54 protein-coding genes (2 of these 54 running past the window's edge) are annotated in these 57,047 nt (G+C 72.6%); 15 read left to right on the forward strand and 39 right to left on the reverse strand.

The window, feature by feature from the left end:
• Positions 1-5 carry the start of a chorismate mutase gene (locus IE295_RS22790; protein WP_190065722.1) on the reverse strand. It extends 325 nt beyond the left edge of the window, so the window shows 5 of its 330 coding nt (coding positions 1-5); its start codon is at positions 3-5; its stop codon lies beyond the left edge, outside the window.
• 15 nt (positions 6-20) lie between these two features.
• The gene (locus tag IE295_RS22795; RefSeq protein ID WP_190065584.1) at positions 21-911 is read right to left on the reverse strand and encodes a helix-turn-helix transcriptional regulator; all 891 of its coding nucleotides are present in this window, start codon (positions 909-911) and stop codon (positions 21-23) included.
• Positions 912-1,055: 144 nt separating this feature from the next.
• On the opposite strand from IE295_RS22795, the gene IE295_RS22800 reads away from it, so the two are divergent.
• A complete protein-coding gene (locus IE295_RS22800; RefSeq protein ID WP_190065723.1) occupies positions 1,056-2,831 on the forward strand; it encodes a glycoside hydrolase family 35 protein in 1,776 nt (591 codons plus the stop codon).
• Positions 2,832-2,945: 114 nt separating this feature from the next.
• Here the strand turns inward: IE295_RS22800 and IE295_RS22805 are convergent, their stop codons facing one another.
• On the reverse strand, positions 2,946-6,056 hold the full coding sequence (locus IE295_RS22805) for an endo-alpha-N-acetylgalactosaminidase family protein (protein WP_190065585.1): 3,111 nt from the start codon (positions 6,054-6,056) through the stop codon (positions 2,946-2,948).
• Positions 6,057-6,137: 81 nt separating this feature from the next.
• A complete protein-coding gene (locus IE295_RS22810; RefSeq protein ID WP_190065586.1) occupies positions 6,138-6,641 on the reverse strand; it encodes a hypothetical protein in 504 nt (167 codons plus the stop codon).
• Between the two features lie 188 nt (positions 6,642-6,829).
• Here IE295_RS22810 and IE295_RS22815 point away from each other — a divergent pair, with 188 nt between their 5' ends.
• A complete protein-coding gene (locus IE295_RS22815) occupies positions 6,830-7,213 on the forward strand; it encodes a VOC family protein (protein ID WP_190065587.1) in 384 nt (127 codons plus the stop codon).
• 21 nt (positions 7,214-7,234) lie between these two features.
• Here the strand turns inward: IE295_RS22815 and IE295_RS22820 are convergent, their stop codons facing one another.
• From IE295_RS22820 to IE295_RS22840, 5 genes are all read right to left on the reverse strand, one after another.
• Positions 7,235-7,951, reverse strand: a complete 717-nt coding sequence (locus tag IE295_RS22820) for an MBL fold metallo-hydrolase (protein WP_308013092.1) — start codon at positions 7,949-7,951, stop codon at positions 7,235-7,237.
• Between the two features lie 100 nt (positions 7,952-8,051).
• Positions 8,052-9,209, reverse strand: a complete 1,158-nt coding sequence (locus tag IE295_RS22825) for a sensor histidine kinase (protein WP_224322863.1) — start codon at positions 9,207-9,209, stop codon at positions 8,052-8,054.
• A gap of 13 nt (positions 9,210-9,222) precedes the next feature.
• Positions 9,223-9,909 (reverse strand): response regulator, encoded by a 687-nt coding sequence (locus IE295_RS22830; RefSeq protein ID WP_190065588.1) that lies wholly within the window; start codon positions 9,907-9,909, stop codon positions 9,223-9,225.
• Between the two features lie 107 nt (positions 9,910-10,016).
• Positions 10,017-10,727: a hypothetical protein gene (locus IE295_RS22835; protein ID WP_190065589.1), complete on the reverse strand. Its 711-nt coding sequence runs from the start codon at positions 10,725-10,727 to the stop codon at positions 10,017-10,019.
• Positions 10,728-11,057: 330 nt separating this feature from the next.
• Positions 11,058-11,852, reverse strand: coding sequence for a serine protease (locus IE295_RS22840; RefSeq protein WP_224322903.1), 795 nt, complete (start codon positions 11,850-11,852; stop codon positions 11,058-11,060).
• Positions 11,853-12,079: 227 nt separating this feature from the next.
• Between IE295_RS22840 and IE295_RS22845 the strand changes: the two genes are divergently transcribed.
• Positions 12,080-12,961: a hypothetical protein gene (locus IE295_RS22845; RefSeq protein ID WP_224322864.1), complete on the forward strand. Its 882-nt coding sequence runs from the start codon at positions 12,080-12,082 to the stop codon at positions 12,959-12,961.
• A gap of 32 nt (positions 12,962-12,993) precedes the next feature.
• On the opposite strand, the gene IE295_RS22850 is transcribed toward IE295_RS22845, so the two are convergent.
• Together IE295_RS22850 and IE295_RS22855 are read right to left on the reverse strand one after the other, a co-directional pair.
• Positions 12,994-14,046, reverse strand: a complete 1,053-nt coding sequence (locus IE295_RS22850; RefSeq protein WP_224322904.1) for a glycoside hydrolase family 113 — start codon at positions 14,044-14,046, stop codon at positions 12,994-12,996.
• Between the two features lie 5 nt (positions 14,047-14,051).
• Positions 14,052-15,878 carry a DUF2334 domain-containing protein gene (locus tag IE295_RS22855; RefSeq protein WP_224322865.1) on the reverse strand — a complete coding sequence of 609 codons (1,827 nt, stop codon included), beginning with the start codon at positions 15,876-15,878 and terminating at the stop codon, positions 14,052-14,054.
• A gap of 531 nt (positions 15,879-16,409) precedes the next feature.
• On the opposite strand from IE295_RS22855, the gene IE295_RS22860 reads away from it, so the two are divergent.
• Genes IE295_RS22860 through IE295_RS22870 form a run of 3 tightly spaced genes read left to right on the forward strand, consistent with a single transcriptional unit; the run spans position 16,410 to position 19,585 of the window.
• Positions 16,410-17,672 carry a glycosyltransferase gene (locus IE295_RS22860; protein ID WP_190065593.1) on the forward strand — a complete coding sequence of 421 codons (1,263 nt, stop codon included), beginning with the start codon at positions 16,410-16,412 and terminating at the stop codon, positions 17,670-17,672.
• Positions 17,673-17,729: 57 nt separating this feature from the next.
• The gene (gene wecB, locus IE295_RS22865) at positions 17,730-18,923 is read left to right on the forward strand and encodes a non-hydrolyzing UDP-N-acetylglucosamine 2-epimerase (RefSeq protein ID WP_224322866.1); all 1,194 of its coding nucleotides are present in this window, start codon (positions 17,730-17,732) and stop codon (positions 18,921-18,923) included.
• Positions 18,920-19,585 carry a calcium-binding protein gene (locus IE295_RS22870; protein WP_190065594.1) on the forward strand — a complete coding sequence of 222 codons (666 nt, stop codon included), beginning with the start codon at positions 18,920-18,922 and terminating at the stop codon, positions 19,583-19,585. The genes wecB and IE295_RS22870 overlap by 4 nt, the downstream gene beginning before the upstream one ends.
• A gap of 90 nt (positions 19,586-19,675) precedes the next feature.
• Here the strand turns inward: IE295_RS22870 and IE295_RS22875 are convergent, their stop codons facing one another.
• The 15 genes from IE295_RS22875 to hisI form a co-directional block, all read right to left on the reverse strand.
• The gene (locus IE295_RS22875) at positions 19,676-21,136 is read right to left on the reverse strand and encodes a glutamate synthase subunit beta (RefSeq protein WP_190065595.1); all 1,461 of its coding nucleotides are present in this window, start codon (positions 21,134-21,136) and stop codon (positions 19,676-19,678) included.
• Positions 21,129-25,685: a glutamate synthase large subunit gene (gene gltB, locus IE295_RS22880; RefSeq protein ID WP_190065596.1), complete on the reverse strand. Its 4,557-nt coding sequence runs from the start codon at positions 25,683-25,685 to the stop codon at positions 21,129-21,131. Before gltB ends, IE295_RS22875 begins: the two co-directional genes overlap by 8 nt.
• A gap of 311 nt (positions 25,686-25,996) precedes the next feature.
• Complete coding sequence (locus tag IE295_RS22885; RefSeq protein WP_190065597.1) at positions 25,997-26,728, reverse strand: VIT1/CCC1 transporter family protein; 732 nt, start codon at positions 26,726-26,728, stop codon at positions 25,997-25,999.
• Positions 26,729-26,949: 221 nt separating this feature from the next.
• On the reverse strand, positions 26,950-27,930 hold the full coding sequence (lgt, locus tag IE295_RS22890) for a prolipoprotein diacylglyceryl transferase (protein WP_190065598.1): 981 nt from the start codon (positions 27,928-27,930) through the stop codon (positions 26,950-26,952).
• A gap of 80 nt (positions 27,931-28,010) precedes the next feature.
• Positions 28,011-28,898 carry a DUF8017 domain-containing protein gene (locus IE295_RS22895; protein ID WP_224322867.1) on the reverse strand — a complete coding sequence of 296 codons (888 nt, stop codon included), beginning with the start codon at positions 28,896-28,898 and terminating at the stop codon, positions 28,011-28,013.
• Positions 28,899-28,960: 62 nt separating this feature from the next.
• Complete coding sequence (locus IE295_RS22900) at positions 28,961-29,743, reverse strand: DsbA family protein (RefSeq protein ID WP_190065599.1); 783 nt, start codon at positions 29,741-29,743, stop codon at positions 28,961-28,963.
• Between the two features lie 65 nt (positions 29,744-29,808).
• The gene (gene trpA / locus IE295_RS22905) at positions 29,809-30,624 is read right to left on the reverse strand and encodes a tryptophan synthase subunit alpha (RefSeq protein WP_190065600.1); all 816 of its coding nucleotides are present in this window, start codon (positions 30,622-30,624) and stop codon (positions 29,809-29,811) included.
• The gene (gene trpB, locus IE295_RS22910; RefSeq protein WP_190065601.1) at positions 30,624-31,877 is read right to left on the reverse strand and encodes a tryptophan synthase subunit beta; all 1,254 of its coding nucleotides are present in this window, start codon (positions 31,875-31,877) and stop codon (positions 30,624-30,626) included. The genes trpA and trpB overlap by 1 nt, the downstream gene beginning before the upstream one ends.
• Before the next feature lie 97 nt (positions 31,878-31,974).
• On the reverse strand, positions 31,975-32,127 hold the full coding sequence (gene trpM / locus IE295_RS34475) for a tryptophan biosynthesis modulator TrpM (RefSeq protein ID WP_372478773.1): 153 nt from the start codon (positions 32,125-32,127) through the stop codon (positions 31,975-31,977).
• A gap of 6 nt (positions 32,128-32,133) precedes the next feature.
• Positions 32,134-32,943 (reverse strand): indole-3-glycerol phosphate synthase TrpC, encoded by an 810-nt coding sequence (gene trpC / locus IE295_RS22915; protein WP_190065602.1) that lies wholly within the window; start codon positions 32,941-32,943, stop codon positions 32,134-32,136.
• A gap of 179 nt (positions 32,944-33,122) precedes the next feature.
• Positions 33,123-33,542: a DUF2752 domain-containing protein gene (locus tag IE295_RS22920; RefSeq protein WP_190065603.1), complete on the reverse strand. Its 420-nt coding sequence runs from the start codon at positions 33,540-33,542 to the stop codon at positions 33,123-33,125.
• Between the two features lie 101 nt (positions 33,543-33,643).
• Positions 33,644-33,871 (reverse strand): HGxxPAAW family protein, encoded by a 228-nt coding sequence (locus tag IE295_RS22925; RefSeq protein WP_190065604.1) that lies wholly within the window; start codon positions 33,869-33,871, stop codon positions 33,644-33,646.
• Positions 33,872-33,984: 113 nt separating this feature from the next.
• Positions 33,985-34,623 (reverse strand): TIGR02234 family membrane protein, encoded by a 639-nt coding sequence (locus tag IE295_RS22930; RefSeq protein WP_190065605.1) that lies wholly within the window; start codon positions 34,621-34,623, stop codon positions 33,985-33,987.
• 111 nt (positions 34,624-34,734) lie between these two features.
• Entirely contained in the window at positions 34,735-36,288 is a 1,554-nt protein-coding gene (locus tag IE295_RS22935) for an anthranilate synthase component I (protein ID WP_190065606.1), read from the reverse strand.
• 11 nt (positions 36,289-36,299) lie between these two features.
• Positions 36,300-36,668 (reverse strand): phosphoribosyl-AMP cyclohydrolase, encoded by a 369-nt coding sequence (gene hisI / locus IE295_RS22940; RefSeq protein ID WP_190065607.1) that lies wholly within the window; start codon positions 36,666-36,668, stop codon positions 36,300-36,302.
• A 107-nt stretch (positions 36,669-36,775) separates the two neighbouring features.
• Here hisI and IE295_RS22945 point away from each other — a divergent pair, with 107 nt between their 5' ends.
• Complete coding sequence (locus IE295_RS22945) at positions 36,776-37,408, forward strand: TIGR03085 family metal-binding protein (protein ID WP_190065608.1); 633 nt, start codon at positions 36,776-36,778, stop codon at positions 37,406-37,408.
• Positions 37,409-37,464: 56 nt separating this feature from the next.
• Positions 37,465-38,001: a DoxX family protein gene (locus IE295_RS22950; protein ID WP_190065609.1), complete on the forward strand. Its 537-nt coding sequence runs from the start codon at positions 37,465-37,467 to the stop codon at positions 37,999-38,001.
• Between the two features lie 61 nt (positions 38,002-38,062).
• Here IE295_RS22950 and hisF read toward each other — a convergent pair whose 3' ends face one another.
• The 8 genes from hisF to hisD are packed head-to-tail and all read right to left on the reverse strand — an operon-like array spanning position 38,063 to position 43,764.
• Positions 38,063-38,818: an imidazole glycerol phosphate synthase subunit HisF gene (gene hisF, locus IE295_RS22955; protein ID WP_190065610.1), complete on the reverse strand. Its 756-nt coding sequence runs from the start codon at positions 38,816-38,818 to the stop codon at positions 38,063-38,065.
• Complete coding sequence (locus tag IE295_RS22960) at positions 38,815-39,219, reverse strand: RidA family protein (RefSeq protein ID WP_190065611.1); 405 nt, start codon at positions 39,217-39,219, stop codon at positions 38,815-38,817. The genes hisF and IE295_RS22960 overlap by 4 nt, the downstream gene beginning before the upstream one ends.
• Positions 39,216-39,941 (reverse strand): bifunctional 1-(5-phosphoribosyl)-5-((5-phosphoribosylamino)methylideneamino)imidazole-4-carboxamide isomerase/phosphoribosylanthranilate isomerase PriA, encoded by a 726-nt coding sequence (priA, locus tag IE295_RS22965; protein ID WP_190065612.1) that lies wholly within the window; start codon positions 39,939-39,941, stop codon positions 39,216-39,218. The genes IE295_RS22960 and priA overlap by 4 nt, the downstream gene beginning before the upstream one ends.
• A complete protein-coding gene (hisH, locus tag IE295_RS22970) occupies positions 39,941-40,585 on the reverse strand; it encodes an imidazole glycerol phosphate synthase subunit HisH (protein ID WP_190065613.1) in 645 nt (214 codons plus the stop codon). The genes priA and hisH overlap by 1 nt, the downstream gene beginning before the upstream one ends.
• Positions 40,582-40,749 carry a CG2302 family histidine operon protein gene (locus tag IE295_RS22975; RefSeq protein WP_190065614.1) on the reverse strand — a complete coding sequence of 56 codons (168 nt, stop codon included), beginning with the start codon at positions 40,747-40,749 and terminating at the stop codon, positions 40,582-40,584. The genes hisH and IE295_RS22975 overlap by 4 nt, the downstream gene beginning before the upstream one ends.
• Positions 40,746-41,339, reverse strand: coding sequence for an imidazoleglycerol-phosphate dehydratase HisB (gene hisB, locus IE295_RS22980; RefSeq protein WP_190065615.1), 594 nt, complete (start codon positions 41,337-41,339; stop codon positions 40,746-40,748). Before hisB ends, IE295_RS22975 begins: the two co-directional genes overlap by 4 nt.
• On the reverse strand, positions 41,336-42,442 hold the full coding sequence (locus IE295_RS22985) for a histidinol-phosphate transaminase (RefSeq protein WP_190065616.1): 1,107 nt from the start codon (positions 42,440-42,442) through the stop codon (positions 41,336-41,338). The genes hisB and IE295_RS22985 overlap by 4 nt, the downstream gene beginning before the upstream one ends.
• Entirely contained in the window at positions 42,439-43,764 is a 1,326-nt protein-coding gene (gene hisD / locus IE295_RS22990; protein WP_190065617.1) for a histidinol dehydrogenase, read from the reverse strand. Before hisD ends, IE295_RS22985 begins: the two co-directional genes overlap by 4 nt.
• Before the next feature lie 184 nt (positions 43,765-43,948).
• Between hisD and IE295_RS22995 the strand changes: the two genes are divergently transcribed.
• The 4 genes from IE295_RS22995 to IE295_RS34685 all read left to right on the forward strand — a co-directional run bounded on the left by IE295_RS22995 (position 43,949) and on the right by IE295_RS34685 (position 47,041).
• Positions 43,949-45,556 carry an oxidoreductase gene (locus IE295_RS22995; protein ID WP_190065618.1) on the forward strand — a complete coding sequence of 536 codons (1,608 nt, stop codon included), beginning with the start codon at positions 43,949-43,951 and terminating at the stop codon, positions 45,554-45,556.
• Positions 45,557-45,600: 44 nt separating this feature from the next.
• Positions 45,601-46,338 (forward strand): LON peptidase substrate-binding domain-containing protein, encoded by a 738-nt coding sequence (locus IE295_RS23000; protein WP_190065619.1) that lies wholly within the window; start codon positions 45,601-45,603, stop codon positions 46,336-46,338.
• Positions 46,339-46,355: 17 nt separating this feature from the next.
• Complete coding sequence (gene ybaK / locus IE295_RS23005) at positions 46,356-46,868, forward strand: Cys-tRNA(Pro) deacylase (protein ID WP_190065620.1); 513 nt, start codon at positions 46,356-46,358, stop codon at positions 46,866-46,868.
• Positions 46,869-46,966: 98 nt separating this feature from the next.
• A complete protein-coding gene (locus tag IE295_RS34685) occupies positions 46,967-47,041 on the forward strand; it encodes a 50S ribosomal protein bL37 (RefSeq protein ID WP_466319588.1) in 75 nt (24 codons plus the stop codon).
• Positions 47,042-47,059: 18 nt separating this feature from the next.
• On the opposite strand, the gene IE295_RS23010 is transcribed toward IE295_RS34685, so the two are convergent.
• From IE295_RS23010 to IE295_RS23025, 4 genes are all read right to left on the reverse strand, one after another.
• The gene (locus IE295_RS23010; protein WP_372478774.1) at positions 47,060-47,767 is read right to left on the reverse strand and encodes a hypothetical protein; all 708 of its coding nucleotides are present in this window, start codon (positions 47,765-47,767) and stop codon (positions 47,060-47,062) included.
• Positions 47,768-47,826: 59 nt separating this feature from the next.
• Positions 47,827-48,663 carry an ABC transporter permease gene (locus IE295_RS23015; RefSeq protein ID WP_190065621.1) on the reverse strand — a complete coding sequence of 279 codons (837 nt, stop codon included), beginning with the start codon at positions 48,661-48,663 and terminating at the stop codon, positions 47,827-47,829.
• A 37-nt stretch (positions 48,664-48,700) separates the two neighbouring features.
• Positions 48,701-49,672, reverse strand: coding sequence for an ABC transporter ATP-binding protein (locus IE295_RS23020; RefSeq protein ID WP_190065729.1), 972 nt, complete (start codon positions 49,670-49,672; stop codon positions 48,701-48,703).
• Between the two features lie 157 nt (positions 49,673-49,829).
• Positions 49,830-51,137, reverse strand: coding sequence for an NYN domain-containing protein (locus IE295_RS23025; RefSeq protein ID WP_190065622.1), 1,308 nt, complete (start codon positions 51,135-51,137; stop codon positions 49,830-49,832).
• A gap of 256 nt (positions 51,138-51,393) precedes the next feature.
• Between IE295_RS23025 and IE295_RS23030 the strand changes: the two genes are divergently transcribed.
• A complete protein-coding gene (locus tag IE295_RS23030) occupies positions 51,394-51,567 on the forward strand; it encodes a hypothetical protein (RefSeq protein ID WP_190065623.1) in 174 nt (57 codons plus the stop codon).
• Between the two features lie 94 nt (positions 51,568-51,661).
• On the opposite strand, the gene dnaE is transcribed toward IE295_RS23030, so the two are convergent.
• Positions 51,662-55,201: a DNA polymerase III subunit alpha gene (dnaE, locus tag IE295_RS23035; RefSeq protein ID WP_190065624.1), complete on the reverse strand. Its 3,540-nt coding sequence runs from the start codon at positions 55,199-55,201 to the stop codon at positions 51,662-51,664.
• Positions 55,202-55,382: 181 nt separating this feature from the next.
• On the opposite strand from dnaE, the gene IE295_RS23040 reads away from it, so the two are divergent.
• Complete coding sequence (locus tag IE295_RS23040) at positions 55,383-56,708, forward strand: DUF2252 domain-containing protein (protein WP_190065625.1); 1,326 nt, start codon at positions 55,383-55,385, stop codon at positions 56,706-56,708.
• Between the two features lie 19 nt (positions 56,709-56,727).
• Positions 56,728-57,047 carry the 5' portion of a hypothetical protein gene (locus tag IE295_RS23045; RefSeq protein ID WP_224322868.1) on the forward strand. The gene runs 334 nt beyond the window's last position, so 320 of the gene's 654 nt are visible here — the first part of the coding sequence; it begins with the start codon at positions 56,728-56,730; the stop codon falls past the right edge of the window.

A 57,047-nucleotide genomic window follows, 5' to 3' on the forward strand; every position in this document is an offset into this window, starting at 1 on the left:
TTCATGTCCACCCACCGAGCCTATGCGGAAGGGCGGGATTCGATGACCGGAGGGTGCTCCGGATCGGGGATCTCGTTGCTCCACCCGCCGGGTACGGCCCTGCCGCAGCGCTCCCGGAAGCGCACGGGCGCGGTGCCCACGCGGCGGGTGAAGAGCCGGCTGAAGTAGGCGGGGTCGTCGTAGCCGACGCGCCGGGCGACGGCGGCGACGGGCAGCTCGGTGGCGGCCAGGAGCTCCTTGGCGCGGCCGAGCCGGATGCCGAGCAGGTAGTCCTTGGGGCTGCAGCCGGCGCCGCGCCGCACCGCCGAGCGCAGCTCGGCCGGGGTCATGCCGTGCCGGGCGGCGTGCTGGGTGACGGACAGGGGCAGGAAGGCGTCCCGGGCCAGGGCGCGCAGCACGGGGTCGCCGGCGTCGGCGGCATCGGCGCGGGCGCGGCGCAGGGCGACGAGCAGTTCGTGGACGGCGGCGGAGGTCTCGACCTCCAGCAGCGGGTTGCCGCGCCGGGCGGCGCGGGCGATGCGTGCGACGGCGGCTCGGGCGGTGGTGGTGTCGGCGAGGGGCACCACGGGCCGGCCGGGGTCGATGTAGCCGAGCTCGGTGTAGGCGGCGACGGCGGAGCCGGTGAAGTCGACGAAGCTCTCGTCCCAGCCGGCTCCGGGGCCGGCGCCGTAGTGGTGGGGCACGCCGGGGACGAGCCAGATGAGGGCGGGGGCGGTGACGGGGTGGGTGCGGCCGTCGGGGGTGCGGTACCAGCCGCCGCCGGCGGCGATGACGACGGCGACGTGGTGGTCCAGGACGCGGGGGCCGACGGCGGGCAGCGCGCCGTGCTGCAGTCCCACGCCGAGGCAGACCAGGCCGAGCCGGTGGTGGACCGGGCCGGGGGTGAAGTACCGCATCCAGGAGTGGTACACGCGCCTGATGCCTCCCGTCGCTTCGGCGGCCGCCCCGTCTTCCGTCCAATCAGCCCCGATCTTTGTCCATGGCCCCCTCCCCCGCCAGAGGGCGAGGATGGTGTGCGCCGGGGTGTGCGGGCGACGGGCGACGAGGCGGGGGACGTGCCGGAATTCGTGGTGGGGGACGACGCTTTCGAGCTCGGCGGGCGGCCGGTGCGGCTGCTGTCGGGGGCGCTGCACTACTTCCGGGTGCACGAGGGGCTGTGGCCGCACCGGCTGGGGATGCTGCGGGCGATGGGCCTCAACTGTGTGGAGACGTATGTGCCGTGGAACCGGCACGAGCCGTTCCGGGGGCGGGCGCGGGACGTCGGGGAGCTGGGGCGGTTCCTGGATGCCGCGCGGGAGGCGGGGCTGTACGCGATCGTGCGCCCGGGTCCGTACATCTGCGCGGAGTGGGAGAACGGCGGGCTGCCGGCGTGGCTGACCGGGCGGCTGGGGGCGCGCGTGCGGACCCGCGACGAGGAGTTCGTGCGGGCCGCGGAGCGGTGGCTGGCGCTGGTGGCGGACGAGGTGGTGGGGCGGCAGGTGGACCGGGGCGGGCCGGTGGTGCTCGTCCAGGTGGAGAACGAGTACGGGTCGTACGGCAGTGACCGGGATTATCTGCGGCGTCTCGTGGAACGGCTGCGGGCGCTGGGTGTGACGGTTCCGCTGATCACCTCGGACGGGCCGGAGGAGCACATGCTGTCGGGCGGCACGGTGCCGGGGGCGCTCGCCACGGTGAACTTCGGGTCGGGGGCGCGGGAGGCGTTCGCGGTGCTGCGGCGCCATCAGGAGCGCGGGCCGCTGATGTGCACGGAGTTCTGGTGCGGCTGGTTCACGCACTGGGGCGGCGAGGAGGCGTCCCGGGACGCCGAGGACGCGGCCGGGGTGCTCGAGGAGATCCTCGGGTGCGGCGCGTCGGTGAACATCTACATGGCGCACGGCGGCTCGAACTTCGGCGGCTGGGCGGGGGCGAACCGTGCCGGTGCCGACTTCCGGGGCGCGCTGCGTCCGATGGTCACCTCCTACGACTACGACGCCCCGGTCGATGAGTTCGGGCGTGCGACGGAGAAGTTCCGGGCGCTGCGGCGGGTGCTGTCGCGGTACGCGGAGGGGCCGCTTCCCGCCGTGCCGCCGGCGCCGCCGGTGCTGCGGGCGCCGGTCGTGGCGCGGCCCGTGGGGTGGGCGCCGCTGGGTGGGGTGATGGACGCGCTGGGCGGGCCGGAGACGCGGGGGCCGCTGCCGCCCTCCTTCGAGGACCTCGGCGTCGACCGGGGCGTGGTCCGCTACCGCTTCGCCGTGCCGGGGCCGCGCCGGGCGTATCCGCTGTGGGTGGCGGGGCTGCGGGATGTGGCGGTGGCCCGGGTGGACGGGGTGCGGGTGGCGGTGGCCGACGGCTCCCGCGATCCGGCGCCGCTGGGCGAGGTGGCGGGGCCGGCCGAGGTGGAGCTGTGGGTGGAGTCGCTGGGCCGGGTCAATTACGGGCCGCGGCTGGGCGAGGCCAAGGGCGTCACGGGCGGGCTGCTGCACGAGCGGCAGTACGTGCACGGGGTGGTGGCGCGCGGGCTGCGGCTGGACGCCCTGGAGGAGCCGGGGGCGCTGGAGGCGGTGCCGTGGGCGGCCGGCGGTGCGGCGGGCGGGGAGCCGGGGCTGTACCGGGCCTCGTGCCGGGTGGCCGGTGCGGGGGACGCCGTGCTGGAGCTGCCCGGCTGGGTGCGGGGCTTCGTGTGGGTCAACGGCTTCTGCCTGGGCCGCTACTGGGACCGGGGGCCGCAGCGGGCGCTGTACGTGCCGGGGCCGGTGCTGCGCGAGGGGGACAACGAGCTGCTGGTGCTGGAGTTCGAGGAGGCGGGGGCGGCGGCGGGCGGGCCGGGGATCCGGCTGAGCCCGGTGCCATAGCCGTCGCCGCGTGAGCCGGGCCCGGGGGGCGGCGGTCCGGTCTCGGGGTGCATTTCCCGTCCCGCTGGTCACCGGCCGATGACGGTGACCAACGGGACGGAACCCCGTGAATGTTTATTGCCCGACCATCTGCACGGTGAAGCCGTCCAGAGCGAACTCAGCGGTCCCGTTTTCCCCGGTCTTCCGCAGCCCCACCCACGCCTCACCCGTACCGGGCGCCGTGAACTCGTAGGCGTACGTCGTGGGCTCCACGGCGACCGGCAGGGGCGTGCGCGACAGCTCGCGCGCCCCGGGCTCGTCGACGGCCGTCACCCAGGCGTACTGGGCGGCGCGCTCGTTCTCGTAGCGGAAGCTCACGCGGTAGCGGCGGCCGGGCTCGAAGCGGACGGTGTGCGGGACGGTGCGGTAGACCAGGCCCGGGTTCTCGCCGCGCGACTTCAGCGACTGGGTGCCGTCGATGACGTCGTCGACGACCTTGCCGTTCCAGCCGCGCTGGGTGTAGGGCGCGTGGCGCCGGGCGATGTGGGTGCGCGGGTCGGTGCTGCCGCCCGCGTCGCCCTTGACGAAGGGCCCCCAGCCCTGGGGCACGTTCTCGAAGTCCTCGAAGACCAGCGCCCCTTCGGCCGTCGCCCGCCGGCCGGGCACGACGCGCACGGCGTCGAACCTGACGCGGGCCTCTCCCGCCGCGGCCGTCAGCGACAGCGTCACCGGGCCGCCGCCGGGCGGCACGGTGAACCAGGTGAACAGCCGCTGGAAGCGGGTGCCGTGCTTGCGGTCGGCGGCGACGTGGTTGACGGCGGTGGAGGTGTCGGTCCAGTTGACCGCCGTGACGCCGTCGCCGGTACGGACCTCGAGCGCGGCCCGGCGCCGCTCCCCCGCCGTGGCGCCGACCTCGACCTGCACGGACGCCGCGTACGTACCGGGCGCGAGCCGCTTCAGCCGCTGGCTGACGGCGGTCGCGGGGCCCGCGCCCATGACCAGCTCGCCGTCGCCGAGGGGGCTCGTCCCGACGGCGGCCTGGCCGGTGACCCGCCAGGCGTCGAGCGTTCCGGAGTGGAAGGCGGGATCCCGCAGCGGGGTGCCCTCGCCCCAGGCCGGGTCGGCCGGCGGGCGGCCGCGCCGGCGGGTGACGACGTAGGGCGTGCCGGGCCGGGCGGTGAGGGTGACCCTGCCCTTGCGCACGGGCAGTTCGGCGGTGTCGGCGCGGCCCTGGTCGGTGAGGCGGTGGACGAAGACGGTCCGCTGCCGGGACCAGCCGCGGGGCAGGGTCCAGGTGGTGGTGCCGCCGTCGGGGTTGTAGTGGTAGAGCCTGGCGGGGTCGGTGGCGCGGCGGGGCTCCCAGGGCAGGAGGTAGGCGCGGCCGGCGAGGACCGTGCGCCCGTCGGTGGTGACGCGCCGGGTGCCGTCGGCGTCGGAGACCCGGGTCGTGATCACGCCGGGGGACGCGGCGGGGGACGCGGCGGGCGCCGCGGGTTCGGTGGCGAGGGTGATCTCGTGGTCGCCCCAGCTGCGGATGGCGAAGCCCTGCAGGTACTTGGCGGGCAGGTTCTCCTCCCAGATCCGCCGGGTGAAGGCGTGCCAGTCGGTCTTGCCGCGCCAGCCCTCGAACGTGCCCAGCCGCGCCGTGCCGAGGAGGGGCCATTTGTCGGCGAAGACGTCCTTCTGGTGGTGACGGATGAAGCGGATGAGCCGGGAGTTGATGCCGCGCGAGGTGTCGGGCCCGTAGTCGGTCTCGGTGGCCCAGTGGGACCAGAGGCTGGAGCGCTCCAGGCCGTGCCCCCATTCGCTGGTGATCTGCCAGCCCTGCTCGCGCAGCAGGCGCTGGAGCGCGTCGGAGTTCCAGCCCGACTCGCGGAAGACGTCGATGTAGAGGGTGGTCAGGGCGGGGTCGGTCTCCTCGCGCAGCTGCGCGAAGCGGCGGGCGATGTCGCCGGAGACCAGATCGCGGCGGGCGTCGATGCGGTACGACTGGTCGAGCCAGTCCCACTGCCGGTTGTCGCGGTCGACGAGGGTCTCGGAGAAGGCGTTGGCGACCGGGTACGACTCGGTGGCGTTGACGTGGACGGCGAAGTCGCTGTTCCACCGCTTCCCGATGCGCAGCAGCGTGTTGAGGTCGGCCAGCCCGCCCGCGCGCTCGTTGTAGTTGCCGCCGTAGTCGGGGTGGGCGGAGTCGTGCCCCTCGGACTGGTAGCCCTTGAGGAGCGTGAACTGCCGCAGCCCGTCGGTGGCGAGGTGCACGCGCTTGACGCTGTCGAGGGTGGCGAGGAAGGGGTTGGTGGCCTGGCTGGCGAAGTTGAACGGGATGTGGGGGACGACGCGCAGGTGCTGCTCGTCGGCGCCGGGCGGGTTCACCATGATGTCCCGCATCGCGATGGCCGCGTCCTGCCAGTCGACGGTGCCGTCGCCGTTGCGGTCCCGGGTGACGATCACGGTCGCCCGGGGCAGCGGGTCGGTCGTGTGCGAGCCCGCCGCGCGGTGGGTCCACTGCCCGCAGGTGAGCTGGGCCTTGGTGTAGCCCTCGCGCCGGAGGGTCTGCCGCCACAGGCGGCCGTTCTCCCACGCGCTCGAGGCGTCGGGCCGGTCGTGGACGGTGTTCGTCTCGACGGCCGCGGCGAGCCGGTCCGTGCTGACGACCGCGTACGCGCAGCCGACGGGCGAGGCGTCGGGCGGCGGAGGTGTGGGGGTGAGGCGTACGGGGGTGTCGCCGCTCCTGGCCGCGTCGAGCTGGATGCGGGCCGCGAGCAGGGCCGCGCCGGGCTGGGTGCTGCGCACGCTCAGCAGGGCCAGGCCCGGGACGGCCAGGGTGCCGACGCGCAGGGCGGGGGTGTCGGCGATGCGGGTGACCCGCCAGTCGACGCGCCATCCCCGGACGCGGATCTCCACGTCGATCCGGGTGCCGCCGGCCAGGGCGAGGGTGTACGCGGCGCGGTCGCCGGAGGGGGAGACGGCGTGGGTGACGCGGGGGGTGTGCTCGGTGCCGTCGACGAGCAGCGAGGTCACGGCGTCTTCCTGGCCGTGCAGCACGGCGCCTGTGGCGCGATCGGTGTAGGACAGGACGCGGGGGAAGGAGGTGTCGACGCGGACGTCGAGCTCGGCGGAGCGCAGGACGGCTTCGGTCCCGTGCGCTGCCGCTTCGGCCGTGCCGAGGCCGAGTCCGGCCAGGGCGGTGGTGACGACGACGGCCCGTCGGCTGGGGCCGTGGGGGCGCGGTTGGTCTGCGGTCACCGCCTCACCGTGGGGCTGCGGGGCCTGGGGTGACCATGGACAAACCGGGGGCGGTATTGGACTGATGGTGCGCGGGTCGGCTCACGCGCCCTTGTCCAGCCCTCCCCTGACCACCTGGAGGGTGCCGTCGTGCTTCTTCCCGGTGTAGAAGAACGTCACATGGCGCTCGGTCCCCGCGGTGAGGGTGATCCGCCCCCGGGGCACGCACCGTCCGCTCCTGATCTCCTCCCCCAGCGTGATCGTCCCGCGGTCGTCACCGACCTCCTGCAGCACGAGAACCCCCTTGCACAGCAGCCCGGGAGCCGTGTACTCGATGCTCCCGGCCTCGCCTCCCGGCCCGGCCTCGCCGATCGACACGGCGGCCGCGTAGACGGACGGCCGTACGCCCTCCTCGGTGACGTCGCCCCGCCACTTCCCGAGGAACGCGTCCGGCACGCCGCCGTCGTACCGGGAGGGGGAGCGGTCGGAGGAGAAGGACGGCAGCCCGTACTTGGTGATCAGCGCGGCCAGCAGCGCTCCCAACGCCGTGATGACCGCCGCCCACAGGGCGTAGCGGGGTTCGTTTCGGGAGTGCGGTGCGGGCATGCGGGCCACCTAGGGGATGAGCTGCGGAGAGTCGGCGGATTCACATCGTGCAGGCTCGTGCGCGCCCCGGAGCCGGGTTTCCCGCAATCCATGATTTTTTCGATTGGCCCGTCGAACGGCCGCCCGTACGTCGCCCCACGACGCGAACGGATGACGCCCCGTCAGTACCGGTGCGGCATCATCGGGACATGATCGCCACCATGCAGTGCACCGTCATCGACTGTCCCGACCCGCTCGCCCTGGCGAACTTCTACGCGGCCGTCCTGGGGTGGGAGGTCGAGGCCGACGAGGCCGACCCCTCCTGGGTGTGGCTGAACGCGCCCGGGAAGTCCCAGCGGCTCGCCTTCCAGGGCGTCCAGGGCGAGTACCACCCGCCCCGCTGGCCCGAGCCGGCGCACCCGCAGCAGTTCCACCTGGACTTCGACGTCGACGACGTCGAGCGTGCCCAGCGCGAGGTCATCGCGCTGGGCGCCACGTTCCTGCACGACAGCGGCGGGAAGACGTCCGGCTTCCGGGTGTTCTCGGACCCGGCGGGGCACCCCTTCTGCCTCTGCTACGGGCAGCAGGGCTAGAACCCCCTCTACAAGAACCCCCTACAGCCCGGCCGCCACCGCGCGCAGCGCCTCGCCCGCGCCGCCCACGAGCGGTGCGCCGTGGCCGAAGCAGGCGGTGTCGACGTCCGACAGCGAGGCCTGGCGGCGGAAGGCGTCGATGACGCCCTGCCGGTCGACGTTGAAGACGCCCGGCATCAGCTGCTCGACATTGGCGATGGTGTCGCCGGTGAACAGCACGCCGGAGGCCGGCAGGTGCAGCGCGATGCTGCCGGCGGTGTGGCCCGGGACGTGGACGACGCGGGCCTCATGGCCCCAGTCGAGGGTGTCGCCCTCCCCCAGCTCGAGGTCGACCGGGCAGGGCGCCGGCGGCGGGGCGTCGACGAGGCCCGCCTGGACGGACTCCCACAGCGGCACCTCCCAGTCCTCCAGTACCGGCGGCGGCTCGGGAACCTCGCCACGGATGACGGCCGCATCGGCCGCGCCCGCCAGGATGCGCGCGCCCGTGGCTGCCGCCAGGGCCGCGGCGGAACCGGTGTGGTCCAGGTGGGAGTGGGTCAGCACGATGTCCCGGAGCTCCTCGGGGCGCGCGCCGAGGCCGGCGAGGGCGTCGAGGACCGGTTCGGCATGGCCCGGGAGGCCGGCATCGACCATCGCCCAGCCGTTGGCGCCCGGCAGGCGCAGCACATAGGCCTGTCCGACGGGGAATTGCAGCATCCATATGTCCGGCGTCACTTCGACTGTTCGCATCGTTGTCATGCCGTCACGTTAATGATCAAGAAGGCGCCGTCCCAAGCCTTTGCGCCGTGCGCGGATTGAGCCACCGGCGAACCGGATCCGGGAACTTCCCCGGCCCCGCTCAGCCGCGTCGCTCGCGGTCCACCGGGAACAGTGCCATCACCTGCCACCCGCCCTCCGGCGCGGGCCCGGCGTGCAGCCGGCCGCCCATCGCCTTGGCCCGTTCGGCGAGGCCGACCAGCCCGAACCCGCCGCCGCGCGCCTGCTCGGAGAGGCCTGCGGCCCGCTTGCCGTCGTCCGCGATGCGCAGCTCCACTCCCTCGGACACGCCGCGCACCCCGATGCGTACGGCCGTGGCGTCCGCCGCGTGCTTGCGGATGTTGGTGAGGGACTCGCGGACGACGCGGTGGACGCCCGCCGCGACGTCGTCCGGCAGCCAGGTCTCCATGCCCTTCTCGATGTAGAGGGCGACGGGCGGGCCGGTGCGCGTGAACTCCTCGGTCAGCTCGCGGACCTCGGGCAGGCCGGCGACGGGCTCGGTCTCGGCCTCGCCCTCGCGCAGGACGCCCACCAGGCGGCGCATGGCGCCGAGGGCCTGGCTGGCGGAGCTCTCGATGCGCTCGAGGGTGTCGGCGACGGCGGGGCCCTCCAGGGCGGTGAAGCGGGCGGCGCGGGCCTGGACGACGATGCCGGTGACGTGGTGGGCGACGAGGTCGTGCAGCTCGCGGGCGAGTTCGAGGCGCTCGGCGGTGCGCACGGCGGCCATGTCGCGCACGCGCTGCGCGTCGTGGCCGCGCAGGATCAGGGAGTACGCGCCGACGACGGCGGTCAGGACGGCGAAGAGGGCGGTGAAGCCGCCGGGATTGAGGTCGCGTACGGGCGCGGCGACGGCGGCGACGGCGAGCATGGGGCCCAGGACGCGGGCGACGCGGGCCGGGGAGCGGGAGACGATCTCGGTGAGGAGGACGAGCAGGGCGACGTCCTCGCCGACGCCCCAGACGACGGAGGGGTGCTGTCCGGTCATCAGGATGAGGGAGGCGGTCCAGGAGACGGCGACGGCGATGCTCGCGCGGACGGTCAGCGGGATCCAGCTCCAGGGCAGGGCGCACAGACAGACGACGACGCCGGAGGCCAGGACGACGGCGTGCGGCTGGCTGGGCTGGCGGGCGAGGGAGAAGCCCTCGAAGCCGACGAGGAAGAGCAGGGCGGCCCCGAGGGCGACCTTGCCGCAGCCCGCCCGCCGGGGTGAGCGGGCGGCCCGCAGGACCCACGTGTTCACGTGCCGGCTCTGTTCACGTGCCGCTCGTGGCCAGTCCGCTCTCCCAGGCCCAGGCCGCGATCTCGACGCGGTTGCGGGCGTCGAGCTTGAGCTGCACGTTGGCCAGGTGGGTCTTGACCGTGGACAGGGAGACGAACAGTTCGGAGGCGATCTCGGCGTTCGTGGCGCCGCGCGCCAGGCAGCGGACGACGTCGGCCTCGCGGTCGGTGAGCGGCTCGGCGGGCTGCTTGACGGCGGGCGGTGCGGAGCCGGTGGCCGAGGGGGCCATGTCACGCAGCAGCCGGACGGTGATGGCGGGCGAGATGAGGGAGTCGCCGACGGCGGCGGCGTGCACGGCCTCGACGAGCATGGCGGGGCTGGCGTCCTTGAGCAGGAAGCCGGAGGCGCCGTTGCGCAGCGCGGTGTGGACGTATTCGTCGAGGTCGAAGGTGGTGACGATGACGATGCGGGGGCGCTGGCCGCGCTCGGGGTGGGCGGCGGACAGCTCCGAGAGCCGCCGGGTGACCTCGAGGCCGTCCAGCTTGGGCATGCGGATGTCGAGGAGGAGGACGTCGGGCCGGTGGCGCTCGACGGCCTCCAGGGCGGCCTCGCCGTCGACGACGTCGGCGACGACGTCGATGTCGGGCTGGCTCTCCAGGATCATCCGGAAGCCGGTGCGGACCATCTCCTGGTCGTCCGCGATGACCACGGTGATCGCCATACTGTGCCCTCGTTCCTCACACGCCTTGACGCCGGGGCGTCTTCCATGTCACCGGGGGCGTCCGCGCGCCGCAACCGCAGGCGGCCGGCCGGACGCCCGGCCGGTGCTCAGCCCTCGGCGCGTCCGTTGCGGCGCAGCGCCACGCGCACGCCGTACGCGCCGCCGCCGACGGCCAGCAGGGCCACCCCGCCGGCGAGGGCGGGCGTGACGGCGTCGCCGACGTCGTGGCTGGCCTTGATGACCTGGCCGGCCTCCACCACGCGCTTGACGGGGTTGCCGGAGGTGTCGTGGGGCGGGCGGTGCGCGGCCGGCGCGGTGTGCTGCCCGGTCCGGGGGGAGGCGACGGGGACGGTGGCGGGGGCGGCGTCGGCGGTCGCGGGGTTGCTCGCGGTGCCGGTGACGACCTGGCGGCCGGTGGTCGTGGCGGCGGCCTCGGGGGTGTGGCGCAGGGTTCCGGAGGCGAAGTCGTAGTAGTGCGTCAGGCGGCTGCCGTCGAGCTGGGCGCGCAGGGTGGGGCGGCTGCCGTCGCCGTCGATGATGCGCAGGTGGAGCCGCTCGAGGTCGGCGGAGGGCCGGGTGGCGTCGATGGTGCGCTGCCGGGTGCCGTGGGTGGTGACGGTGACGCTGGTGCCGCCGTCGCCGGAGGTGAGGCGGGCGCGGCTGCCGTCGGGGAGGAGGACCTGCCGCACGGTGGTGGTCTTGGGGCGGGCGTCGTGGTCCGGCTTGTCCACCGCGAACGCGCCGGCCGTCGGGTACACCACGGCCGCGACGGCGGCGGTGAGGACGGCGGTGGCGGCGATGCGGGACTTCACGGACACGGAGAGTGCCTTTCCGTAACGGACGGCTGGGACTGCGGCCGCCGGTCTCGGTGGCACTCCCCTTACGTTACGGACGTTTACGCGCCCCACACCTCGACTGTCCGACCATTCTCGTCTCGGCCGAAAGGATGACGGACCCCCCTCCGCGTCATACCGCAGACCGGTCCGGAGCCCTGAGGGGCGCTCGCCGCAGGGGCCCGCGGGGGCGCGCGAGGCCCGTACCGGGCTGGGCCGTCCGGGTCAGCGGACGGGCCGGGCTCCGGTACGGGCCGGTGGGCGGGGGCCGGTCCTACGGGCGTCCGCCGGGTGGCTGCCGGCTGGCCGCCGGGCTCAGCGGCCGAGGCTCGCCGCGGCGGACTTGATGGCGGAGGCGAAGGTGCTCACCTCGGTGTAGACGCCGGGGTAGTGGGGGCGGGCGCAGCCGGTGCCCCAGCTGACGATGCCGACCTGGATCCAGGCGCCGGCGTCGTCCTTGCGGAACATGGGGCCGCCGGAGTCGCCCTGGCAGGTGTCGACGCCGCCCTTTTCGAGGAAGCCGGCGCATATCTCCTCGGCGGGCGTGAGGCTGTCGCCGTAGGCGCCCGCGCAGGCCTCGTCGTCGACGTAGGGGACGTCGGCCTTGAGCAGGGAACGCTGCTGGCTGCCTCCTTCACGGTTGGCGCCCCAGCCGGCGACGGTGAAGGTGCCCTGGTTGTAGGCGGTGCTGTCGGCGATCTTGAGGGTGGGGAGGTCGATGGGCCTGGCGAGCTTGATCAGTGCCCAGTCCTTGCCGGTGCCGTTGTAGCCGGGGGCCTGCAGGACGCGGGTGGACTTGACCTTGATCGCCGAGGAGGACTGCAGGTCGACGACGCCCGCGGTGGCGGTGATGGAGGTGTCGGCGCCGCTGCCGTTCACGCAGTGGGCGGCGGTGAGGACGATCTGCTGGGTGTAGAGGGCGCCGCCGCAGCCCATGGACAGCCGCACCATCCAGGGGAACTCGCCCTGGGCGGCCGGGACGCCGCCGACCACGCCCTGTCCGGGGCGCGGGTCGGGGTCGCGGTCCTGGGCGGCCTGGGCGCCGCCGGGCTGGAGGCTGAGGGCGGCGAGGGCGACCGCGCCGATGGTGAGACATCTCTTGAGCACGATGAGGTAGGAGCGCAACGTGCTTCCTTTCGTGGGAGGTTGCGCGCATCGCGTGGTGGGGGTTGTAGAGCTCATGACAACGATGCGCGCTGTGATTATCGAACCGGGCGGCAGTCGTACCTAGCGGGGTTTTCGGCCAGTCGGGACGGGCTCTCGTCCGCCTGCCGGGGCGGCCTTGCCGCCCGCCCTACAGTGGAAGGGCAGCGGCAACCGCACGGGGGTGGTCACGCGTGGGCGGCTCGGACCCGGACGTCGCGATCCAGCACGGATTCCCGCACGTGGACACCGTGCGGACGGCGATCACCGCGCTCTACAAACGGCTCTCCTACGACGGCGTGCGCTCCTTCGCGGCGAGCGTGCCGCCGGCCGACGTGGCCTTCTCCGACCACGAGGACCCCTATCTGGGCGTGCAGCGCGTCGCCGGCGAGATGGTCCGGCACCTGAGGCTGCCGGACGCCCGCATGATCGTCAGCTTCCGCGACATGCGGCACGCGGGCAGCGTCGAACTCGCCGCCGGGCCCGAGTACTTCATCGAGCTCAACTCCCGCTTCAAGACCCACCGCAAGGACATCGGCGCCGCGCTCTCGCACGAGGTCATGCACGTCTACCTGCACCGGCTGGGGCTGGAGTTCCCCGGCACCCGGGACAACGAGATCCTCACCGACACGGCGGCCGCCTACCTGGGCGCGGGCTGGCTGCTGCTGGACGCCTACCGCGAGTCGTCGGTGACGACGCAGAAGCTGGGCTACCTGACGCCCGAGGAGTTCGGGTACGTGCTGGCCAAGCGGGCGGAGGCCTTCGGCGAGGACCCCTCGCCGTGGTTCACCAGCGCCCAGGCCTACGAGGCGTACACCCGGGGGCGCGAGCGCGCCCGGCGGGACGGGCGGCAGCCCCCGCTGGCCGCCGCCGGCCGCCTGGTCCGGCACCGCTACGCCCGCGACCGGCGCGCGAGGGCCGCCTCACCGGAGGCGGGCTACGCCTTCGAGGGCCCCGACCCGCTGCGGGTCAGCTTCCCCTGCCCGACGTGCCACCAGCGCATCCGGGTGCCGGTGCGCGGGCGGCTGCGGGCGCGCTGCGCGCTGTGCCGCACGGAGCTGGACTGCGACACCTAGCGGCCGCACCCGGACGGGCGGGCGCGGCCGGTTCAGGACGTGCCCCACCACTTGCGCAGCACCTTCTCGGCGGGCTTGCCGTGCGGCGTGTACGCCAGCCGCTTCGCGGTCTCGCCGCTGTCGGGCCAGTCGTCCCACATCCACCAGCAGACGCCCGCCCACCACGGCTTGCCCTCGAAGGCCGCGAGCAGCGCCTCGTAGGCCGCCGCCTGCTCGGCGTCGCCGTCGCGCTTGCTGACGGTCCAGGAGTAGGGGGCGGTGGTGGAGCCGCGCTGGCTGACGTAGCCCGCCTCGGTGAAGAGGATCTTGCGGTGCTGCCGCCCGGAGAACGCGGCGAGCTCCTCGGCGATCGGCTGCCAGGCCCGGCGCAGGCGGGCGGGGTCGCTGGTGGCCTGGTCGGCCAGCGGCCAGTAGGCGTCGACGCCGATGACGTCGAGATCCTTCCAGAAGGCGACCTTGCGGTACTCGTCGTAGTTGGCGGCGTACGTCAGCGGGCCCTTGTAGCGCTCGCGCACGGCGGCGACGACGCGGCCCCAGCGCTCGCCGTCCTCGGAGGTGCCGGCGAGCTCGGTGCCGACGGAGAACTGCTCGACGCCGGCGCCGCGGGAGAGTTCGGCGTAGTGGGTGATGAAGCGCTCGTACGCGCGGAACCAGGCGTCGCGGTCGCGTGGCCTGATCTCGGCGCGGTCCCCGCCCTTGATGAGGTCGACGTGCGGCTTGAGCATGACCTTCAGCCCCGCGTCGTGCGCGAGGCCGATGATGTGGCGCAGGCCGTCGTCGCCGGCCGTCTCCCCGGTGACGCGCATGGCCGCGTCGGTGATGCCGTCCTGGTACCAGGTGGGGGTGAAGGTCACCCACCGGGCGCCGGTGGCGGCGATCTGCCGCAGATACGTTCCGGCTTGGGGGCTGCCGTAGTCGTCGGTGTTCCATGAGGGGAGCGTCATGCCCCGCATCCCGCTCACCTTCCTGCCGTCGGGCCGGCCGCGGTCGGGGGACGGCCCGGGGGCGTCGCCGTCACCGGAGGAGGAGCACCCGGCGACGAAGAGGGCGGCCGCCGCCGCCAGCACGGCGCCCGCCCTCTTCATCGCGTTCACTGCGCCAGGTCCGTGGGGCCGACGAAGGTGTAACCGAGGGCCTTGAATCCCTCGACGGTCTGCTTCAGCGGCTCCACCGGGTAGTACGGGTGGTAGAAGAAGCTCGCCACGCCGTCCCGCACGGCCAGGTTGGCCTTGGCCGAGTTGATCAGGTCAGCGGGCAGCCGGGCCGGGTGGTTGTTGTAGGGCTCGGGCTCGTAGTTGCCGATGTTCTCGGGAAGCACGGTCGTACCGTAGACGTCCTTCACCGCGTACGGGAAGAACTGGCCGATGTACCGGGAGGCGTTCACCGTGCCGCCGCCGAGCGTTCCCGCGAAGTACAGCGAACGCTCCAGCCGTGCCGTGTAGTTCTGCCCGAAGACCTTGTAGTCGGTGGCGGACGCCGCGTAGTGCGGGGTCGTCCACAGCGTGGGCTTGGGCAGGCCGGCCAGCGTGAACTGGCTCAGCGCCGAGGTCACCCGGGACTGCGCCCAGAGAGTGGAGTCCTCGGCCACCGGCCCGTCGTAGATGACGTTGTCGGCGGCGTCGACGTGGGCGCGGAAGAACTCGAAGTCGTCGCCCGTGGCGCCGGTGTAGGGGTTGGCGACGTTCTTGTACTGGTGGGTGTAGCCGTGGTTCATCAGCACCGCGCCGCGCTGGAGCATGTACTTCAGCGCGGAGACGACCTGCGGCGCCTGGGCCAGCGTCACGGTCTCGGCCACACCGTTGTTGTACGCGCCCTTGGGGTCGGTGTAGGTCGGGATGACGTTGATCCCGTAGGGGATCTTCTGCGCGTAGAGGTAGTCGGCGATGGCCTTCAGCTGGGCCGGCTCCGCCTTGGGGCTGATGTCCTCGAGCCGGACGAACGCGCGGTGCCGCTCGGCGGTCGCGGGGGCGAGGGAGTCGAAGAGGAGGTCCTCGAAGACGATGACGCGGTCGGACTCGGAGACGTAGGTGAAGGGGATCTCACCGACGTAGGTGAGGTTCGACGACCGGATCGCCCAGGGGCTGGTGGTGCCGTTGTTGGCGTCCTTGGCCTGCGCGAGCTCGGTGACCTGCGGGTATCCGGCGCCGGAGAGGGCGGGGTGCAGCACGCCGCCGTCGAAGCCGGCGGGGATCTTCCGGGTCAGCGTCTGGTTCTTGTACGTGACCTGGTTGATGTTGCCGACGCTGCCGCCGGTCTCGAAGTACGAGTTGGTGGGGTCCCAGCCGTACTTCTTCTTAAAGTTCTCGATGCCGACGGCGTTGGCCATGCCCCAGATGTTGTCGCCGATCCAGCTGACGGGCTTGGTGGTCTTCAGCGCGTCCTGGTAGAAGGCGGCGGGGATGGCGTCCGGGATCGAGCCGCCGTAGTAGGTCGAGCCGACGTAGACGGTGGAGGTGTACTGCTCCACCATGCCCGCGGTGTAGGCGGAGACCGGCTTGGCGGTGACGGTGCCGAAGTGGCCGGCGAGGTTGGCGATCGCCATGGCGTAGAGCTCGCCGAGGTGGCCGTAGGGGCCGGTGGTGTCGTAGAGGACCAGGGCCGAGGTGCCGGGTGCGGCGGCGAGCGTCCGGGCGGCGGTGACCGTGGCCTTGGGCGCGGGTGCCGGGGTGACGGTGAGGCTGCCGGCGCGGCGCTTGCGGTCGTTCGCCAGACGGGCGGTGACCCACGCCTTGAGGTCCTTGGTGCTCGCCCCGGAGAGCGATGCGGAACCCACCCCCTGCAGCCCGTGCGACGGGCCGGGCCTGCCGTCCCGGGCTATCGCCTCCTCGGCCCCCGCGGAAAGCGTGACGCCGCCCACGAGGGCGGCGACGACGGCGAGGACGACGGAAATCCGGGAAATACCCGTTCTCCCGCGCAATTGTTTCATTGTGTGATTCCCCCTGGTTGACGAGCTGCCGCCGAGCCCTCACCCGAAGGAGTCGGGGCCCGACAGTTGGCTGATTCTTGTGGTCCCCGAGAAGGGTGTCAATAGACAACTACGGTCCCGACCGGGCAATTACGGACAAGGGAATTGGTGCAGACCATAAATCCCACGCGTCACACGCCCATCTTGAGCAGGCATAACACCCGGTAGATCCATAGAATTCATCGTTCCGATTCAACAACTCCCACCACAGCCCCCTAAACCCCCGTCGCCGTCTGATACTTTCCCTGCGCACGCCTCAAGCCGAGGCGGAATCCGGGGGGAACTCATGTACGGAAAACCCGCTCTGGGGACAGTCCTGCCCTTGGTAGGACTGACGGCTGCCCCAGAAGTTCTGCCGGGCATACCCTTTGCCAGGGGACTGCAGGAAGCGGCCGGAGCGGGATTCCTGCTCTATTGCGCGATAGCCGCCGCACTTCTTTCGGCGAAATTCTGGTTCGTCCTGCGAAACTCCGGTGACCGTTCATGATCACCGAAGTGATGCTGTGGTCGAGCATCGCCATCATCGTGATGGCCGGCTGCTACAACTCCACCCTCTTCGTCCTGTCGAGACAGCGGATACGCCACGCGCGGGGTCCGCGCGCCGAACGTCTCTACGTCTTTCTCCTCGCCTGCCTGAACGAGGAGAAGGTGCTCGCCGAAAGCCTGGCCCGCATCACCTCATTGCCGGCCGGGAACTTCATGGCCCTGGTCATCGACGACGCGTCCGACGACCGTACGGCCGAAATCGCCCGGTTCGCCGCCCATTCCTCGTCGAACAGGGTGCGGCTGCTCCAGCGGCACCTGCCGAACGCCCGCAAGGGCAAGGGCGCGGCCCTCAACGCCGGCATCCGTCACCTGCGCGAATCCGGCCTCCTGAAGGCGCACGACCCCGCCGACGTCATCGTCTGCGTCGTGGACGCCGACGGCCGCCTCGACCCGCACGTGGTGCAGGCGGTCGACCCCTACTTCGACGACCCGCGCACGGGCGGCACTCAGATCGGCGTGCGGATGTACAACCGGCACAAGGGGATGCTCGCCCGGCTCCAGGACATGGAGTTCGTCATCTACGGCGACATCTTCCAGTCGGCCAGGCGCTACTTCGGCAGCGTCGGCATGGGCGGCAACGGCCAGTTCATGCGGCTCTCCGCGCTGGACAGCCTCATGGACGACAGCGGCAACGGCCCCTGGAGCGACTCCCTGACCGAGGACCTCGACCTCGGGGTGCGCCTGATCGCCCGTGGTTGGACCAACCACCACTGCACCACCGCCGCCGTCTCCCAGCAGGCCGTGCTCGACGTCAAGCGCCTGGTGCGCCAGCGCTCGCGCTGGTTCCAGGGCCACCTGCAGTCGGCCGGGCTGGTCCCGCTGATCCTGCGCGAGGTGCCCACCCGGGCCGCGGTGGACCTGCTCTACCACCTCTCCAGTCCCGTCCTGATCCTGCTCACCTCGCTGCTGCCGCTGTCCTTCCTCGTGGCCACCGGCGGCACCGTCATCGGCTCGGTGCAGGCGGGACACCTGCTGTTCTCACCGATGTGGATCATCGGCCCGTACGTCCTGTCCTTCACCGCGGCGTACGCCTACGGCTGGGTCTACTCCCGGCGCGAACGAGGACTCGGGCTCGTGCGGTCGGTTCTGCTCTCGCACGTCTTCGTCCTCTACGGCTACATCTGGTTCGCCGCCGGATGGTGGGGGCTGTGGCGGATGCTCACCGGCAAGCAGACCTGGCTCAAGACCGCGCGCACCTGACAGGCCCGGCACTCCTCCACCCGTAAGCCCAGCACGTTCATTCCCCGAGGGAGACCCATGTCCCCGAACGTCCTCACCACGCCCGTACGCGCCATGCTCGTCCTGGGCACCCGTCCCGAGGCCATCAAGCTCGCGCCCGTGGCACGCGCGATGGCCGCCTCGCCGCTCTTCGAACCCGTCGTCGTCAGCACCGGCCAGCACCGCGAGATGCTCCAGCAGATGCTCGAACTCCTGCGGGTCCCCGCGAGCGTCGAGCTCGACGTGATGCGCGACCGGCAGGAGCTGTCCAAGCTGACGGCCCGGCTGGTGGACGGGCTCGGCGACGTCATCCGCGCCGAGCGCCCCGACGTCGTCATCGTCCAGGGCGACACCACCACCGCGCTCACCGGCGCCCTCGCCGCGTTCTACGAGCACATCCCCGTCGCCCACGTCGAGGCCGGGCTGCGCACCGGAGTCCTGGACAACCCCTTCCCCGAGGAGCTCAACCGCCGTCTCATCGGCCGCATGGCGCGCTGGCACTTCGCCCCCACCCCGCGCGCGGCCGGGCACCTGAGGGCCGAGGGGGTCCCGGACGCCGAGGTCTTCGTCACCGGCAACACCGTCATCGACAACCTGCTTTGGGTGCTCCAGGAGGGCACCGGCCGCGACCACTTCCGCACCGGCCTGCGGCGCGTCCTGGTCACCCTGCACCGCCGGGAGAACCAGGGCGACAAGATGCGCGCCATGGGCACCGCGCTGCGGCGGCTGGCGGACCGCGGCGACGTGGAGATCGTGCTGCCGCTGCACAAGAGCCCGGCCGTGCGCGAGGCCCTGCTGCCCGAGCTGACCGGCCACGACCGCATCAACGTCGTCGAGCCGCTGGACTACGTGGACTTCTCCGCCACCCTCGCCGGCTGCGACCTGGTGATGACCGATTCGGGCGGCATCCAGGAGGAGGCACCGAGCCTGGGCAAGCCGGCCCTGGTGCTGCGGACGACCACCGAGCGGCCGGAGGCCGTGGAGGCGGGCGCGGCGCGGCTGGTGGGCACCGAACCCCACGTCATCCTGGACGCGGCGATGCACCTGCTGGACGACGCCGCGGCCTACGAACGGATGTCGACGGCCGGGAACCCCTTCGGCGACGGGCACGCCACGGACCGCATCGTGGCGCAGCTCGCGGAGGACTTCGGCGCCGACGCCGACGCGGCGCCCGCGCCCAGCCCGCTGGTCGTCACCCAGCCCGACGGTCCGGGGTCATACTCGACGGCATGACGAGAGTTCACCGGCTTCTCGCCCTCGCACTGCTCGCGGCCGCCGTGGTGGCGGGACTGGTGTTCGCGGTGAGCGCCATCTGGGAGGACAGCGGGGAGCCGGAGCGGCCGTGGGCCGAGGGGTCGGTCCACGGGCCGTGGCGTTCGGTGTTCGACGGGCACGGCGAGAACATCGGCCGCCATGACGGCCTGGCCCTCTCCCCCAAGCCCGCCACGCGGGCGGAGGAGACCCACGCCGGCCTGATCGTCTCCACGCGGCAGTACGACGACGTGGACTTCCGCGCCCGGATGCGCACCATCGCCCAGCTGCGCACCCCCAAGCCCAATCCCTGGGAGGTGCCCTGGCTGGTGTGGGCGTACACCGACCCGGAGCACTTCTACTACATCACCCTCAAGCCGAACGGCTGGGAGCTCGGCAAGCGCGATCCCGCCTACCCCGGCGGCCAGCGGTTCCTGGCGACGGGGGCGGAGCACTTCCCGCTCGGCAGGTCGTCGGACGTCCGGGTCGCCCAGCGGGGCGCCCGGATGGAGGTGAGCGTCGACGGCCGGGGGCTGGTGGCCTACGAGGACCGGGAGCGCCCGTACCTCAAGGGGAACGTGGGGGTCTATTCGGAGGACGCGCGGGTGGTGTTCAGCGACGTCTCGGCCCGCCCTCTGGAGTGACGGGCGGCCGGGGGGACGTGCGCGCGTGGCGGCGCCCGCCTCGGGTCGGGGATGAGGCGGGCGCCGTGTCACGGGGGGGGGCGGGAACCGTCAGACGGTGAGCGCCCGGTCCGTCGGCCTGACCGGGGCCGGCAGGGTGCTGGTTCCGGTGAGGTAGCGGTCCACGCCGCGGGCGGCGGAGCGGCCCTCGGCGATGGCCCAGACGATGAGCGACTGGCCGCGGCCCGCGTCACCGGCGACGAACACGCCGGGGACGTTGGTGGCGTAGTCGGCGTCGCGCGCGATGTTCCCGCGCTCGTCCAGTTCCACACCGAACTGCTCGACGAGACCGTTCTGCCGGTCGGTGCCGGTGAAACCCATCGCGAGGGTGACGAGCTGGGCGGGGATGCGACGCTCGGTGCCCGGCTTCTGCTCGAGCTTGCCGTCGACGAAGGCGACCTCGATCAGGTGCAGCCACTGGACGTTGCCGTCCTCGTCGCCCTCGAAGTGGGTGGTGGAGACGGAGTAGACCCGCTCGCCGCCCTCCTCGTGGGCCGAGGTGACCTTGTAGAGCATGGGGAAGGTGGGCCAGGGCTGGTTCGCGTTCCGCTCCTCCCCCGGCTTCGGCATGATCTCCAGCTGGGTGACGGAGGCCGCGCCCTGGCGGTGGGCGGTGCCGACGCAGTCGGCGCCGGTGTCGCCGCCGCCGATGACGACGACGTGCTTGCCCTCGGCGGTGATCGGGGAGACCGTCAGGTCGCCCTCCTGCACCTTGTTGGCGACGGGCAGGTACTCCATGGCGAAGTGGATGCCCTTGAGGTCGCGGCCGGGGACGGGCAGGTCGCGGGAGGTGGTGGCGCCGGCGGCGATGACGACGGCGTCGTAGCGCTTGCGGAGCTTGGCGGCGTCGATGTCGCGGCCGATCTCCACCTCGGTGCGGAACTTGGTGCCCTCCGCACGCATCTGCTCGATGCGGCGGTTGATGTGCCGCTTCTCCATCTTGAACTCGGGGATGCCGTAGCGCAGCAGGCCGCCGACGCGGTCGGCGCGCTCGTAGACGGCGACCGTGTGGCCGGCCCGGGTCAGCTGCTGGGCGGCGGCGAGGCCGGCGGGGCCGGAGCCGATGACGGCGACGGTCTTGCCGGAGAGCCGCTCGGGCGGCTGCGGGGTGACGTCGCCGGCGTCCCAGGCCTTGTCGATGATGGTGACTTCGACGTTCTTGATGGTGACGGGCTGCTGGTTGATGCCGAGCACGCACGCGGACTCGCAGGGCGCGGGGCACAGGCGGCCGGTGAACTCGGGGAAGTTGTTGGTGGCGTGCAGCCGCTCGGACGCGGCCGCCCAGTCCTCGCGGTAGGCGTAGTCGTTCCACTCGGGGATGAGGTTCCCCAGCGGACAGCCGTTGTGGCAGAACGGGATGCCGCAGTCCATGCAGCGGCTCGCCTGCTTGCTGATGACGGGCAGGAGGGAGCCGGGGACGTAGACCTCGTTCCAGTCGCGGACGCGCTCCGCGACGGGACGGGTGCGGGCGACCTCGCGGTCGCTGGTCAGAAAGCCCTTCGGGTCAGCCATGGGTCGCCGCCTCCATCATCTTCTCGTGGGTCTCGGTCTCGGTGAGACCGGCTCGCTCGGCGGCGTCCTTGGCGGCGAGCACTGCCTTGTACGTGGCGGGCATGACCTTGCGGAAGCGGGTCACGGCCGTGTCCCAGTCGGCGAGGAGGCCGGCCGCGACGGTGGAGGCGGTCTCCTCGTGGTGGCGGCGCACCACGTCGTGCAGCCACTGCCGGTCGGCGTCGTCGAGGGTGTCGACGGCGGCGGCCAGCTCCTTGTTGACGTTGCGGGGGTCGAGGTCGACGACGTAGGCGACGCCGCCGGACATGCCGGCCGCGAAGTTGCGGCCGGTGTGGCCGAGGACGACGGCCCGGCCGCCGGTCATGTACTCGCAGCCGTGGTCGCCGACGCCCTCGGAGACGACGGTGGCGCCGGAGTTGCGGACGCAGAACCGCTCGCCGACGCTGCCGCGCAGGAACAGCTCGCCGCCGGTGGCGCCGTAGGCGAGGGTGTTGCCGGCGATGGTGGAGTACTCGGCGAGGTGGTCGGCGCCGCGGTCGGGGCGGACGACGATGCGGCCGCCGGAGAGGCCCTTGCCGACGTAGTCGTTGGCGTCGCCCTCCAGGCGCAGGGTGACGCCGCGCGGGAGGAAGGCGCCGAAGGACTGGCCGGCGGAGCCGGTGAAGGTGATGTCGATGGTGTCGTCGGGCAGGCCGGCGCCGCCGTACTTCTTGGTCACCTCGTGGCCGAGCATGGTGCCGGCCGTGCGGTTGATGTTGCGGATGGGCAGCTGGGCGCGGACGGGCTGGGGGGCCTCGTCGCCGACGGTGTTGAGGGCGTCGGCGGCGAGCTTGATCAGCTGGTTGTCGAGCGCCTTGGCCAGGCCGTGGTCCTGGGCGGTGGTGCGGTGGCGGACGGCGCCCTCGGGCAGGTCCGGCACGTGCAGCAGGGGCTCGAGGTCCAGGCCCTGGGCCTTCCAGTGGCCGACGGCCCGGCCGGTGTCGAGGAGTTCGGCGTGGCCGACGGCCTCCTCGAGGGTGCGGAAGCCCAGCTCGGCGAGGAGCTCGCGGACCTCCTCGGCGATGAACTCGAAGAAGTTGACGACGAATTCGGCCTTGCCGTTGAACCGCTCGCGCAGGACGGGGTTCTGGGTGGCGATGCCCACGGGGCAGGTGTCGAGGTGGCAGACGCGCATCATGACGCAGCCGGAGACGACGAGGGGGGCGGTCGCGAAGCCGAACTCCTCGGCGCCCAGGAGGGCGGCGATGATCACGTCGCGGCCGGTCTTGAGCTGGCCGTCGGTCTGCACGACGATGCGGTCGCGCAGCCCGTTGAGCAGCAGGGTCTGCTGGGTCTCGGCGAGGCCGAGCTCCCAGGGGCCGCCCGCGTGCTTGAGGCTGGTGAGCGGGGAGGCGCCGGTGCCGCCGTCGTGGCCGGAGATCAGCACGACGTCGGCGTGGGCCTTGGAGACGCCCGCCGCGACCGTGCCGACGCCGACCTCGGAGACCAGCTTCACGTGGATGCGGGCCGCGGGGTTGGCGTTCTTGAGGTCGTGGATGAGCTGTGCGAGGTCCTCGATGGAGTAGATGTCGTGGTGCGGGGGCGGCGAGATCAGGCCGACGCCGGGGGTGGAGTGCCGGGTCTTCGCGACCCAGGGGTAGACCTTGTGGCCGGGCAGCTGGCCGCCCTCGCCGGGCTTGGCGCCCTGGGCCATCTTGATCTGGATGTCGTCGGAGTTGACCAGGTACTCGCTGGTGACGCCGAAGCGGCCGGAGGCCACCTGCTTGATGCTGGAGCGGCGCGCAGGGTCGTAGAGGCGATCGGGGTCCTCGCCGCCCTCACCGGTGTTGGACTTGGCGCCCAGCCGGTTCATGGCGATGGCGAGGGTCTCGTGGGCCTCCTGCGAGATGGACCCGTAGGACATGGCGCCGGTGGAGAAGCGCTGGACGATGGAGCTGACCGGCTCGACCTCCTCCAGCGGGATCGAGGGGCGGTCGCTCTTGAAGGAGAACAGGCCGCGCAGCGTCATCAGCCGCTCGGACTGCTCGTTCACGCGCTCGGTGTACTGCTTGAAGATGTCGTAGCGGCGGGCGCGCGTGGAGTGCTGGAGCCGGAAGACGGTGTCGGGGTCGAAGAGGTGCGGCTCGCCCTCGCGCCGCCACTGGTACTCGCCGCCGATGTCGAGGCGGCGGTGGGTGGCCGCGATGCCGGTGGCGGGGTAGGCCTTGGCGTGGCGGGCGGCGACCTCGCGGGCGACGACGTCCAGGCCGGCGCCGCCGATCTTGGTGGCGGTGCCCTGGAAGTAGGCGTCGACGAAGCCCTCGTCCAGGCCGACGGCCTCGAAGACCTGGGCGCCGCGGTAGGAGGCGACGGTGGAGATGCCCATCTTGGACATCACCTTGAGCACGCCCTTGCCGAGCGCCTTGATGAGGTTGCGGATGGCGTCCTCGGGGGCGGTGTCCGGCAGGAACGTGCCCGCACGGACGAGGTCCTCGACGGACTCCATGGCCAGGTACGGGTTCACCGCCGCCGCGCCGTAGCCGATGAGCAGCGCGACGTGGTGGACCTCGCGGACGTCACCGGCCTCGACCAGCAGGCCCACCTGGGTGCGCTGCTTGGTGCGGATGAGGTGGTGGTGGATGGCCGAGGTCAGCAGCAGGGACGGGATGGGGGCGTGCTCGGCGTCGGAGTGCCGGTCGGAGAGCACGATGAGGCGGGCGCCGTCGGCGATGGCGGCGTCGGCCTCGGCGCACATCGCCGCGAGGCGGGCGGCGAGCGCCTCGCCGCCGCCGGAGACGCGGTAGAGGCCGGAGAGCGTGGCGGCCTTCAGGCCGGGCAGGTCGCCGTCGGCGTTGATGTGGATGAGCTTGGCGAGCTCGTCGTTGTCGATGACGGGGAACGGCAGGGTGACGCTGCGACAGGACGCGGCGGTGGGGTCGAGCAGGTTGCGCTGCGGGCCGAGGGAGGAGATCAGCGAGGTGACGAGCTCCTCGCGGATGGCGTCCAGCGGGGGGTTGGTGACCTGCGCGAAGAGCTGGGTGAAGTAGTCGAAGAGCAGGCGCGGCCGCTCGGACAGCGCGGCGATCGGCGAGTCGGTGCCCATGGAACCGATCGGCTCGGCGCCGGTCTTGGCCATGGGCGCGAGGATGACGCGCAGCTCCTCCTCGGTGTAGCCGAAGGTCTGCTGGCGGCGGGTGACCGAGGCGTGGGTGTGCACGATGTGCTCGCGCTCGGGGAGGTCGGCGAGGTCGACGAGCCCGGCCTCCAGCCACTCCTGGTAGGGCTGTTCGGCGGCGAGGGCGGCCTTGATCTCGTCGTCCTCGATGATGCGGTGGCTCTCGGTGTCGACGAGGAACATCTTGCCGGGCTGCAGGCGGCCCTTGCGGACGACCTTGGCCGGGTCGATGTCGAGGACGCCGACCTCGGAGGAGAGCACGACCAGGCCGTCGTCGGTGACCCAGTAGCGCCCGGGGCGCAGGCCGTTGCGGTCGAGGACGGCGCCGACGAGGGTGCCGTCGGTGAAGGTGACGCAGGCCGGGCCGTCCCAGGGCTCCATCAGGGTGGAGTGGTACTGGTAGAAGGCGCGCCGGGCCGGGTCCATGGAGGCGTGGTTCTCCCAGGCCTCGGGGATCATCATCAGCACGCTGTGCGGCAGCGAGCGGCCGCCGAGGTGGAGGAGCTCGAGGACCTCGTCGAAGGAGGCGGAGTCGGAGGCGTCGGGGGTGCAGACCGGGAAGAGGCGGTCCAGGTTCCCGTCCGCGCCGAACAGCTCGCTCGCCAGCTGGGATTCGCGGGCGCGCATCCAGTTGCGGTTGCCCTTGACCGTGTTGATCTCGCCGTTGTGGGCGACGAAGCGGTACGGGTGGGCGAGCGGCCAGCTGGGGAACGTGTTGGTGGAGAACCGCGAGTGGACCAGCGCGATGGCGGTGGCGCAGCGGCGGTCGGAGAGGTCCGGGAAGAACGGCTCGAGCTGCCCGGTGGTGAGCATGCCCTTGTAGACGATGGTGCGGGCGGACAGCGAGGGGAAGTACGTGTCCGCCTCGCGCTCGGCGCGCTTGCGCAGGACGAAGGCCTTGCGGTCCAGGGCCAGGCCGTTCGCCCCGCCGGCCGTGTCCGCGACGAACAGCTGGCGGAAGACGGGCATGGTGGCGCGGGCGCCGGCGCCCAGCAGGTCGGGGGCGACGGGGACGTCGCGCCAGCCGAGCACGGTGAGGCCCTCTTCGGCGGCGATCGTCTCGATCCGCGAGACGGCTGCGGCCGCCTCCCGGTCGTCCGCCGGGAGGAAGCCGATGCCGACGGCGTACGCGCCGGCCTCGGGGAGGGCGAAGGCGACGCTCTCGCGCAGGAAGGCGTCGGGGACCTGCATCAGGATGCCCGCGCCGTCGCCGGAGTCGGGGTCCGAGCCGGTGGCGCCCCGGTGCTCCATGTTGCGCAGGACGGTGAGCGCCTGTTCCACGAGCTCGTGGCTCGCCTCGCCGGTGAGAGTCGCGACAAAGCCGACACCACAGGCGTCGTGCTCATTGCGCGGGTCGTACATCCCCTGCGGGGCGGGGTGGGATGCGTGGCGCATCGGCGCTCCCGTCGTCGTCTGGCAGTCATGTCAGAGGCATGTGCCGAGGGACGACGCTGGCCCTCCGCTGAAAAGTTCGTGCAGATTACATGATGGGCGGCTTCTCGAAAAGTGGAAGGCTTGGTCCATCATCTGGACACCCGGGGTGTGAGCGGAGCGCCTGGAGGCCTTGGGATCACCAGGCCCGGTCGCGCCGACGAGAACGCGCGAGGGGGCGGCGTTGCCCCTGCTGCGCTACCGGATTGTGCCCTGTAGCCGAGGAGCTGAAACCGCCAAGAAATCTGCACGTTATGCGGATGCCCGCATAAGCATCACCCGACAGCGGTGCCGAAGGCAATACCGAGGAGGTAAGTCACACCCGCCGCCGCCCCGCCGAGCAGCAGCTGCCGCAGCCCGCTGAACCACCACGACCGGGCCGTCACCCGTGCCACGACCGCGCCGCAGGCGAAGAGGCCGAGCAGCGCCAGCAGCACGGCGGGCCAGAGCTCGGTGGCGCCCAGGAGGTAGGGCAGTACGGGCAGCAGCGCGCCCAGCGCGAAGGATCCGAACGAGGACGCCGCGGCGACCGTCGGCGAGGGCAGGTCGGAGGGGTCGATGCCCAGCTCCTCGCGGGCGTGGATCTCCAGCGCCTGCTCCGGGTCCTTCGACAGCTGCCGTGCGACCTCGCGGGCCAGCTTCGGCTCGACGCCGCGCGACTCGTAGAGCGCGGCGAGCTCCTGGAGCTCGTCGGCCGGGTGCTTGCGCAGCTCGCGCCGCTCCACGTCCAGCTCGGCCAGGACCAGCTCGCGCTGGGAGGCCACGGAGGTGTACTCGCCGGCGGCCATCGAGAACGCGCCCGCCGCGAGACCCGCCAGGCCGGCGATGACGATCGTCTCCGAGGAGGCCGACCCGCCGGCGACACCCGTCATCAGGGCCACGTTGGAGACCAGTCCGTCCATGGCACCGAAGACGGCCGGGCGCAGCCAGCCGCCGTTCACATCGCGGTGCGTGTGGTTGTCACGGTGCGCGATGTGCGTCTCCGCGGCCGTGTCGAGGACAGCCATTGCTCCGGTCGCTCCCTTCCCCAGGGGCACGGGCCCGTCGCCCCGCCCCTCTCGCGTACGAGTCGTATGACCCGTACGAGTCGAAGGTACGCATGTTCGACCTTGATCCGCTAGCAAGGCAGGCCGTACTAACCTCGCTGACCTGCGGCTTTTTATCGGCGAGACGACGAAAAGCCCCCACGGCCACGGCCGTGGGGGCTTCGGTCGACGCGACGCGCGCGTCAGGGCTTCTTCGGGCCGGCGGGCTTGGGGGCGGCGGCCGGGTCGGCCTTGCCGTCCTTGGCCTCCTTGGCGCCCTTGCCGGACGCCGTGTGCGGCTCCTTGCGGGACGCCTTGCCAGACGCCTTGCCGCCCTGCGCGCCGCCCCCGGCGGCGTCGTCGGCGGCACCCGGCTCCACCACGGCCTCGCGGCCGGGCGCCTTCTTCGCCGAGATCACGATGTACGCCACCGCCGCGAGGAAGACCAGGATCGACGTCCAGCCGTTCAGGCGCAGGCCCAGCACGTGGTGGGCCTCGTCGACGCGCAGGTACTCGGTCCAGAAGCGCCCGACGGTGTAGGCGGCCACGTACAGGGCGAAGGCCCGCCCGTGCCCGAGCTTGAACCGCCGGTCCGCGAAGATCACCAGCGCCGCGACGGCGAGGCACCACAGGGACTCGTAGAGGAACGTCGGGTGGTACGTCCCCGCGACGCGCCCGATGGCCGGGTCGGCGTCGATCTTCAGCGCCCACGGCAGGTCGGTGGGCTTGCCGTACAGCTCCTGGTTGAACCAGTTGCCCCAGCGCCCGATGGCCTGGGCGACCGCGATGCCGGGCGCAATGGCGTCCGCGTACGCCGGCAGCGGGATGCCCCGCCGGCGGCACCCGATCCACGCGCCGACCGCGCCCAGCGCGATGGCGCCCCAGATGCCGAGGCCGCCCTCCCAGACCTTGAAGGCGTTCACCCAGTTCCGGCCCGGGCCGAAGTACAGCTCGTAGTCGGTGATCACGTGGTAGAGACGCCCGCCGACCAGGCCGAAGGGCACCGCCCACACCGCGATGTCGGCCACCGTCCCGGCCCGGCCGCCGCGCGCGATCCAGCGTCGGTTGCCGAGCCAGACGGCGGCGAAGACACCGATGATGATGCAGAAGGCGTAGCCGCGCAGCGGGACCGGGCCGAGGTGGATCACGCCGGTCGAGGGACTGGGAATGTATGCGAGTTCCATGGCAGACAAGAACCTACCTCGTGGCGGCGCCCAGGCCCAGGGCGGCCCTTTCCGGCCCGTGACCCGCGGTAGCCCTCAGCTCACGGGCGCGCGGGCCCGCCGGTCTGCCGCACCGTGGAGAGGATCTTCCGCACCATCGTCTCCGGCACCTCCTCGGGTACGCCCTTGACTCCGTGGAACGTCCAGGAGGCGAGGTCGCCCTTGGCGTCCTTGAAGGCGAAGGCGAAGGCCTTGCCGTCGAAGTCGCAGACCTTCTTCCCGTCCTTCTCCACGGAATTCCGTGCGCCGGTGGAATGGGCCGTCGCCAGGCTGCCCGTGATCCCGGACGCGGTGGTGTACGGCTCCACGGAGCCGGCCCGGACCCGCTGCTTGTCCGACTGGGCGTAGCCGCCGTGGATCCACAGACGGGCGTTCTCCCGCGCCGCCTCCTCGGTGCTGCTGCTCCCGGACTCACCCCGGGAGCCGGCGGCGGCGATGGGGGTGTCCTCCGTGCCGCCGCCCTCGCCGTCGGCCTGGCACCACCGCTCCTTGAGGACCGCGGGGGCCTTGAAGCCGACGAGGGGCTTGTCCTCGGGGTCGTCCTTCTCGGTCACGTAGCTCGCCCAGTCCGCGGACTTGAGCTGCCACTCGGCGGGGACGTCGAAGGCGATGCCGCGGTCGGGGTTCACGACGGCCTTCCAGCCGGGGACGACGGCCTTGTCGCCGCCGCCGGCCGCGCGGGGGTTGTCGGTCGCGGCGGCTTCCCGGGACGCCGAGGCGGACGGCCCGGGGGCGGCGTCCGTGCCGCCGTCGCCGCCGAGCACCAGATAGCCGGTGACACCGGCCGCGATGACGACGGCGGTGGCCGCGACGACGGCGATGACGACGGTCTTCCGGCCGCCGCCGGGCCGGGGCGGGGGCTGGGGCGTCCCCACCGGGGGTATCCCCATCGGCTGCTGGTACGGATTCGGCTGCTGGGCTGCGCACATGAGGAGCAACCCTAAGGGGGCATGATCGAAAAGGTGCCGCCCACCCCGGCGGTGCCCGCGCGTCAGCCCTTCTGTGCCTCCGCGACCATCTCGCGGAACTTCTGCGGGGTGAGCGGGGTGGTCGGGCCGTAGATGCTCTTGCCGTTCAGCAGGACGGTGGGGGTGCCCTGGAGGCCCGAGGTGCTGAAGGCCTGCTGGGACTTCTGGACCCAGCTGTTGTGGGTGCCGTCCTCGACGCACCGCTTGAACGCCGGGCTGTTCAGGCCGACCTTGTCCGCCAGCTCCAGCAGGCGCTCCTTCTTGCCGAAGGCGTCGTCCGTCTCCGGCGGCTGGTTCTTGTAGAGCTCGTCGTGGTAGGCGGTGAACTTGCCGGCGTCCTGCGCGCACGCCGCCGCGTTCGCGGCGTTGAGGGAGCCGGAGCCGGGCAGGTTCTTGTCGATCAGCGTGACCAGGTGGTACTCCGACTTCAGCTGCCCCTTGGCCTCCAGGTCGTGGACCGCGTCCCGGAAGCCGTTCTCGAACTGGGCGCAGGCCGGGCAGCGGAAGTCCTCGTAGACGACGAGGGTGGCCTTCGCGGCGGCGTTGCCCGCGGGAATGGCCAGGTTGTCCTTGCCCATGGCCCCCTGGGGGACGACGACCGGGCCGGAGGTCTGCTGCTTGTTGTCCTTGCCGCCGCCGGAAGAGGCCACCAGCGCGGCGATCCCGGCGCCCGCGCCGAGCACGGCGGCCACCGCGACGCCCGCGATCATGGCCCTCTTGCGTTTGACGCGGGCCTGCTCCCGCTCGCGCTGTTCCTGCAGCCGCTCGCGGGCGCTGCGCTTTCCGTCGCTGTTCTTCTGGCTCACATCCCCCTACAACGAACCGGGGGCGCGCCCATGCGCGCCCCCGGCCGTCGTTTCCTCCAAAAGGGTTACGCGCGCTTGCGTACGCCCTCCGCCAGTTCACCCGCGAGGGTACGGACCGCCGCCAGGCCCGACTCCAGGTCGGGGGCGTCCAGCAGTCGCTTGACGAAGGCCGATCCGACGATGACGCCGTCCGCGAACTGAGCCACCTCGGCGGCCTGTTCGGGGTTGGAGACGCCGAGGCCGACGCAGACGGGCAGCTCGGTGACGGCCCGGGTGCGGCGGACCAGCTCCTGGGCCTCCTGGCCGACGGACTCCCGGGTGCCGGTGACGCCCATCAGGGACGCGGCGTAGACGAAGCCGCTGCCGGCCGCCGTGATCTTGGCGAGGCGTTCGTCGCGGCTGCTGGGCGCGACGACGAACACCGTGGCCAGGCCGTGCTGTTCGGCGGCCTTGCGCCAGGTCTCGGACTCCTCCACCGGCAGGTCGGGCAGGATGCAGCCCGCTCCCCCGGCGGCCGCGAGGTCGGCGGCGAACCGCTCGGCGCCGTAGCGGTCGACCGGGTTCCAGTACGTCATGCACAGCACGGGCGCGCCCGTGATCTCGTGCGCCTCCCGGACCGTGCGGATGACGTCGGTGATCCTGATGCCGCCGCGCAGCGCGATGTCGTCGGCGGTCTGGATGACCGGCCCGTCCAGGACCGGGTCGCTGTGCGGCAGCCCGACCTCGACGACGTCGCAGCCGCCGTCGAGCATGGCGGTGACGGCCCGGACGCCGTCCGCCACGGTCGGGAAGCCGGCGGGCAGGTAGCCCACCAGCGCGGCCCGGTTCTCGGCCTTGGCCGCGGCCAGCACGGAGCTCAGCAGTTCGATGTTGCCTGCCATCACTTCGCCCCCGCAGCGTCGTCGGCGTCGTTGTCGTACAGCCCGAAGTAGCGGGCCGCGGTGTCCATGTCCTTGTCGCCCCGGCCGGAGAGGTTGACCAGGATGAGCCCGTCCGGGCCGAGCTCGCGGCCGATCTCGAGGGCGCCGGCGAGCGCGTGGGCGCTCTCGATGGCCGGGATGATGCCCTCGGTGCGCGAGAGCAGGCGCAACGCCTGCATGGCGTCGTCGTCGGTGACGGCGCGGTACTCGGCGCGGCCGGTGTCCTTGAGGTAGGAGTGCTCGGGGCCGATGCCGGGGTAGTCCAGGCCGGCGGAGATGGAATACGGCTCGGTGATCTGGCCGTCCTCGTCCTGCAGGACGTAGCTGCGCGAGCCGTGCAGGATGCCGGGGGTGCCCTGGGTGAGGGTCGCGGCGTGCTCGCCGGTCTCGACGCCGTGGCCGCCCGGCTCGCAGCCGATCAGGCGCACGCCCTCGTCGGGGAGGAAGGCGTGGAAGAGGCCGATGGCGTTGGAGCCGCCGCCGACGCAGGCCACGGCGGCGTCCGGCAGGCGGCCGGCGCGCTCGAGGATCTGGCGGCGGGCCTCCACGCCGATGACCCGGTGGAAGTCGCGGACCAGGGCCGGGAAGGGGTGGGGTCCGGCGACCGTGCCGAAGAGGTAGTGGGTGCGGTCGACGTTGGCCACCCAGTCGCGGAAGGCCTCGTTGATGGCGTCCTTGAGCGTGCGGCTGCCGGACTTCACGGCGATGACCTCGGCGCCGAGCATCCGCATCCGGGCGACGTTCAGGGCCTGCCGCTGGGTGTCGACCTCGCCCATGTAGATGGTGCACTCGAGGCCGAACAGCGCGCAGGCCGTCGCCGTCGCCACGCCGTGCTGGCCGGCGCCGGTCTCGGCGATGACGCGGGTCTTGCCCATGCGCTTGGTGAGCAGCGCCTGGCCCAGCACATTGTTGATCTTGTGGGAGCCGGTGTGGTTGAGGTCCTCGCGCTTGAGGAACACCCGGGCGCCGCCCGCGTGTTCGGCGAAGCGCCGCACCTCGGTGAGGGCGCTGGGGCGCCCGGTGTAGTTGACCATCAGGTCGTTGAGCTCGGCGGCGAAGGCGGGGTCGGCCTTGGCCTTCTCGTACTCGGCAGCGACCTCGTCGACGGCCGCGACGAGGGCCTCGGGGATGAACTTGCCGCCGAAGGCGCCGAAGTAGCCGGACGCGTCGGGCACTTGGCCCTCGGGGTCGGGAACGAAGAAATCGGAGGACACGAACGCACTCCTCGGGTCTGTGAGGGTTCCGGGTGGCGGGCGGGCCGGAAGAGCCCGCCGCGGGCGCGACGGCGCCGCACCCGGCGATGACGGGAAGCTAGAGCGCGGCGCGGCCGCGCCATCGCATCCCGTTGATCTGCCCCGGCTCACAGCCGATGTGGTACCGCACGCGGCGCCCGAGGACGCGGCGTGCGGGCGCACGGCAGCCCCGCGGCCGGCAGCCGCGGGCGAGCCGTGCGTACGCCCTCATGGCGGGTCAGCCCCGCCCGTGCCGCAGGGCCGGGTGGGCGCCCGCGGCGACCAGGTCGGCGACCGCGCCCTTGGGGTCGCGGCCGGTGACCAGGGACTCGCCGACCAGGACAGCGTCGGCGCCGTCGTTGGCGTAGGCGATCAGGTCGTGCGGGCCGCGCACGCCGGACTCGGCGATCTTGATGATGCCGTCGGGGATCTCGGGGGCCACGCGGGCGAAGGTGCCCCGGTCCACCTCGAGGGTCTTGAGGTTGCGGGCGTTGACGCCGATGATGCGGGCGCCGGCGTCCACCGCGCGCTGGACCTCCTCCTCGTCGTGCACCTCGACCAGCGGGGTCAGCCCGATGGACTCGGCCCGCTCGATGAGGGAGACCAGGGCCTCCTGCTCCAGCGCGGCCACGATCAGCAGCGCCAGGTCGGCGCCGTAGGCGCGGGCCTCCCACAGCTGGTAGGCGGTGACGATGAAGTCCTTGCGCAGGATCGGGATGTCCACCTTGGCGCGGACGGCCTCGAGGTCGGCGAGCGAGCCGCCGAAGCGGCGCTGCTCGGTCAGCACGCTGATGACGGCCGCGCCGCCCGCCTCGTAGTCGGCGGCGAGCCCGGCGGGGTCGGCGATCGCGGCGAGCGCGCCCTTGGACGGGCTGGAGCGCTTGACCTCGCAGATCACGCTGACGTTCTCGCCGCGCAGGGCGGCCGCCCCGTCCCTGGCCTGCGGGGCCTTCGCCGCGCGCTCCTTGAGCTCGTCGAGGCTGACGCGCGCCTGCCGTTCCGCGAGGTCGGCACGGACTCCGTCGATGATCTCGTCGAGCACACTCACGCGAGCGGCCCCCTTCCGGACTCGGATGGTCTGGGCTGGTGCGGTGCGATATCACCTCACCAGGCATCTGCGATGGTACTTGCCGGAGGGCGAAGGTTTCGCATCCGGTTGACGCCGGTCCCGCCAGGTGGACCCATGAATGGACGCCTCCGGGAGCCTCCGGGAGGCTCCGGTGCCGCTCAGGGCGCGAGCGCCGATCCGAACGGCAGGTTCCGTACGAGCGTGAAGGCGAGCACGATCCCGCCCAGCGCCCACCAGTGCCGGGCCCGCGGGGCGAGCGGCATGCCCCCGCCCGACCGGAGGACCCTGGCCAGCCACAGGACCCACAGCACGGCGAAGGCGGCGTAGCCGGCGACGGCCAGGGCGTTGGCGCCCAGCGCGGCCCCGAGGTCGCCGTGGGCCAGCGCGTGCAGGCCCCGCAGGCCGCCGCAGCCGGGGCAGTACAGCCCCGTCCAGCGCAGCAGGGGGCAGGCGGGGTAGTGACCGGGCCGGTTCGGGTCCACGGCCGCGACCCCGGCGACGGCCGCGCCGACCCCCGCGGCCACCCCGAACGGCGCGGCCAGGCGGTGGGCCAGGGGCCCGCGTGCAGAGCCTCTCACACTGCCGAGTGTCCGCCGGAAAACGCGAAGGCGCAGCTCAGGGCCCGTCTCCTGGCGTCCGTACGGGCCCGGGCCGCGCCATGGCGGGGCAGGCGGGCTGCTCAGGCCTTCTGCGTCTGGGACTTTCCGGCGCCCTTGGGAACCATGCCCATGCCCATGGCGCGCATGACGCCGCCGACGACGCCGCCGAGGGCCACCACGACCATGCCGGCCCAGAAGCCGACGGGCTTGGCCGCCACGACGAACGCACCGGAGATGCAGAAGCCGATGAAGGCGATGGTGACGCCGGTCCAGGCCGCAGGGGTGTGGCCGTGGTCGCTAGCCGACATGAGTTGACTCCTCGTTGCTGTATCGCGCCCGCGGGCGCAGAGATCGCTCGGGGCCATTGTCCCCGACGCCCCGGGCCGTCGTGCGCCGGGGTTGGCGTGTCACACCGCCGCCTTCAGCGGCCCGCTCCGCCGGTGGGGTCCTCGCCGCGGTCGAGGGCCTTCCACAGCTCCTCCGGGCGGTCCGGGTCGACGGGGGCGCGCGGACGGCTCGGGCGGGGGGTGCCGTCGCGCTCGTAGCGGCCGGACATGGCGGGCCACCGGCGCCCGTAGCGCACGGCGAGCAGGCCGGCGAGGAAGAGCAGCACCCCGCCGACGACGGCCACCCACGGCCAGGCGGTGTGGGAGACGTCGCCGATCGTGGCCTGGGTGTTGCCGGCGACCCTGGCGGCCTTCTCCTCCAGCGCGCTCGTGTCGTCCGCGCCCGTGAGCGCGGCCGCCACGGTGCCGGCACCGCTCAGCGCGAGCAGCACCGCCACCACGAGACGGCCCGCGCCGCGCACCGCGAAGACGGCGACGAGCGCGGCGAGGCCCACGACGGCCAGCGCCCCCGGCAGGGCGGTCACGTCCTGGCCGCTGGCCTGCTCGGCCAGGCTGCCCTGGGCGGCGGGGGCGCTGCCCTCGGACCAGGTGCGGCCGCTCGCCAGCAGGACGAGGGCGGCACCGGCGGCACCGAGGAGGAGGGCGGCGCCCACGCTGCGCTTCGCGGTGCGGGGGGTGGGGGTGGTGCTGGGGTGGGGTACGGCTGCGGTCACGGGTACCACTATCGCTTGTCAGCGGGTGGAGGTACGAACGGGGGGTGCGGGCCGTCGTCCGGGTTGTGCCCACCCGTTCCGCCCCAGCGGAACGACTGCCCACGACCCTCGCTACAAGCGGTTCGCCGTGTGGACTGCTCGTAGGACCGCTGCCGCCTTGTTGCGGCATTCGGCGTCCTCGGCTGCCGGGTCGGAGTCGGCGACGACGCCGGCGCCGGCCTGGACGTAGGCGGTGCCGTCGCGCAGGAGGGCGGTGCGGATGGCGATGGCGGTGTCGGAGTCGCCGGCGAAGTCGAGGTAGCCGACGCAGCCGCCGTACAGGCCGCGCGGCGAGGGCTCCAGCTCCTCGATGATCTGCATGGCGCGCGGCTTGGGCGCGCCGGAGAGCGTGCCGGCGGGGAAGCAGGCGGTGAGCACGTCGAAGGCGGTGCGGCCCTCGGCGAGCCGGCCGGTCACCGTCGAGACGATGTGCATCACGTGGCTGTAGCGCTCGATCGACATGAAGTCGACGACCTCGACGCTGCCGGGCTCGCAGACCCGGCCGAGGTCGTTGCGGCCGAGGTCGACGAGCATCAGGTGCTCGGCGCGTTCCTTGGGGTCGGCCAGCAGTTCCTCGGCGAGGGCCGCGTCCGCCTGCGGCGTGGCGCCGCGCGGGCGGGTGCCGGCGATGGGGTGCACCATCGCGTGCCCGTCCTCGACCTTGACCAGCGCCTCCGGGCTGGAGCCGACGACGTCGAACGCCCCTCCCTCCCCGTGGGGGAACCGGAAGAGGTACATGTAAGGGCTCGGGTTGGTGGCCCGCAGCACCCGGTAGACGTCCAGCGCGGAGGCCGTGCAGGGGGTCTCGAACCGCTGCGAGGGCACGACCTGGAAGGCCTCGCCGGCGCGGATGCGCTCCTTGATCTCCTCGACGGCCGCCATGTAGTCGGCGCCGCCCCAGCGGGCGGTGTACTCCGGCAGCTCGGAGGGCGGCAGGACGGTGGGGTCGGAGGGGACCGGGCGGCGCAGGTCGGCGGCCATCGCGTCGAGCCGGGCGACGGCGTCGGCGTACGCCTCGTCGACCCCGGTCGCCAGGTCGTTGTGGTTGATCGCGTTGGCGATCAGCAGGACCGTGCCGTTCCAGTGGTCGAGGACGGCGAGGTCCGAGGTGAGCAGCATGGTGAGCTCGGGCAGGTCCAGGGCGTGCGCGCCGGGGCCGCCGGGGTGCTCGCCGATCCGCTCCAGGCGGCGGACGATGTCGTAGCCCAGGTAGCCGACCATGCCGCCGGTGAAGGGCGGCAGTCCGGCGCCCTCCATGAGGTCGCGCGGGGTGTGCAGGGCCTCCACGGTGGCCCGCAGGGCGGCCAGGGGGTCGCCGTCGGTGGGGACGCCGACGGGCGGGGTGCCGAGCCAGTGGGTGGCCCCGTCGCGGACGGTGAGGGTGGCGGCGCTGCGCACGCCGATGAAGGAGTAGCGCGACCAGGTGCGGCCGTTCTCCGCGGACTCCAGCAGGAAGGTGCCGGGGCGCTCGGCCGCGAGCTTGCGGTAGAGGCCCACGGGGGTGTCGCCGTCGGCGAGGAAGCGCCGGGTGACGGGGATGACCCGGCGGTCGGTGGCCAGCGTGCGGAAGGTGTCCGCGTCGGGGGTGACGTCCCCGGGGGAGACAGTTGCGGTGGTGGCAGCCATGGCAGCGGAGCCTACTGGGCCAGCGGGAGGGAGTCGGCGTCGAAGCAGGTGCGCGTGCCGGTGTGGCAGGCCGGGCCGGTCTGGTCGACCTTCACCAGGATGGTGTCCGCGTCGCAGTCCAGCGCCACCGACTTCACGTGCTGGACGTGGCCGGAGGTGTCGCCCTTGACCCAGTACTCCTGGCGGCTGCGGCTCCAGTAGGTGCAGCGGCCGGTGGTCAGGGTGCGGTGGAGCGCCTCGTCGTCCATCCAGCCCAGCATCAGCACCTCGCCGGTGTCGTACTGCTGGGCGATGGCGGGGACCAGGCCGTCGGCGCCGCGCTTGAGGCGGGCGGCGATGGCGGGGTCGAGGGCGGAGGAAGGGCGGGCGTTGCCGGTCATGTGCTCCATTGTGCCTCCGCCGCACCGCCGCGTTCGCCGTCGCCGTGCCGGGCGGGGCGGGGCGCGGCGGCATGGCCGGGCGCGAGGGCCGGCCGTAGGGTGACGGCATGTCAACTCATGCCCAGCGCGAACGTCTGCTCCTCGCCGATCTGTTGGAGACGGTGGGCCCCGACGCCCCGACGCTCTGCGCCGACTGGCGCGCCCGTGATCTCGCCGCGCACGTCGTGGTGCGCGAGCGGCGCTCGGACGCGGCCGCCGGCATCGTGTTCAAGCCACTGGCCGCCCGCCTGGAGCGGGTGCAGGCGGAATTCGCCGCCAAGCCCTACGAGGAACTCGTCCAGCTCATCCGCACCGGTCCGCCGCGCCTGTCGCCGTACGCGCTCAAGCCGGTGGACGAGGCGGCGAACACCGTCGAGTTCTACGTCCACACCGAGGACGTGCGCCGCGCCCAGCCGGAGTGGACGCCGCGCGAGCTCGACCCGGTCTTCGCCGACGCGCTGTGGAGCCGGCTGGAGCGGACGGCCCGCCTCCTCGGCCGCCGGTCGCCGGTGGGGCTGGTGCTCAGACGCCCCGACGGGCGCACGGCGGTCGCCCACCGGGGCGCACCGGTCGTCACCGTCACCGGGGAGCCCGGCGAGCTGACCCTCTTCGGTTTCGGCCGTCAGGACGCGGCCCGCGTCAAGACGGAGGGCGACGAGGACGCGCTGGCGAAGCTCAGGGGGGCGAAACTGGGTATCTAAAGACTCGGGGGCCGCATCGGACACCTACACCCGACGCACGGAAGAAGGCTCCGACCATGGCTTTCCGCAGCAGATCCCTCTTCGGCGAATCCCCGTACCCCTCCTCGTCACAGACCGGCGTCTCCCTGGGGCTCCTGCTGCTGCGCCTCATGGTGGGGATCATCATGATGGGGCACGGCACGCAGAAGCTCTTCGGCTGGTTCGACGGGCCGGGGCTCGACGGAACGGCGAAGTTCTTCACCCTGTCGGGCTATCCGGCGGGCAAAGCCATGGCCGTGGTGGCCGCGCTCAGCGAGACGCTGGGCGGGGCCGGGCTGTTCCTGGGGCTGCTCACGCCGCTCGCGGCCGCCGCGGTGCTGGGGACCATGATCAACGCGCTGGGCGTGACCTGGGGAGCCTTCTTCCTGCCCAAGGGGGTGGAATTCACCCTGTTGCTGGCCGTCTCGGCCACGGCGCTGGCGCTGACCGGGCCCGGGGAGTACGCGGTGGACCACTTCCTGCCGGGGCTGCGGACGCACCGGCTGGTGTACGGGGTGGCGGCGATCGCGCTGGCGGTGGTGTTGGGAGCGGTGTTCCTGCTGATCCGGGACTGAAGGGCCGCGACGTCCGGGGCAGCGACGTCCGGGGGCCGGCGGGCCGGCCCCCGGAACGGGCTCAGCGGACCGGGTGCCCCGCGTCCCGCAGCGCGCCCTTGACGTCCGCGATCCGCAGGTCGCCGAAGTGGAAGACCGAGGCGGCCAGCACCGCGTCCGCGCCGGCCTCGACCGCCGGGGCGAAGTGCTCGAGGCGTCCGGCGCCGCCGCTGGCGATGACCGGGACCGTGACGTGCTTGCGCACCGCCCTGATCATCTCCGTGTCGTAGCCGTCCTTGGTGCCGTCGGCGTCCATGGAGTTCAGCAGGATCTCCCCGGCGCCGAGCTCGGCGGCCCGGTGCGCCCACTCGACGGCGTCGAGGCCGGTGCCGCGGCGGCCGCCGTGGGTGGTGACCTCGAAGGAGCCCGAGGGGGTGCGCCGGGCGTCGACCGACAGGACCAGGACCTGCCGCCCGAAGCGCTCGGCGATCTCGCGGATCAGCTCGGGCCGCTCGATCGCGGCGGTGTTGACGCCGACCTTGTCGGCGCCGGCCCGCAGCAGCTTGTCGACGTCCTCGGCGGTGCGCACGCCGCCGCCGACGGTGAGGGGGATGAAGACCTCCTCGGCCGTGCGGCGCACGACGTCGTACGTGGTCTCGCGGTTGCCGGAGGAGGCGGTGATGTCGAGGAACGTCAGCTCGTCGGCGCCCTCCCGCCCGTAGACGCGGGCCATTTCGACGGGGTCGCCCGCGTCGCGCAGGTTCTGGAAGTTGACGCCCTTGACGACCCGGCCGTTGTCCACGTCCAGGCAGGGGATGACTCGCACGGCGAGGGTCACGCCGGTTCTCCTCTGAATGCTTCTACTTCTACTTCGACCAGGACGCGCGAGTCGACGAAGCCGGAGACCACCACCAGGGTGGAGGCCGGGCGGACGCCCTCGAAGAGCTCCTTGTGGGCCCGGCCGACGGCGTCGACGTCGCGCGCGTGGGTCAGGTACATGCGGGTGCGGACGACCGACTCGGCGCCGAGGCCGAAGTGCTTCAGCGCGTCGAGCGCGTTGCCGAACGCCACCAGCGTCTGCTCGTACGGGTCTCCCTCGCCGTGGAGGACGCCCTTCACCAGGGGCATCGTCCCGGCCACGAGGACCCGGTCCCCGGCCGCCACGGCACGTGCGAATCCGATCGACTCTTCCCAGGGACTGTCAGTCTGCACGCGCTGCGGGGCCGGGGTCTGGCTCATACGGACACTGCCTCCAGGGCCTCTTCCAAGGTGAACGCCTTGGCGTAGAGGGCCTTGCCGATGATGGCGCCTTCGACCCCCTGAGGTACCAGGGTGGCGAGCGCACGCAGATCGTCAAGGGAGGAGACGCCGCCGGAGGCGACGACCGGCTTGTCGGTGGCCGCGCAGACGTTCTTCAGCAGCTCCAGGTTCGGGCCCTGGAGGGTGCCGTCCTTGGCGATGTCGGTGACCACGTAGCGGGCGCAGCCCTCGGAGTCGAGGCGGGCGAGGGTCTCGTAGAGGTCGCCGCCGTCGCTGGTCCAGCCGCGGCCGCGCAGGGTGGTGCCCCGCACGTCCAGGCCGACCGCGATGCGGTCGCCGTGCTCGGCGATGACCTTGGCGACCCATTCGGGGGTCTCCAGGGCGGCGGTGCCGAGGTTGACGCGGGTGCAGCCGGTGGCGAGGGCGGCGGCGAGCGAGGCGTCGTCGCGGATGCCCCCGGACAGCTCGACCTTGATGTCCATCGAGCGGACGACCTCGGTGACCTGGGCGCGGTTGTCGCCGGTGCCGAAGGCGGCGTCCAGGTCGACCAGGTGCAGCCACTCGGCGCCCGAGCGCTGCCAGGCCTGCGCGGCGGCCATCGGGTCGCCGTAGGAGGTCTCGGAGCCGGACTCGCCGTGCACGAGGCGGACGGCCTGGCCGTCACGGACGTCGACGGCGGGCAGGAGTTCGAGCTTCGGCATCAGAGCGTCTCGATCCAGTTGGTCAGCAGCTGGGATCCGGCGTCGCCGGACTTCTCGGGGTGGAACTGGGTGGCCCACAGCGGGCCGTTCTCCACGGCGGCGACGAACGGCTCGCCGTGCGTGGCCCAGGTGACCTTGGGGGCGCGGATGTTGGCGTTGCCGACCTCCAGGCTCCACTCGCGCACCGCGTAGGAGTGCACGAAGTAGTACCGGGTGTCCGCGTCCAGGCCGGCGAAGAGGCGCGAGTCCTCGGCCGGGGTGACGGTGTTCCAGCCCATGTGCGGCACGACGTCGGCCTTGAGCGGCTCGACCGTTCCGGGCCACTCGTCGAGGCCCTCGGTCTCCACGCCGTGCTCGATGCCGCGTTCGAAGAGGATCTGCATGCCGACGCAGATGCCCATGACGGGACGGCCGCCGGAGAGCCGGCGCCCGATGACCCAGTCGCCGCGCGCGGCGCGCAGCCCCCGCATGCAGGCGTCGAAGGCGCCGACGCCGGGGACGAGCAGCCCGTCGGCGTTCATGGCCTTGTCGTAGTCGCGGGTGATCTCGACGTCCGCGCCGACGTGGGCCAGGGCCCGCTCGGCGGAACGGACGTTGCCGAAGCCGTAGTCGAAGACGACGACCTTCTTGGCGGGGGAACTCATGACCACAGCCCTTCGATACGCATCACACCGGCGGTCAGGCACATCGCCGCACCGACCCCCAGCAGGGTGATCACGCTCTTGGGCATGCCCTGCTTGAGGAAGGAGATGATGCCGCCTATCAGGAACAGTCCGACAACGATCAGAACAGTCGACAGGCCTGTCACAGCGCACCCTTCGTGGACGGGAGAATTCCGGCGGCCCGCGGGTCGTGCTCGCTGGCGTAGCGCAGGGCCCGGGCCAGGGCCTTGAACTGGCACTCGACGATGTGGTGGGCGTTGCGCCCGTACGGGACGTGGACGTGCAGCGCGATCTGGGCCTGTGCGACGAAGGACTCCAGGATGTGCCGGGTCATCGTCGTGTCGTACGCACCGATCATCGGCGCCATGTTCTCGGGCTCGGTGTGCACCAGGTACGGCCGGCCGGAGAGGTCCACGGTCACCTGGGCGAGGGACTCGTCCAGGGGCACGGTGCAGTTGCCGAAGCGGTAGATGCCCACCTTGTCGCCGAGGGCCTGCCGGAAGGCGGCGCCGAGCGCGAGGGCGGTGTCCTCGATGGTGTGGTGGGTGTCGATGTGCAGGTCGCCGTCGGTCTTGACGGTGAGGTCGAAGAGGCCGTGGCGGCCGAGCTGGTCGAGCATGTGGTCGAAGAAGCCGACCCCGGTCGACACGTCGACCTGCCCGGTGCCGTCGAGGTCGATCTCGACGAGGACGGACGTCTCCTTGGTGGTGCGTTCGACGCGTCCAACGCGACTCATGAGTTGTTCTCCTTGCGAATGGCGCGTACCGCGTCCAGGAACGCGTCGTTCTCGGCGGGCGTGCCCGCGGTGACCCGCAGCCACCCCGGCACGCCGTTGTCCCGTACCAGGACGCCCTGGTCGAGGAGGGCCTGCCAGGCGGCGTGGCTGTCCTCGAAGCGTCCGAACTGCACGAAGTTGGCGTCCGAGTCGGTCACCTCGCAGCCGATGGCGCGCAGCTCGGTGACGATGCGGTCGCGCTCGGCCTTGAGCTGTTCGACGTAGCCGAGCAGCGTGTCGGTGTGCTCCAGGGCCGCCAGCGCGGTGGCCTGGGTGACGGCCGAGAGGTGGTACGGCAGCCGGACGAGCTGGACGGCGTCGACCACGGGCGGGGCCGCGGCGAGGTAGCCCAGGCGCAGCCCGGCGGCGCCGAACGCCTTGGACATGGTGCGGGAGACGACGAGGTGGGGCCGGCCCTCGATGAGCGGCAGCAGCGAGGGGCGGTGGCTGAACTCGCCGTAGGCCTCGTCGACGACGACCATCGACGGCTTCGCCGCCTGCGCGGCCTCGTACAGCCGCAGGACCGTCTCCTCGTCGACCGCCGTGCCCGTGGGGTTGTTGGGCGAGCAGACGAAGACGACGTCGGGCCGGTGCTCGGCGATGGCGGCCACGGCCGCGTCGGCGTCGATGGTGAAGTCCTCGCGGCGCGGGCCGGAGATCCAGCCGGTGCCGGTGCCGCGCGAGATCAGCGCGTGCATCGAGTACGAGGGCTCGAAGCCGATCGCGGTGCGGCCGGGCCCGCCGAAGGTCTGCAGCAGCTGCTGGAGGACCTCGTTGGAGCCGTTGGCCGCCCAGACCCCGGCCGCGGTGACCTCATGGCCCGTGGTGCGGGTGAGGTAGGCGGCCAGCTCGGTGCGCAGCTCGACCGCGTCCCGGTCGGGGTAGCGGTTGAGGTGCCGGGCGGCCTCGGCGACGCGCTCGGCGATGCGGGCGACGAGGGGCTCGGGCAGGGGGTAGGGGTTCTCGTTGGTGTTCAGGCGTACGGGCACGTCGAGCTGGGGGGCGCCGTACGGGGACTTGCCGCGCAGTTCGTCCCGGATGGGGAGGTCGTCAATACCCGTCACTTGCTGTCCGGAACCTTCCAGTCGAACCTCGCCCTGACCGCCGCTCCGTGGGCGGGCAGGTCCTCGGCGTCGGCGAGCGTCACCACGTGCCCGGCGACCTCGGCCAGCGCCTCGCGCGTGTAGTCCACGACGTGGATGCCGCGCAGGAAGGACTGCACCGACAGCCCGGAGGAGTGGCAGGCGCAGCCGCCGGTGGGCAGCACGTGGTTGGAGCCGGCGGCGTAGTCGCCGAGCGAGACGGGGGCGTACGGGCCGACGAAGATCGCGCCGGCGTTGCGCACCCGGGCGGCGACCGCGGCGGCGTTCTCGGTCTGGATCTCCAGGTGCTCGGCGGCGTAGGCGTCGACGACCGCGAGGCCCTGCTCGATGCCGTCGACCAGCACGATGCCGGACTGGCGGCCGCTGAGCGCGGGCACGATCCGGTCCTCGACGTGCTTGGTGGCGGCGACCTGGGTCTCGAGTTCCTTCTCGACGGCGTTCGCGAGCTCCTCGGAGTCGGTGACGAGCACCGAGGCGGCCAGCGGGTCGTGCTCGGCCTGGCTGATCAGGTCGGCGGCGACGTGCACCGGGTCGGCGGTGTGGTCGGCGAGGACGGCGATCTCGGTCGGGCCGGCCTCGGCGTCGATGCCGATGCGGCCCTTGAGCAGGCGCTTGGCGGCGGCGACCCAGATGTTGCCGGGGCCGGTGACCATGTTGGCGGCGCGGCACTCGTCGGTGCCGTAGGCGAACATGGCGACGGCCTGGGCGCCGCCGGCCGCGTACACCTCGTCGATGCCCAGCAGCGCGCAGGCGGCCAGGATCGTGGGGTGCGGCAGGCCGTCGAAGTCCGCCTGCGGCGGGGAGGCGACGGCCATGGAGCCCACGCCGGCCTCCTGGGCCGGGACCACGTTCATGATCACGGACGAGGGGTAGACGGACCGGCCGCCCGGCACGTACAGGCCGACGCGCTCGACGGGCACCCAGCGCTCGGTGACCGTGCCGCCGGGCACGACCTGGACGGTGGTGTCGGTGCGGCGCTGCTCGCGGTGGACGAGGCGGGCGCGCCGGATGGACTCCTCCAGGGCCGCCCGTACCGCGGGGTCGAGCTCCTCGAGGGCGCGCGCCAGCGCCTCGGCGGGCACCCGCACCCGGTCGATCCGCACGCCGTCGAAGCGTTCCGCGTAGTCGATCAGCGCCGCCGTGCCGCGATGATGCACGTCGTCGCAGATGGGCCGCACCTTCTCCAGGGCGGCCTCGACGTCGAGCTCGGCACGGGGCAGCAGGTCGCGGTCGATGCCGTTCACGGGGAAGGCGTCGCCACGCAGATCGATTCGGGAGATCACGTGGCCAATTGTCTCAGACCCGTCCCGCCGCACGGCTCCCCGTACCACTCAGTGATACGGGGCCAAAGAGTTGATCTTTTTCCGACCGGGGCCGGACAATCGGCCCTCACCAGGGGTGTTCGAACAGTCACCCGAGGGGAATGGGGCCCATAGCCGGGCGCCACGGGTGAAGGGAGGGACGAGCGTGACCGATCCACACGACGGCGGGCCGCCCGCGGACCTCGAGCTGACCACGGCCGAGCGGGACATGTGGGAGGCGTTCCGCAACGGCACCACCCACGACTTACGCACCTCCAGCCCCGAGCAGAACGACCCCTCCGCCCCCTACACCTGGGGCGCCGACCGCAGCGTGCGCGCCCGCGTCGTCGCCCTGCTGCTCCTGAACGGCCCGTCGGCCCGCCCCGGCCGGGTGGCCGCGCTCAAGCTCAACGGCGTGCAGATCACCGGCACCCTCGACCTGTCCGGCGGCACCGTCGTGCCCTACGTCGAGCTGCACAACTGCCGCTTCGAGCAACAGCTGCTGCTGCCCGAGAGCACCTTCACCACACTGCGCCTGGTCGGCTGCGCCATCCCCCGGGTGGAGGCCGCGCGCATCCGCACCGACGGCGACCTCCACCTGCCGCGCTGCGTCGTCCAGCACGGCATACGCCTGACCGACGCGCACATCGGCACGGACCTGCTGCTCAACCAGCTGGTGGTGCGGCGGGACCGGCGCGGGGTGTCCATAGCCGCCGACGGGATGACGGTCGGACAGGACCTGCAGGCCGAGATGATGCGCTCGCACGGCGAGCTGAGCATGCGCGGCGCCACGATCGGGGCCTCGCTGAGCCTGCGCGGCTCCACCCTGAACAACCCCTACGGCCGCCGCGCCCTCAACGCCCCCCAGCTGACCGTCGAGCGCACCCTCTACCTCACCTCGGCGGGCGTGGGCGGCTCCCGCTTCGCCGGCGGCGCCACTCCCCCGTACGGCATCTCCACCACCCCCGCCCCCGACCGCGGCCCCCGGCTGCGGCGCTTCGAGTGCCTGGGCGGGGCGCGGCTGGACGACGGGCGGTTCGGGGACGCGGTGGACCTCAGCCAGGCCCGGTTCGTGATGGAGGCGGACCAGGAGCTGTCGCTGCGCCGCGTCCAGACGCCCGAGCTGCGCTTCCTCGGCGAGCGGCAGGAGCGGGGACGGGTGGTGCTGTCGGGGGCCCGGGTGGTCAACCTGGTCGACCGCTACGACAGCTGGCCGGGCCCGGGCGGGCTGGTGATGGCCGGCTTCACCTACGAGAACCTGATCCCGCTGGGCTCCTTCCCGCTGGCCCGCCGCCTGGACTGGGTGGCCGCGGCCACGCCCGAGTACGCCCCCGAGCCCTACGAACGGCTGGCGGGCGCCCTGCGCTCCAGCGGCGAGGACGCCGACGCGCGGGCGGTGCTGCTCGCCAAGCAGCGCCGCCGGCGCGAGACGCTGCCGCCGGCCGGGAAGGCCTGGGGGTACCTGCAGGACTGGACGGTGGCCTACGGCTACCGCCCGGGGCGGGCGGCGGTGTGGATGGCGGTGCTGTGGGCGCTGGGGGGCTTCTACTTCTCCTACCGCCCGGTGCCGCCCCTGAAGGAGGGCGAGGGCCCCGCGTGGAACCCCGAGCTGTACACCCTGGACCTGCTGCTGCCCGTCATCGACCTGGGCCAGGGCACCGCCTGGCGCCCCACCGGCGGCCAGCAGTGGGTGGTGACCGTCCTCACCCTCCTGGGCTGGATCCTCGCCACGACGGTGGCGGCGGGAGCCTCGCGCCTGCTGCGCCGGCAGTGAAATCCCCGGCCCGCCCGCACGCACGGCCATTAGGCTTACCCGCCGTGACCACCGCGCGCCTTCCGATCTTCCCGCTGAACTCGGTGCTGTTCCCCGGCCTCGTGCTGCCGCTGAACGTCTTCGAGCAGCGGTACCGCACGATGATGCGCGAACTGGCGCAGCTCCCCGAGGACGCGCCCCGCCGCTTCGGCGTGGTCGCGATCCGCGACGGGCACGAGGTGGCGCCCAGTGCACCGGGCCTGCCCGACGAGGCCCGCCCGGAGCCCGGGCCGGCCTCCGGCTTCGGCGCCGACCCGCTGCGGGCGTTCCACACCGTGGGCTGCGTCGCCGACGCGGCCACGATCCGGCGGCGCGAGAACGGCACGTACGAGGTGCTGGCCACCGGCACCACGCGCTTCAGGCTGCTGTCGGTGGACGCCTCGGGCCCGTACCTGACGGGTGAGGTGGAGGAGATCGAGGAGCAGCAGGGCGACGAGGCCGGCGCCCTCGCCGCCGGCGTCGTCCGGGCGTTCCGGGCGTACCAGAAGCGGCTGGCCGGGGCGAGCGAGGCGTCGCTGGCCCGCCAGGCGGAGCTGCCCGGCGAGCCGCGGGTGCTGTCCTACCTCGTGGCGGCGGCCGCGGTGCTGGACACCCCGGCCAAGCAGCGCCTGCTCCAGGCGCCCGACACGGCGGCCCGGCTGACGGAGGAGCTGCGGCTGCTGCGCGCCGAGACCGCGGTGATAAGCAAGCTGCCGTCGCTGCCGGCCGTCGATCTGACCCGGCGGCCGACCAGCCCCAACTAGGCGAAGGACCCACCGCTTTGGCCAGGAAGTCCCCCAGGAACACGGCGAGGGCGACTGCGGGCGCGACGCCCGCGATCACCGCCCTCGAGCAGGCCGGCACGGCGTTCTCCGTGCACTCCTACGACCACGACCCGGCCGCCGCCTCCTACGGCGAGGAGGCTGCGCGGGCGCTGGGCGTGGAGCCGGGCCGGGTCTTCAAGACGCTCGTGGCCGACGTGGACGGCGCGCTGACCGTGGCGGTGGTGCCGGTGTCGGGCTCGCTGGACCTCAAGGCGCTGGCCGCGGCGGTCGGCGGCAAGCGGGCGGCGATGGCGGACCCGGCGGCCGCGGAGCGCGTGACGGGGTACGTACGGGGCGGGATCTCCCCGCTGGGTCAGCGCCGGCGCCTGCCGACCGCGCTGGACGCCTCCGCGCGCTCGCACGCCACGATCTGCGTCTCGGCGGGGCGGCGGGGCCTGGAGGTCGAGCTCTCCCCCGCCGACCTGGCACTTCTGACGGACGCGGTGATCGCCCCGATCGCCCGCGGCTGAGCCGTGGCCCGCGCGCGGGCTGGACGGCGCGGGCGCCCTCCGCTACGACCGAGGGGCGGGCCGCCGCGTGGGCGGCCCCGCGCAGGGAGGGATGCCCCATGTCGAAGCGCACCCGCAAACGCCGCTGGCGCCTGAAGAAGGGCCGCGCCAACCACGGCCGCCGGCCGGCCTAGGAACACCTGGGGCAGGCCCTAGGACAGGCCCTGGTCCTGACCGTTCGCGGTCCCCGCGGTCCCGGGCCGGTGCGTCACCGGCCCGGGTTCGGCCTCGAGCCCCGGCTCGAGCCCGGGCTCGGGGTCGCGGGGGCCGAACAGGCCCGTCAGGCCCAGGTGGACGGCCATGGCCGCCAGCGGCCAGGCCAGCAGCATGCCCTTGGCGGCGAGCTTGAGCGGCGCGTCGAAGACCACGCCCTGGCCCACGGCGCGGGCGTGCCCGGCCACGTCGGCCGTGGGGCCGAGCCAGAGGCCCAGCCGCCAGCCGATCAGCGAGGCCAGCAGCGAGCCCGCCGCGAGGCCCACCACGATCGCGATGCCGCCCCGGCGGTGGAAGAGGAAGACCACGGCCGCGCTGACCGCGCCGAACGCCAGGCCCAGCAGTCCGAACCAGCCGTCCGCGCCGACGGCCTGCTCGCCCTCGGTGTTCTTGAGGTAGACGGCCTTGCCGTCGGAGATCAGCGGCACCCTCGGCGCCAGCCACAGCCACAGCAGCCCCAGCAGCACGCCGCAGAGCGTCACGAGCGCCATGATCAGGGCGCCCTGCCGCAGCTCGGTACGGGTCTCCTCGGACAGGCCGGGCGCGGTGTCGCCGGCCTTGTGCCCGACATGCTGCGGAAGGTCCGGGCCGGATCCGGGGCCGGGCTCGGAGGGGGAGTTGCCGTGCGGCGTCAGCGGTGCGGTCACCCCGCCATCGTGCCAGGTGGACGCGGGCGCCCCGGAGCCAGGACGGTCGCTGCGGCGCGTCACCGCACGGCCGCCCGGCGGTAGGCCCACGTCGCCGCCGCCAGCGACACCACGCCGACGGCCGCGCACACCCCGAGGTCGGCCGTCACGAGCAGCCAGTCGGGGTGCGCGTCGAAGCTCCGCGCCAGCGCCTCCACGCCGTAGGTGGAGGGCAGCAGGTCGCGCGCGTAGGCGACCGGCGCCGGCATGTGCTGGGCCGGCAGCACGCCCAGCAGCAGCGCCGCCGACATGCCCAGCTGGCCGCACAGCGTCGCCAGCTCCTGGCGCGGGGCCAGCAGGCCCAGGGCGGCGCCGAGCCCGGCGAGGGCCGCGCCCGCCAGCGGGATCACCGCGGCCAGCACCCACAGGTGCGTCATCGGCAGCCCGAACAGCACGCTGCCCACCACCGCCGTGACGGCCGTGCCGGGCGCGGTGAACGACGCGTACGCCCCGGCCGCCCCCAGCACGACGGCCGCCGGCGGGACCGGCAGCGTGGCGTAGTGGTCCAGGCCGCCGCTCGCCCGCAGCTGGCCGAAGTACTGGGCCAGGAGGTTCAGCGCGACGAACGCCACGACCAGGACGCTGGACCCGGCCACCACGGCACGCGCCTCGGCTCCGCCGTCGACGACGCCGCGCATCAGGATCATGATGCCGACGGACTGGAACGTCGCCACGAACAGCAGCGGGATCCGCGCCACGCGGGCACGCGAGAGCTGCGCGCGGTAGACCGCCGCCAGCGCGGGCAGCAGCCGCGCCCTGGGCGCGAGCGGGGCGGCGCCGCCGTCCTCGGACCACGGCCGGGGGCCGGCCCCGGCGGGGGCCTTCCCCGGCACCGCTTCGGCGGATACAGCAGTCACGCGGCACAGCTCCTGTTCGGTCCGGTCGGGACGGCCCTCACCCCTTCATCAGCCCCTTCTCGCGGCCGCCCAGGGCGAGGTAGACGTCCTCCAGGCTGGGCGTGGCGAGCGTGAAGTCGTCGAGCGCGGCGAAGGCGGGGCCGCCGGTCACGGCGGCGACGGCGGCGCGCGCCTCGGCGGGGCCGAGCCGCAGCGACCAGCGGCGGCCGGTCTCCTGGGCGACGTCGCGCAGGGCCGCGACCTCGGGGACCTCCAGCGGCGGGGCGTCCCGCCAGACGAGGTCGACCCGCACGTCGTCGCCGACGAGCTCCTTGAGCCCGGCCGGGGTGTCGCAGGCGATGATCCGGCCGCGCTCGAGCACCGCGACCCGGTCCAGCACGGTCTCGGCCTCGATGACGTTGTGGGTGACCAGCAGCACGGTGGCCCCGCGCTCGGCGCGCCGGCGGTCGACGGCGGCCCACACGGCGCGGCGGGCCACCGGGTCCATGCCGGTGGTCGGCTCGTCCAGCACCAGCAGCGGACGGTCGCCGACCAGGGTGGCGGCGAAGCAGGCGAGGCGGCGCTGGCCGCCGGAGAGCTTCTTCAGCGGCCGCCCGGCGATGGGGGCCAGGCCCAGCTCGTCGAGGACGGCGTCGCGCTCGGCGCGGGCCGTGCGCAGGTCCAGGCCACGCAGCCGGCCGGTGGTCTCGGCGGCGAGGGCGACGGTCAGCTCGTCGAGCGCGGTGGACTCCTGGCCCAGGTAGCCGACGAGGCGGGAGGCGCGCTCGGGGTGGCGGACCAGGTCGTGGCCGAGGAGCTCGACGCGTCCCTCGTCGGGGCGCAGCAGGCCGGTGAGCTGGCGTACGAGCGTGGTCTTGCCGGCGCCGTTGGGGCCGAGCAGGCCGAAGATCTCGCCGCGCCGGACGTCGAGGTCGATGCCGTCGCTGGCCCGCACGGGGGCCGCGGCGGGCTCCCCGCGCCGGGAGCGTGCGGCGGGATAGGTCTTGACGAGCCCGCGCACGGTACACACCGTCTCGCCCGCGGTGTGCCGCGGGGAGCCGCCCCGCTCCGCCGTTTTCGTGCCCGTTCTCACGAGCTATGAGGGTACGCGCCCCGCCCCCGCGGCTCGCCGCGGGGGCGGGATTCGGCGAGGCAGGAACAACGGGGAACGCCGTGCGCCCGGCGGGTCAGTCCCCGGCCGGCGCGTGCTCGGCCGCCGTGCGGGTGTCGATCTCGCGCCAGAAGCCCGCCCGGATCGCGTACCGGTCGTGCTCGTCGATCTGGTCGTCCTTGTGGGCGAGGAGGCCGAAGCGGGCGGCGTAGCGCAGCAGCTCGCCGTCGATGCGGTGGGGGATGCGGGGGTACTCGGTGGAGAGGTGCTGGAGGTGGACGGCGTCGGTGATGCGCTCGGCCCAGCGGCGGGCGAAGACCTGGCCGACCTCGAAGGGGTCGCCGCCGACGGTGGTGATGTCCTCCTCGCGGTCGGCCCAGCGCTGCTCGGCGCTGGTGAGCTGGGCCAGCATCGGAAGGGAGGCCGTTTCGGGAGGCTCCCCTAGGCCGTTGCCGGCGCCGCGTTCGACCCAGCCCTTGTCCGAGGACCAGCGCAGGGTCGCGTTCGGCGTGCCGGACGGCGTGGCGCCGTTCTGCACGGCCGCCGTGGCCGGGGAGGGCTGGGCGGAGCCGGGCCCCCGGCCCAGCCCGGCGAGGTCCTTCGGGGTGGGCACGCCGCGTCCGGCGGGCGCCTGGTCGCCCCGCTCGCCGTTCGGGCACGCCCCGGCGGCCGCGGCGGGCCGCGCCGTGCCGTTGTGCCCGGCTTCGGGCCGGTCCTCCGCCGTGCGGCCGGCGGCCGCGGCGGCGGCCGCCGCGGCCGTCTCCGGCAGCGGCGCGGCGAGGATGGCGGCGATCTCGGGGCGGGGCGCGGGGGGCGGGGCGCACACGCCGGTGAGCTCCTTGGCCCGTACCGCGCGGGTGATCCAGGTGCGGTCCAGGACGCGCCGCTCGTCGGCCTCGGCGACGAGGTCCTCGGACTGGTTGTAGTCGCCGTCGGCGGCCTGCACGGCCCACAGGTGGACGGCGACGCCGTGTTCCTTGGCGGACATCAGGCCGGGCAGCAGGTCGCCGTCGCCGGTGACCAGGACGATGTCGGAGCAGGCGCGGTTGCGGGCGAGCTCGGTGAGCTCGGCGTGCATGGCGGCGTCGACGCCCTTCTGCGCCCAGCGGCCGTCGCTGCGGGTGAGCGCGCCGAGCCGGACGGTGACGCGGGACATCACCCGCAGCCGCCGGTGTTCGGGCTGGGGGACGCGGTCGGGGGCGCCGTCGAACCAGTAGATGCGCAACAGCGGGCGCTGGGTATCGGCCTCGGCGCGTTCGCGCAGGCCTTGGATGAGGGTCGCGTGGTCGACGGTGATACGGGACCGGGCGGGCTCCCCGGCCAGCAGGCTCGCGGCGGCGCCCAGCAAATACCCGGCGTCCACCAGGACGACGCAGCGGTCCACGTTCCACCCTCTTTCCCTGAGTTCAGAAGTGCGGTCGCCCCCCGGCACAGGCGTGCCCCGGTTCCGTTGGCTTTCCCAGGAGTCTGCCCGACCGCGCGGGGGTTATCAGTCCGAACTGGATCTTCGGCGTGGCGGATACGGGCAGCGGCCGATAAGTACCCCTGTCACCCACGGTAATTACCCGAAATGCACGTTTGGCCGGTGCGTGCGAGGGTGGTCGCCGGGGGGAGTCACCCCGATGCGGAGGCGCAGCAGCATGGCGAAGAACAAGAAGCAGGACCGCAGCCAGCAGAAGTCGAGCGCGGCGGAACGCGGCCAGCAACAGGCCAAGAGCTCGTCCATCGAGTCCCAGGGACAGGAGCGGGCCTCACGGGTCACGCCCGCGGATGTCGCACACAAGGGCCGCCAGAAGCGCTTCGGCCACAACTGACCGGCAACTGACCGGCGCTTGGATGCGCTTGAGGGGCGCACCCGCTCACAGCGGGTGCGCCCCTCGCGCATGATCAGCGGTCTCCCGCGCGGGCTCAGCCCGCCAGGCAGGACGGCCCGAGCAGCTGCTTCAGGTCACCGAAGAGCGCCGGGTCGGGCGTCACCCGGTGCCGGTCCAGGCGGAGCACGGTGGTCTTGCGGGCCCCCTGGAGCTTGATCCGCACCTCGGTCGAGCCCCGGTGGTGGCTGAGGACCTGGCCCAGCCGCTCGACCAGCGGCGGGGTGACCTTCACCGTGGGGATGGAGATGATCACCGGCGCGTTGGTGCCGGCGTTGGACAGGTCGGGGACCATCAGCTCCATGGCGACCAGGCGCGGGATGTCCTCGCGCTTGTCCAGGCGCCCCTTGACGAAGACGACGGCGTCCTCGACGAGCTGGGTGGAGACCAGCTGGTAGGTGGCGGGGAAGAACATGCAGTCGATGGAACCGGCCAGGTCCTCGACGGTGGCGATGGCCCAGGCGTTGCCCTGCTTGGTCATCTTGCGCTGCAGGCCGGAGATGATGCCGCCGATGGTCACGATCGCGCCGTCGGCGTGCTCACCGCCGGTGAGCTGGGAGATCGAGGCGTCGGCCTTGTCGTTGAGGACGTGCTCGATGCCGAAGAGCGGGTGGTCGGAGACGTAGAGGCCGAGCATCTCGCGCTCCTGGGCGAGCAGGTAGGACTTCTCCCACTCGACGTCGGAGAACTCCACGTCGAGCCCGAAGCCCGGCTCGCTGCTGTCCTCCTCGCCCATGCCGCCGAAGAGGTCGAACTGTCCCTCGGCCTCCTTGCGCTTGACCTGCACCACGTTGTCGATCATCGGCTCGTAGTGCGCGGTGAGGCCCTTGCGGGTGTGCCCCATCTCGTCGAAGGCGCCGGCCTTGATCAGCGATTCGACGGTGCGCTTGTTGCAGACGACGGCCTCGACCTTGTCGAGGAAGTCGGGGAAGGAGGTGTACTTCCCCTTGGACTTGCGGCAGCGGATGATCGAGTCGACGACGTTGGCGCCGACGTTGCGGACGGCGGTCAGGCCGAAGAGGATCACGTCGTCGCCCTGGGCGGCGAAGTTCGCCTCGGACTCGTTGACGTTCGGCGGGAGCACCTTGATGCCCATGCGGCGGCACTCGTTGAGGTAGGTCGCCGACTTGTCCTTGTCGTCCTTGACCGAGGTCAGCAGGGCGGCCATGTACTCGGCGGGGTGGTTGGCCTTGAGGTAGGCCGTCCAGTACGAGACGAGGCCGTACGCGGCGGAGTGGGCCTTGTTGAAGGCGTAGCCGGCGAAGGGGACCAGCACGTCCCACAGGGCCTGGATCGCCTCGTCGGAGAAGCCCTTCTTCGTCGCGCCCTCCTTGAAGAAGACGAAGTTCTTCGCCAGCTCGTCGGGCTTCTTCTTGCCCATGACGCGGCGGAGGATGTCGGCCTCGCCGAGGGAGTAGCCGGCGACGATCTGGGCCGCCTTCTGCACCTGCTCCTGGTAGACGATCAGACCGTAGGTGACGCCGAGGACCTCTTCGAGAGGCTCCTTCAGCTCCGGGTGGATCGGGGTGATCTCCTGCTGGCCGTTCTTGCGCAGCGCGTAGTTCGTGTGCGAGTTCATGCCCATCGGGCCCGGCCGGTACAGGGCGGACACGGCGGAGATGTCTTCGAAGTTGTCGGGCTTCATCAGCCGCAGCAGGGACCGCATGGGCCCGCCGTCGAACTGGAAGACGCCGAGGGTGTCACCGCGCTGGAGCAGCTCGAAGGTCGTCGGGTCGTCGAGCGGCAGGCTCAGGAGATCGATGTCGATCCCCTTGTTGGCCTTCACCATCTTGACGGCGTCGTCCATGATCGTGAGGTTGCGCAGGCCGAGGAAGTCCATCTTCAGCAGGCCGAGCGACTCACAGCTCGGATAGTCCCACTGCGTGATGGTCACACCGTCGGAGTGGCGCACCCAGACCGGGACGTGGTCGGTGATCGTCTCGCTGGACATGATCACACCGGCCGCATGCACGCCCATCTGCCGGACCAGGCCCTCGACGCCCATGGCGGTGTCGATGACCTTCTTCACGTCCGGCTCGTTCTCGTACATCGCGCGGACCTCGCCGGCCTCGCTGTAGCGAGGGTGCTTGGGGTCGGTGATGCCGGAGAGCGGGATGCCCTTGCCGAGGACGTCCGCGGGCATCGCCTTGGTGATGCGGTCGCCCATGGCGTAGGGGTAGCCCAGGACGCGGGCGGAGTCCTTGATCGCGTTCTTGGCCTTGATGGTGCCGTACGTGCCGATCATGGCGACCTTGTCGGCGCCGTACTTCTCGGTGACGTACCGGATCACCTCGGCGCGCCGGCGCTCGTCGAAGTCGATGTCGACATCGGGCATCGAGATGCGCTCGGGGTTCAGGAACCGCTCGAAGATCAGGCCGTGCGGGATCGGGTCGAGGTCGGTGATGCCCAGGGCGTACGCGACGATCGAGCCGGCCGCGGAGCCTCGGCCGGGGCCCACCGCGATGCCCTGCTTCTTGGCCCACATGATGAAGTCGGCGACCACGAGGAAGTAGCCCGGGAAGCCCATCGAGATGATGGTGTCCATCTCGTACTCGACCTGCTTCATGCGGTCCTCGGGGATGCCGCCCGGGAAGCGGCGGTGCATGCCCCGCAGGGTCTCCTCGCGGAACCAGGTGACCTCGGTGTAGCCCTCGGGGATGTCGAACTTGGGCATCAGGTTCCGGAACTGGAACATGCCCTCGGTGTCGATCTGGTCCGCGATCAGCTGGGTGTTGGCGCAGCCCTCCTGCCAGGCGTCCGAGGAGTCGATGGCGTACATCTCGTCCGTGGACTTCAGGTAGTAGCCCGAGCCGTCGAAGCGGAAGCGGTCGGGGTCGGAGAGGTTCTTGCCGGTCTGGATGCACAGCAGGGCGTCGTGGGCGGTCGCCTCGTGCGCGTAGGTGTAGTGCGAGTCGTTGGTGACCAGGGGCGGGATGCCGAGCTTCTTGCCGATCTCCAGCAGGCCGTCGCGGACCCGGCGCTCGATCTCGATGCCGTGGTCCATCAGCTCGAGGAAGTACCGGTCCTTGCCGAAGATGTCCTGGTACTCGGAGGCCGACTTCAGGGCCTCGTCGAACTGGCCGAGGCGCAGCCTGGTCTGCAGCTCGCCGGAGGGGCAGCCGGTGGAGGCGATCAGCCCCTCGGACCACTGGCTGATGGTCTCCTTGTCCATGCGCGGCCACTTGGTCAGCCAGCCCTCGGCGTAGGCGTCGGAGGACAGCCGGAAGAGGTTGTGCAGACCGGTGGCGTTGGCCGCCCAGATCGTCTTGTGGGTGTAACCACCCGAACCGGAGACGTCGTCCCGCTTCTGGTGCGGCTGGCCCCACTGGATCCTGCGCTTGTTGCGCCGGGACTCGGGGGCGACATAGGCCTCGATGCCGATGATCGGGGTGATCCCGGCCTTCTGGGCGGAATGGTAGAAGTCGTACGCGCCGTGGAGGTTGCCGTGGTCGGACATGGCGATGTGTGTCATGCCCATCTCATTGCAGGCATTGAACATGTCCTTGAGCCGCGCGGCACCGTCCAGCAGCGAGTACTGGGTGTGGACGTGCAGGTGCGTGAACGGCGTCTTGGCCACGGTGGACGACCTCCGGTGGGGTGGCAGCGGGTCGGCGGGGACAGCTTCGAAGGTTACCGGCCCCCACCGACAGTCGCGGGCACGCGCCGGTAGCCTCGGACGCCTGCGGACGGCAGCACATGTGTCCGCCCGATGACCCTCCCCCGGCCCGCGCCGGGGGTGCCCCCGAGGAGGACCACCGATGGCGACCGAGCACGACCGGGCCACGCAGCGCGGCGAGGAGATCCTCGCCGTTTTCGACACCGCCTTCGGTGAGCTGCTCGCGGCCGACCCGGCCGCCTTCCGGGTCAAGTTCCGGAAGATGGCCGCCTCGGCCTTCGCCTTCTACCGCGGCACGGCCTGCCTCTTCTACTCCGACCTGGAGCACGAGCGCGACGCCGGCCCGTACCTGGACGACCGCACCAGCCGGGTGTGGATCCACGGCGATCTCCACGCCGAGAACTTCGGCACGTACATGGACGCCAACGGCCGCCTGGTCTTCAACGTCAACGACTTCGACGAGGCCTACGTGGGCCCCTTCACCTGGGACCTCAAGCGCCTCGCCGCCTCCCTGGCCCTGCTGGGCTACACCAAGGCGCTCAGCGACGAGAAGATCTCCGAGCTGGTGCGGATCTACGCCGCCGCCTACCGCGAGCGGATCCACGCCCTGGCCACCGGCGCCAAGGAGGACGAGCTGCCGCCGTTCACCCTGGACACCGCCGAGGGCCCGCTGCTGGCCGCCCTGCGCGAGGCCCGCTCGATGACCCGCTTCGGGCTGCTGGCCTCCATGACGGAGATCAGGGACTTCGAGCGGCGCTTCCTCGCCGACGGCGGCGCCATCGAGCTGGACGCCGCCACCCGGTACAAGATCCTCGCCGCCTTCGACGGCTACCTGGAGACCCTGCCCGACACCAGCCTGGCCCGCCCCGACTCCTACCGCGTCAAGGACGTCGTCGGCCGCCGGGGCGTCGGCATCGGCAGCGCCGGCCTGCCCTCGTACAACATCCTCCTCGAGGGCAACAGCGACGCCCTGGAGAACGACGTCGTCATCTACATGAAGCAGGCGCAGACCCCGGCGGTCTCCCGGCACATCACCGACCCCGCCGTCCGCGGCTACTTCCAGCACGAGGGCCACCGCACGGTGATCTCCCAGCGCGCCCTGCAGGCCCACGCCGACCCGTGGCTGGGCTGGACCGAGCTCAGCGGCGCCGGGCAGCTGGTCGCCGAGATCTCGCCGTACGCCGTCGACCTGGACTGGTCGGACATCGACGACCCGGCGGAGATCGCCACGGTCGTCGCCGACCTGGGCCGGGCCACCGCCGCCATGCACGCCGCCGCCGACGACCAGAGCGGCCACTCGCTGGTGCCGTTCTCCACCGAGCGCGCCATCGATGCCGTGATCGCCGCCGACGAGGAGGGCTTCGCCGAGCTGCTGGTGGACTTCGCCCACACCTACGGCGCCCGGGCCCGCGCGGACCACCAGATCTTCGTGGACCTCTTCCGCAACGGCAGGATCCCCGGGCTTTAGCCACGGCTTTACGCACGGCATGGCAGACTCGGCCCTCATGGACATATCGGCGGCACGGTTGCGGGCACTGCGCGCGGCGCTGTTCACAGCGCTGTGCGTGCTGCTGTCCGCCGCCTCGCACGTGCTGCTGTCCGGCCGGGCCCTGCCCGCGGCGGCCGTCGCCGGGGCCGGCGCGGGCGTCTTCGCGCTCGCCTACGCCCTGGCCGGCCGCGAGCGCGGCTACGGCCGCATCGCCGCCCTCCTCGTCCCGCTGCAGCTGGCCGTCGGCGCGCTCTTCGCCGCCGGCCAGGACGGCTGCTACGGCCGGCCCGGCCATCCCGCCCCCGGCGCGCTGACCTG

The organism is Streptomyces griseocarneus (assembly GCF_014655595.1).
GTDB classification, from domain to species: Bacteria; Actinomycetota; Actinomycetes; order Streptomycetales; family Streptomycetaceae; genus Streptomyces; species Streptomyces griseocarneus.

Coding starts and splice junctions, on each gene's coding strand:
- IE295_RS22810 (WP_190065586.1), bottom strand. CDS start 6,641: ATGCCCGCACCGCACTCCCGAAACGAACCCCGCTACGCCCTGTGGGCG.
- IE295_RS22815 (WP_190065587.1), top strand. CDS start 6,830: ATGATCGCCACCATGCAGTGCACCGTCATCGACTGTCCCGACCCGCTC.
- IE295_RS22820 (WP_308013092.1), bottom strand. CDS start 7,951: ATGACAACGATGCGAACAGTCGAAGTGACGCCGGACATATGGATGCTG.
- IE295_RS22830 (WP_190065588.1), bottom strand. CDS start 9,909: ATGGCGATCACCGTGGTCATCGCGGACGACCAGGAGATGGTCCGCACC.
- IE295_RS22850 (WP_224322904.1), bottom strand. CDS start 14,046: ATGAAGAGGGCGGGCGCCGTGCTGGCGGCGGCGGCCGCCCTCTTCGTC.
- IE295_RS22860 (WP_190065593.1), top strand. CDS start 16,410: ATGATCACCGAAGTGATGCTGTGGTCGAGCATCGCCATCATCGTGATG.
- wecB (WP_224322866.1), top strand. CDS start 17,730: ATGTCCCCGAACGTCCTCACCACGCCCGTACGCGCCATGCTCGTCCTG.
- IE295_RS22870 (WP_190065594.1), top strand. CDS start 18,920: ATGACGAGAGTTCACCGGCTTCTCGCCCTCGCACTGCTCGCGGCCGCC.
- IE295_RS22875 (WP_190065595.1), bottom strand. CDS start 21,136: ATGGCTGACCCGAAGGGCTTTCTGACCAGCGACCGCGAGGTCGCCCGC.
- gltB (WP_190065596.1), bottom strand. CDS start 25,685: ATGCGCCACGCATCCCACCCCGCCCCGCAGGGGATGTACGACCCGCGC.
- IE295_RS22885 (WP_190065597.1), bottom strand. CDS start 26,728: ATGGCTGTCCTCGACACGGCCGCGGAGACGCACATCGCGCACCGTGAC.
- lgt (WP_190065598.1), bottom strand. CDS start 27,930: ATGGAACTCGCATACATTCCCAGTCCCTCGACCGGCGTGATCCACCTC.
- IE295_RS22895 (WP_224322867.1), bottom strand. CDS start 28,898: ATGTGCGCAGCCCAGCAGCCGAATCCGTACCAGCAGCCGATGGGGATA.
- trpA (WP_190065600.1), bottom strand. CDS start 30,624: ATGGCAGGCAACATCGAACTGCTGAGCTCCGTGCTGGCCGCGGCCAAG.
- trpM (WP_372478773.1), bottom strand. CDS start 32,127: ATGAGGGCGTACGCACGGCTCGCCCGCGGCTGCCGGCCGCGGGGCTGC.
- IE295_RS22925 (WP_190065604.1), bottom strand. CDS start 33,871: ATGTCGGCTAGCGACCACGGCCACACCCCTGCGGCCTGGACCGGCGTC.
- IE295_RS22935 (WP_190065606.1), bottom strand. CDS start 36,288: ATGGCTGCCACCACCGCAACTGTCTCCCCCGGGGACGTCACCCCCGAC.
- hisI (WP_190065607.1), bottom strand. CDS start 36,668: ATGACCGGCAACGCCCGCCCTTCCTCCGCCCTCGACCCCGCCATCGCC.
- IE295_RS22945 (WP_190065608.1), top strand. CDS start 36,776: ATGTCAACTCATGCCCAGCGCGAACGTCTGCTCCTCGCCGATCTGTTG.
- IE295_RS22950 (WP_190065609.1), top strand. CDS start 37,465: ATGGCTTTCCGCAGCAGATCCCTCTTCGGCGAATCCCCGTACCCCTCC.
- IE295_RS22960 (WP_190065611.1), bottom strand. CDS start 39,219: ATGAGCCAGACCCCGGCCCCGCAGCGCGTGCAGACTGACAGTCCCTGG.
- priA (WP_190065612.1), bottom strand. CDS start 39,941: ATGCCGAAGCTCGAACTCCTGCCCGCCGTCGACGTCCGTGACGGCCAG.
- hisH (WP_190065613.1), bottom strand. CDS start 40,585: ATGAGTTCCCCCGCCAAGAAGGTCGTCGTCTTCGACTACGGCTTCGGC.
- hisB (WP_190065615.1), bottom strand. CDS start 41,339: ATGAGTCGCGTTGGACGCGTCGAACGCACCACCAAGGAGACGTCCGTC.
- IE295_RS23030 (WP_190065623.1), top strand. CDS start 51,394: ATGGCGAAGAACAAGAAGCAGGACCGCAGCCAGCAGAAGTCGAGCGCG.
- IE295_RS23040 (WP_190065625.1), top strand. CDS start 55,383: ATGGCGACCGAGCACGACCGGGCCACGCAGCGCGGCGAGGAGATCCTC.